Genomic DNA, 56,141 nt, shown 5'->3' on the forward strand with positions numbered 1-56,141 from the left:
GGTGGTCTTCACGCCCACCACCGACGGTGACGGCACTGACCCTGGTGACGGCACCGATCCTGGTGACGGGACCGATCCTGGTGACGGGACTGACCCTGATGACGGGACTGACCCCGGTGACGGCACGGAGAGCCAGTCGGCGCCCGTTCTCGACTCGCAGGTGACCGTGCCCAAGGTCGTGACCGTCGTGGCGAGCTCCAAGGACGGTCTGCGAGTCGCGCCTGCGGACGGTGACGAGGCCCCCGGCGACGATTCAGATGGCACTGACGGTGGCAGCACCGGCGGTGGCACCGACGATGGCGATGGCACCGACGATGGCGATGGCACCGACGGCGCGGGGGATCAGCCGACAGGCCCCTCGTCCCAGGGGCTCGAGCTCCCGATCCCGGGACTCGGGGAAGTGGCCATCGAGACCGGGTCCGAAACCCTGGACAAGGTCCTGGGCGACGACTCCACGCAAGGTCAGGGCGACTCGGTCGTGCTCAGGGCAGACGTCGCTGGTACGACCGCCGACGTCAGCCTGACGACTGGTGCCGGAACTCCGCAGCCGGGAGACGGCACAGAGCCCGACGAGGGCGACGGCGATCAGACCGACGACCCGACGGACGACGGAAGTGGAGACAACCCCGGCGGTGGTGACACCACGGGTGGCGGTGACGCCACAAGTGGAGGCACGACGCCGGGCCAGGACTCGACCTCGACCGGGCCTGACACGACGTCATCCGACGTCAGTGCCCGGACGAACTCGGGGGACCAGGTGCTGCCGAACACGGGCGGCAGCTCGATCTGGCTCCCGATGCTCGGCCTGCTGATGCTGATGGGAGGTCTGATTCTGCTCCGACGCTCACGGCAGACGCGCTGAGCGAGGCGGTGGGAGTGGGGCCATCGGGGGCCCCACTCCTACCAGCCGCGTTCGCGCCACTCAGCGAGGTGCGGCCGCTCGTTGCCGAGCTGGCCGTCCTTGCCGTGTCCGGGGTAGAACCAGGTCTCGTCGGGCAACCGGTCGAACACCTTGGTCTCCACCTCCTCGATCAAGGTCGCGAATGCCTGCGCGTCACCGAACGTGGATCCGACACCTCCCGGGAACAGCGAGTCACCTGTGAACAGGTGCGGGTGGCCGTCGGGGTCGTCGTACAACAGGGCGACGGAGCCCGGCGTGTGACCGGCTAGCGCGATCACCTCGAGCGAGCAGCGACCGACGGGAATGACGTCCCCGTGCTGGAGCCGCGCCGTGATCGCGACACCGGTCTGCTCGGTGATCGCGTCGGCGTCAGGCGCACCTGCCGACACCGGGGCCCCGGTGGCCGCCACGACGTCGGCGAGGGCGCGGTGGTGGTCCCAGTGCTGGTGCGTGGTGAGTACGGCGTCGAGGCGCGACCCGCACAGCTCCAGCAGGGACGCACTGTCGTCAGCCGCGTCGATCAGCACCTGTACGTCGGTCTCCCGACAGGTGAGCAGGTAGCAGTTGTTGGCCATCTTCTCGTCGACGGCCAGCTTCGTGATCGTGAGATTGGGGAGCTCCCGGACATCGGCCGGGCCTCCCGGAGACACGTCTCCTGTGTAGGTCATCGCCATGGGCCCAGCGTAGGCAGGTCGCCTTCGAGTCCCTCACCGGACCCACGACCGAGCATCCACCAGGCCAGGTCGTGGCGGGTCCCGCGGATCGGCGTACCGCCGGCGCCGAGGAGGACGGTCCCCTCGGGTGTCTCGAGGGTCAGGTCGACCTGGTCGTCGCGGAAGCCGACGACGTTCTCGAAGACGAACGCCGCGAACGCCGGGGACCAGTCTGCGGGGCCGAATCCCGCATCGAGGTCGGCGTGGTGGATCTCCACCTCGCGCCAGCGGGCGCCGACCGCCTGCTCCACCGTGAGGGTCGGGCCGCCCGGCGTGCGCTCGAACGTGCCGTTCCAGTCGGTGATGTCCTCGGTGAGGTCGCGCCACCGACCGCACGCGTCGAACAGGAACTCACGCAGCGCGTCGACGCCGAGCCGCGCGCTCTCGTCGATGTCCGCGTCACGCTGCTCGGGCGACGCGTAGACCGCAACGGGTCTGCGGTGGCGGACCCCTTCGATTGCGCGCCCGAACCCCAATGCGTTCAGGGCCAGGTGGGCGACCACGTGCGCGCGGCTCCACCCCGGCAGCAGGCTGGGCGCGGCGAACTGCTCCGGGGTCAGCCCGTCGACGGTGCGCAGGAGCGCGTCCGTCGCGTCGTAGACGTGATGCAGGTTCTGGCGGCTCATCGGCGACCTCTGGCTCTCGTTGATCTGTTTGTCGAGCCTAGACCGGCCAGCCGAGGGAGCCGCCCGATCGCGGAGGCGCCCCGACGTACATCCGCGAACATCTCGATGACACGGCCGTGTGACCACGAACACTTGTTCGAACACCGGGTAGGGTGTTCGCGTGGCTGACCAACTCATCATTCGCGGTGCTCGAGAGCACAACCTCAAGGACGTCTCCCTCGACCTCCCGCGCGATGCCCTCATCGTCTTCACCGGACTCTCCGGGTCGGGCAAGTCGAGCCTGGCCTTCGACACGATCTTCGCCGAGGGCCAGCGCCGCTACGTCGAGTCGCTGTCGGCGTACGCCCGCCAGTTCCTGGGCCAGATGGACAAGCCCGACGTCGACTTCATCGAGGGCCTCTCGCCCGCGGTCTCGATCGACCAGAAGTCCACGTCGAAGAACCCGCGCTCCACGGTCGGCACGATCACCGAGGTCTACGACTACCTGCGCCTGCTCTATGCGCGCGCAGGTCGCCCGCACTGCCCCGTCTGCGGCTCGCCGATCGAACGCCAGACCCCGCAGCAGATCGTCGACCGCATCATGACGCTGGAAGAGGGCACCCGCTTCCAGGTGCTGGCCCCGGTGATCCGCGGCCGCAAGGGCGAGTACGTCGAGCTCTTCCGCTCGTTGCAGGGACAGGGCTACAGCCGGGCCCGGGTCGACGGCGAGACCAGCACCCTCGACACCCTGCTCGAGGGCCCGACGCTGAGCAAGCAGAAGAAGCACACCATCGAGGTCGTCGTCGACCGACTCGCGGTCAAGGCCTCCGCCAAGCGCCGGCTGACCGACTCGGTGGAGACCGCGCTCGGCCTGGCCGGCGGGCTCGTGCTCATCGACCTCGTCGACCGCGAAGCCAAGGACCCGCAGCGCGAGCTCCGGTTCTCCGAGAAGATGGCCTGCCCCAACGAGCACCCGCTCGACACCGACGACCTCGAGCCGCGTTCGTTCTCGTTCAACTCGCCGTTCGGCGCCTGCCCGCAGTGCTCCGGCCTCGGCACCCGCATGGAGGTCGACCCCGAGCTGGTGATCAGCGACCCGGCGGCCACCCTCGGGGAGGGCGTCATCCAACCGTGGAGCGGCGCACACGTCGCCGACTACTTCCTGCGCCTCCTCGGTGCCCTGGGCGACGAGCTCGGCTTCGATCTCAACACCCCGTGGGAGAAGCTCTCCCCGGAGCTCCAGACGATCATCCTCGACGGCCACCCCACCAAGGTGCACGTGCGGAGCAAGAACCGCTACGGACGCGAGCGCTCCTACTACGCGGCGTACGAAGGCGTGCGTCCCTACATCGAACGACGTCACCGCGAGGCCGAGACCGACACGAGCCGCGACCGGTTCGAGGGCTTCATGCGGGAGGTGCCGTGCCCTGCGTGCCGGGGAAGCCGGCTCAAGCCGGTGTCGATGGCGGTCACGCTCGGCCCGCGCGACGCCACCGGTTCGGGCAGGGGTGGCCTCAACATCGCCGAGGTCTGCGCCCTGCCGATCAACGAGGCTGCCGACCACCTGCGCAACCTCGACCTCTCGGCCCGTGAGCGCCAGATCGGTGAGCGGGTGCTCAAGGAGATCCAGGAGCGGCTCAACTTCCTGCTCGACGTCGGCCTCGACTACCTGACCCTCGACCGGCCCTCCGGGTCGCTGTCCGGCGGTGAGGCCCAGCGGATCCGCCTGGCCACCCAGATCGGTGCGGGCCTCGTCGGCGTGCTCTACGTGCTCGACGAGCCGTCGATCGGACTCCACCAGCGCGACAACAAGCGTCTCATCGAGACCCTCGTGCGGCTGCGCGACCTCGGCAACACCCTGATCGTCGTCGAGCACGACGAAGACACCATCCGGGCCGCCGACTGGGTGGTCGACATCGGCCCCGGCGCCGGTGAGCACGGGGGACAGGTGGTCGTCTCCGGCACGGTCGACGACCTGCTCAACCACCCCGACTCCTCCACCGGCGCCTACCTGGCCGGGCGCCGCGAGATCCCTGTTCCCCCTGTACGACGACCGCGCACGAAGGGCCGCGCGCTGACCGTCCACGGAGCCCACGAGCACAACCTCCAGGACGTCACCGTCGACTTCCCGCTCGGGGTCTTCTGTGCGGTGACCGGGGTCTCCGGGTCGGGCAAGTCGACGCTGGTCAACGACATCCTCTACACGTCGCTGGCCAAGCAGATCTACAACGCCCGCACGGTTCCGGGGCGGCACCGCAAGATCAGCGGCACCGAGAACGTCGACAAGGTCATCCACGTCGACCAGTCGCCGATCGGCCGCACGCCGCGGTCCAACCCGGCGACGTACACCGGCGTCTTCGACCACATCCGCAAGCTCTTCGCGAGCACGCCCGAGGCGAAGATGCGGGGCTACCTGCAGGGCCGGTTCTCGTTCAACGTCAAGGGCGGCCGCTGCGAGGCCTGCTCCGGTGACGGCACGATCAAGATCGAGATGAACTTCCTGCCCGACGTCTACGTGCCGTGCGAGGTCTGCCACGGTGCCCGCTACAACCGCGAGACGCTCGAGGTGCACTACAAGGGCAAGACGATCGCCGAAGTGCTCGACATGCCGATCGAGGAGGCGGCCGACTTCTTCGCCGCCGTACCCGCGATCTCGCGACACATGAAGACGCTGTGCGAGGTCGGCCTGGGCTACGTGCGACTCGGCCAGCCGGCGACCACGTTGTCGGGTGGTGAGGCACAACGCGTCAAGCTCTCCAGCGAGCTGCAGAAGCGGTCCACCGGCCGCACCGTCTACGTGCTCGACGAGCCGACCACCGGCCTGCACTTCGAAGACATCCGCAAGCTCCTGCTGGTGCTCGGCCGTCTCGTCGACCAGGGAAACACCGTGCTGGTGATCGAGCACAACCTCGACGTCATCAAGACCGCCGACTGGCTGGTCGACATGGGGCCCGAGGGCGGTTCGCGCGGAGGCATGGTGGTCGCGACCGGCACACCGGAAGACGTCGCGGCCAACCCGGCCAGCCACACGGGCTCGTTCCTCGCGCCACTGCTCGGGGTCACGCCCGGCGAGAAGCCGTCGCGCAAGGCACCGGCCCGCAAGGCGCCCGCGCGCAAGGCCGCGACGAACTCGACACCCCGCAAGGCGGCTGTGTCCAAGGCGACCGGGACAAAGGCAGCGCCTCGCAAGCGCGCCCCGAAGAAGGCCTGAACTCCGTAGGACCGAAGCGCACTCACAGCAGATCCTCAGCCAGATGCGGTTTGATTGTCCTCGACAACGTCGTCGCCTCGTCGAGGAGTGCTTGCCATGGATGCCGTACCCGGACTCAGCCGTCGTCACGCGTTGGGTGGCCTCGCCGCCGGACTCACCCTTCCGGTGCTCGCCGCGTGCAGCAGTGACGACGGTGGAGGCGACTCCGGAAGCAGCGCCGATTCGACTCCGACGCAGTCGTCCGATGCGGCGTCACCGGCAGAGTCCGGCAGCGCGAGCACGCCGGCCGAACCGGAGGGCCTCGTCGCAGCTGCCGACGTACCGGTGGGCAGCGGGGTGATCCTCGACAGCGTCGTGGTCACCCAGCCGACCAAGGGTGACTTCAAGGCGTTCTCCGCCACCTGCACCCACGAGGGCTGCAAGGTCTCCAGCATCGACACCGAGATCCACTGCCGCTGCCACGGCAGCAGCTACTCCATCACCGACGGGTCGGTGCAGGGCGGGCCGGCTCCGTCTCCACTGCCCGAAGAAGCGGTCGCCGTCTCCGGCGGCCAGATCACCCTCTCCTGAAGGACACCTCCTTGGACCACCAACCCTGTCTGAACCGACGCCACATGCTCGGCGGAGCTGCAGTCCTCGCCGTGTCGGCCCCGCTGCTGGCGGCCTGCGCCGGTGGTGACGACGACGTGAAGGCGCCCGATGCCGGCACCGAGCTCTCACCGTCGGCCGACGTGCCGGTCGGTGGAGGAGTGATCCTCGGCGACGACAACGTCGTGATCACCCAGCCCACCGAGGGCGACTTCAAGGCGTTCTCCGCCACCTGCACGCACCAGTCGTGCCAGGTCGTGTCGGTCGACAAGACCATCAACTGTGACTGTCACGGCAGCAAGTTCTCGATCACCGACGGCTCCGTTGCCGACGGACCGGCGACGGAGAGCCTGCCCGAGGTCAAGATCACGGTGAAGGACGGCACGATCACCACGGTCTGACCGACTGCCCTGATCGCCCGCCCCTGATCGTCTGGTCTGTCGGTGGCTCCACGTAGGGTTGCCACGTGGCTGATCCGTCGTCGTACCGCCCTCGTCCCGGGTCGATCCCGACCCAGCCCGGGGTCTATCGGTTCCGCGATCCCAAGGGCCGCGTGATCTACGTCGGCAAGGCGAAGAACCTGCGTTCCCGCCTCTCGTCGTACTTCCAGCACATCGCGAACCTGCACCCGCGTACGGCGACCATGGTGACGACCGCGGCCAGTGTCGAGTGGACCGTGGTCAACACCGAGGTCGAGGCGCTCCAGCTTGAGTACTCCTGGATCAAGGAGTACGACCCGCGCTTCAACGTGAAGTACCGCGACGACAAGTCCTACCCGTGGCTCGCGGTCACCGTCGGCGAGGAGTTCCCCCGGGTCATGGTCGGCCGCGGCGCGAAGAAGAAGGGCACCCGCTACTTCGGTCCCTACGGCCACGCGTGGGCGATCCGCGAGACCGTCGACCTCCTGCTGCGGGTCTTCCCGATGCGGTCGTGCAGCAACGGGGTGTTCAAGCGCTCCGCGCAGATCGGGCGCCCGTGCCTGCTCGGCTACATCGACAAGTGCGCGGCCCCCTGCGTCGGCAACGTCAGCGCCGAGGAGCACCGTGCGATCGTCGAGGACTTCTGCGACTTCATGGGCGGCCAGACCAGCGCCTTCGTGAAGCGCATCGAGAAGGAGATGTACGCCGCCTCCGACGCGCTCGACTTCGAGAAGGCGGCCAGGTTGCGCGACGACCTCGGCGCGCTCAACAAGGCACTCGAGAAGCAGGCCGTGGTGCTCGGCGACGGCACCGACGCCGACGTGGTCGCGTTCGCCGAGGACCCTCTCGAGGTCGCGGTGCAGGTGTTCTACGTGCGCGGCGGCCGCATCCGCGGACAGCGTGGCTGGGTGGCCGACCGCGTCGACGAGGGCGACACCGGCGACCTCGTCGAGCGCTTCCTCCTCCAGATGTACGCCGGGGAGTCCGGCGACTCGATCCCGCGCGAGGTGTTGGTGCCCGCACTGCCTCCGGACCTCGACACCCTCGAGGTGCTGCTGGGCGAGCTGCGTGGCGGCAAGGTCGCGATCAAGGTGCCGCAACGCGGGGACAAGAAGACCCTCCAGGAGACCGTGGGGCGCAACGCGCTCCAGGCGCTCGGCCTGCACAAGACCAAGCGGGCCAGCGACCTGACCACCCGCAACCGGGCCCTCGAAGAGATCCAGCTCGCCCTCGAGCTCGACGAGGTGCCCCTGCGCATCGAGTGCTACGACATCTCCAACCTCCAGGGCACCGAGGTGGTGGCCAGCATGGTGGTCTTCGAGGACGGGCTGGCCCGCAAGAGCGAGTACCGCCGCTTCGTGATCCGCACGGTCGACGGGCAGAACGACGTCGCCTCCATGCACGAGGTGATCACCCGCCGGTTCCGGCGCCTCCTCGATGAGCAGGCCTCCTCCATCGAGAAGCAGGGCGAAGGCGGCGAGGGGCCGATGCTCGTCGATCCGGAGACCGGCCGACCGCGCAAGTTCGCCTATGCCCCCGGCCTTGTCGTGGTCGACGGCGGACCGCCCCAGGTGGCGGCGGCCTCGGCTGCCCTCGCCGAGCTGGGCATCGACGACATCCCGGTGGTCGGCCTCGCCAAGCGTCTGGAAGAGGTCTGGGTTCCCCAGCAGGAGGACCCGGTGATCCTGCCGCGCACGAGCGAGGGCCTCTACCTCCTCCAACGGTTGCGCGACGAGGCGCACCGGTTCGCGATCACCCACCACCGCGGTCGTCGTTCGAAGACGATGGTGGAGAGCGTGCTCGACGACGTGCCCGGCTTGGGCGAGGTGCGCCGCAAGACGCTGATCAAGCACTTCGGGTCGTTGCGCAAGCTGCGCGCGGCTTCGATCGAGGAGCTCACCCAGGTGCCCGGCATCGGGCCAGGAACGGCTTCCGCCATCAAGGATGCAGTCGAGGCAGGCAGCGGCCAGACTGTCTCCGTGAACACCGCCACCGGCGAGATCGAGGAGAGCTGATGCCCGTGAACGAGCAGGAGCCGGAGGAGCCGACTGGCGAGCTCGTCGTCGTCACCGGCATGACCGGGGCCGGCCGCAGCACCGCCGCCAAGGAGCTCGAGGACCTCGGCTACTTCGTGGTCGACAACCTCCCGCCGTCGCTGCTGCCCGACATCGTCCACCTGGTCAACGAGAACGCCGGCCACAGCCAGCCGATCGCCGTCGTGGTCGACGTACGCTCCGGGTCGTTCTTCGAGTCCCTGCGTGCGAATCTCGCGCAGCGTGCCCTCGGTCGTCGTACGACGCTGCTCTACCTCGAGGCCGACGACAACGTCCTGGTCCGGCGCCAGGAGGCGGCGCGTCGACCGCACCCGCTGCAGGCGGGTGGGCGGCTGCTCGACGGGCTCCAGCGCGAACGCGTCGTGCTCGCGGGCCTGCGCGGCAACGCCGATGTCCTCATCGACACGACCAACCTCAACGTGCACCAGCTGACCGACAAGGTCGCGGAGGCGTTCGGTGCGCCCCACGCGATGACGCTGAAGATCACCGTCGTCAGCTTCGGCTTCAAGTACGGCATCCCCGTCGACGCCGACTTCATGGCCGACATGCGGTTCCTCCCGAACCCCTACTGGGACCCCGAGCTGCGGCCGATGAACGGCAAGGACGCGCCCGTCGCCGACTTCGTGAAGTCGCGGCCGGACGCGCAGCAGTTCCTCGAGGCCTACGTGCCGGTGATCCAGACGGTAGCCGCGGGCTACCTGCGTGAGGGCAAGCGGTTCATGACCGTGGCCATCGGCTGCACGGGAGGAAAGCACCGCAGCGTCGCGATGACCGAGGAGATCGTGGTCCGGCTGCTCGAGCAGGGGTACGACGCCCGCGCGCAGCACCGCGATCTGGGCAACGAATGACGGGGTCGGCTCACCGTCGCGACCAGGTTCGGCTCGATGCCTCGGTCGTGGCGCTCGGTGGAGGCCACGGGCTGCACGCGTCACTCTCGGCGCTGCGTCGCGTCGTGGAGAGCCTCACGGCGGTGGTGACCGTCGCCGACAACGGTGGCTCGTCGGGTCGGTTGCGCAGTGAGTTCGGCGTCCTGCCTCCGGGCGACCTCCGCATGGCACTGGCCGCGCTCTGCGGTGACGACGAGTGGGGCCAGACCTGGGCCCGCGTGCTCCAGCACCGGTTCGACAGCGACGGCGAGATGAAGGGGCACGTGGTCGGCAACCTGCTGATCGTGGGCCTCTGGGAGCTCCTCGGCGGTCAGGTCGACGGCCTCGAGTGGGTCGCCCGACTGCTCGATGCGCGCGGACGCGTGCTGCCGATGTCGGTCACTCCGATGGACATCACCGCCGAGGTCCGCGGGCTCGACCACACCCGTCCCGACGCGACCCAACTGGTCCGCGGCCAGGTCGAGGTGGCCACCACGGCCGGCACCCTCACCGGCATCCAGCTCGACCCGCCCGACCCGGAGGCCTGCCCCCAGGCAGTCGAGGCGGTCTACGACGCCGACTGGATCGTGCTGGGTCCGGGCAGCTGGTACACCTCCGTCATCCCGCACCTGATGGTCCCCGACCTCCGCAAGGCGATCATCGAGAGCGACAGTCGGGTGATCGTCGTACTCAACCTCGAGGAGCAGGCGGGGGAGACTGTCGGCTACACCCCGGAGGACCTGCTCGGGGCGCTCCTCGGCCATGCTCCCGACCTGGTGCTCCACACCGTCCTGGCCGACCCGGGAGCGGTGCCCGACCCCGAGCTCCTCGAGCAGGTGGTGGCCAGTGCCGGCGCCGAACTCGTGCTCGCCGACGTGGCGATGGGCGACGGATCGCCTCGTCACGACCCCGAGAAGCTGGCGGCCGCCTATTCGCGGATCATGGGAGGTGTGTAAGGATCGGCAACATGGCAATGACGGCACAGGTGAAGTCGGAGCTCGCAAGCACCCAGACCACCAAGACGTGTTGTCGCAAGGCCGAGGTGTCCACGACCCTGCGCTTCGCGGGCGGACTCCACATCGTGAGCGGCAAGATCGTGGTCGAGGCCGAGCTCGACACGGGTGCCGCCGCACGTCGGCTGCGCACCGACATCGCCGAGATCTACGGCCACACCGCCGAGGTCGCGATGGTGCAGGCCAACGGCATCCGCAAGGGCAGCCGCTACGTCCTCCGTGTCGTCAAGGACGGCGAGGCCCTGGCCCGCCAGACCGGACTGCTCGACCAGCGCGGCCGTCCCGTGCGCGGGCTCCCGCCGCAGGTGGTCAGTGGCGGTGGTTGTGACGCCGTCGCTGCCTGGCGCGGCGCCTTCCTGGCCCACGGCTCCCTGACCGAGCCCGGACGATCGTCCGCGCTCGAGGTGACCTGCCCCGGACCCGAGGCCGCGCTGGCCCTGGTCGGGGTCGCCCGTCGACTCGGCATCCAGGCCAAGGCCCGCGAGGTGCGTGGGGTCGACCGCGTGGTCATCCGTGACGGTGACGCGATCGGTGCCCTGCTCACCCGGCTCGGCGCCCACGAGACCCTGATGGCCTGGGAAGAACGCCGCATGCGCCGCGAGGTGCGGGCCACCGCCAACCGGCTCGCCAACTTCGACGACGCGAACCTGCGACGCTCGGCGCGCGCCGCAGTCGCTGCCGGCGCCCGCGTCGAACGTGCCCTCGAGATCCTCGGCGACGAGGTGCCCGACCACCTCCAGCTTGCCGGCCACCTCCGGCTCGAGCACAAGCAGGCCTCCCTCGAGGAGCTCGGTCAGCTGCACGACCCGGTGCTCACCAAGGACGCGATCGCCGGCCGGATCCGCCGACTGCTGGCGATGGCCGACAAGCGCGCCGAAGAGCTCGGCATCCCCGACACCGAGTCGTCGCTGACCCCGGACATGCTGGCCGAGGAGTCCTGAGCGTCCCGGTGCGCCAGGGGCATCGTGTGTCCTGCGTCACGTCTGACGCTAGGGTTCTGCAGACCAGACCATCGACGACATCTCCGCGAGAAGGTGGCACAGCATGACTGTTCGGGTAGGGATCAACGGCTTCGGTCGAATCGGGCGCAACTTCTACCGGGCGGTGCGCGCCTCGGGAGCAGACGTGGAGGTCGTTGCGGTCAACGACCTGACGGACAACGCCGTCCTCGCCCACCTGCTGAAGTACGACACCATCCTCGGCGTCCTCGACGCCGAGGTCTCCTCCACGGAAAAGTCGATCACGGTCGGCGACAGCAGCTTCGTCGCCTTCGCCGAGCGCGAACCGGCCAACCTCAAGTGGGGTGAGGCCGGGGTCGACGTCGTGGTCGAGTCCACCGGGTTCTTCACCGACGCCGAGCAGGCCCGCGCCCACGTCGACAGTGGCGGTGCGAAGAAGGTCATCATCTCGGCGCCGGCCAAGAACGAGGACGTCACCATCGTGATGGGCGTCAACCACGAGTCGTACGACGCCAGCGCGCACACCGTCATCTCCAACGCGTCGTGCACCACCAACTGCCTGGCCCCGATGGCGAAGATCCTCAACGACGGAATCGGCATCGAGCGCGGCCTGATGACGACGATCCACGCCTACACCGCCGACCAGAACCTTCAGGACAACATCCACAAGGACCTGCGACGTGCTCGTGCCGCCGCGCTCAACGTGGTTCCCACGTCCACGGGTGCGGCCAAGGCGCTCGGGTTGGTCCTCCCGGAGCTGAAGGGCAAGCTCGACGGCTACGCGCTGCGGGTCCCGGTGCCGACCGGCTCGGTCACCGACCTGACCTTCACGGCCTCCCGCGACACCACCGTCGAGGAGATCAACGCGCTGTTCAAGGCAGCCACCGAGGGCGACTTTGCCCGCTACGTGAAGTACTCCACCGACCCGATCGTGTCGTCCGATATCGTCACGGATCCGTCGTCGTGCATCTTCGACTCCCCGCTGACCAAGGTGATCGGAAACCAGGTCAAGGTGGTCGGCTGGTACGACAACGAATGGGGCTACTCCAACCGCCTCGTCGACCTGATCAGCTACATCGGCGAGACCCTCTGAGTCGTCCCGCCCACCAGCACACGGCAGAACAGCCAGCCCAGAACAGGAAGGCATGGCATGGCAGGCATCGACACGCTCGCGTCCGCACTCGGCGGGAGCCTCACCGGCAAGCGGATCCTGGTCCGCTCGGACCTGAACGTCCCGCTCGACGGCAACACCATCACCGACGACGGACGGATCAGGGCCAGCGTGCCGACGATCAAGGCCCTCGCCGACGCCGGTGCCCGCGTGGTCGTTGCCGCCCATCTCGGTCGACCTGAGGGCAAGCCCGACCCGGCGTACTCACTGGCGCCAGTCGCCGCGCGCCTCGGCGAGCTGCTGGGCGCCGACGTCGCCTTTGCCACCGACACGGTGGGGGAGTCGGCCCGTTCGACGGTCGAGGCCCTCGCCGACGGCCACGTCGCGGTGCTCGAGAACGTCCGCTTCAATCCGGGCGAGACCAGCAAGGACGACACGGAGCGTGGCGAGTTCGCCGACCAGCTGGCCGCCTTGGCCGACGGCTTCGTGAGTGACGGCTTCGGGGTCGTGCATCGCAAGCAGGCGTCCGTGTACGACGTGGCGAAGCGGTTGCCGCACGCGATGGGCAACCTGGTCGCGGCGGAGATCGACGTGCTCCGTCGGCTCACGATCGACCCCGAGCGCCCCTACGTCGTGGTGCTCGGTGGATCGAAGGTCTCCGACAAGCTGGGCGTCATCGACAACCTGCTGGAGAAGGCCGACAAGCTCCTGATCGGCGGCGGCATGGTCTTCACCTTCCTCAAGGCCCAGGGCCACGAGGTGGGCAAGAGCCTGCTCGAGGAGGACCAGCTCGACGTCTGCCGCGAGTACGCCGAGCGCGCGAAGTCGAGCGGCGTGGAGATCGTGCTGCCGACCGACATCGTGGTCGACACCGCGTTCCCGAGCGACGACCGGGAGCCGCAGCCGCAGGTGGTCGCCGCCGACGCGATCCCGGCGGACTCCCTCGGTCTCGACATCGGCCCCGATTCCGGCGTCGCCTTCGCCGCCGAGCTCGCCGATGCCCGCACCGTCTTCTGGAACGGGCCGATGGGGGTCTTCGAGGTCGACGCGTTCGCCGCCGGCACCCGGGCCGTCGCCGAGGCGCTGACCAAGGTCGACGGCCTCTCGGTGGTCGGCGGTGGCGACTCCGCTGCCGCCGTACGCCAGCTGGGCTTCGAGGAGTCGGCCTTCGGTCACATCTCGACCGGCGGCGGCGCCAGCCTCGAATACCTCGAGGGCAAGGAACTGCCCGGCATCACCGTTCTCGACGACTGACCACTCCTCACGCAAGGACCCTCATGGCCAAGCGCACTCCGCTGATGGCGGGCAACTGGAAGATGAACCTGAACCACCAGGAAGCGGTGGTCCTGGTGCAGAAGCTCGCATGGACGCTCTCCGACAAGCGTCACGACTACGGCAAGGTCGAGGTGGTCGTCGTACCGCCGTTCACCGACCTTCGGTCGGTGCAGACCCTCGTCGACGGCGACCGGCTCTCGGTGAAGTACGGCGCCCAGGACGTCTCCATGCACGACAGTGGCGCCTACACGGGCGAGATCTCGGCGGGCATGCTGGCCAAGCTGGGGTGCTCCTACGTGGTCGTCGGCCACTCCGAGCGCCGCGAGTTCCACGCCGAGACCGACGAGGTGGTCAACTCCAAGGCGGTCAAGGCGATCGCTGCCGGCATGACGCCGATCGTCTGTGTGGGCGAGGGTCTGGAGGTTCGGCAGTCCGGTGAACAGGTCGCGTACACGCTGGCCCAGGTCGACGGCTCGTTGGCCGGCCTGACCGCGGAGCAGGTCGCCGAGCTCGTCATCGCCTACGAGCCGGTCTGGGCGATCGGGACCGGCGAGGTGGCCACTCCCGACGACGCGCAGGAGGTGTGCGCGGCGATCCGTGCTCGCCTCACCGAGGTGCACGGGGAGGCCGCCGGAGCCGCGTGCCGCATCCTGTACGGCGGCTCGGTGAAGGCCGCGAACGTCGCCGGCATCATGACCCAGCCCGACGTCGACGGTGCCCTCGTCGGAGGGGCCAGCCTGCAGGCCGACGAGTTCGGCGGCATCTGCAGGTTCTACGACATGCCGGTGCTGTGATCCCTGAAATCGTGAGTTAGTGTTGCCGCTGTGACTTTGATCTTCACCATCCTCCTCGTGCTCACCAGCCTGCTGTTGATCGCCATGGTCCTGTTGCACAAGGGCCGTGGTGGTGGCCTCTCCGACATGTTCGGTGGCGGCGTCTCCAGCAGCCTCGGTGGCTCGTCGGTGGCCGAGCGCAACCTTGACCGTCTGACGGTCGGTCTCGGAGTTATCTGGGCGGCGTGCATCATCGCGCTCGCTCTCCTGATGGCCTACAGCGGCGTCTGATCGAGAGGACTGAAACGTGGCTGGTGGAGGAAACGCAATCCGGGGGAGCCGGGTCGGAGCCGGCCCCATGGGTGAGGCAGAACGCGGTGAGGCAGCCCCGCGCCAGAGTGTCACCTACTACTGCTCGCACGACCACCGTTCGGTGGTGACCTTCGCGGTCGAGGCCGCGGCTCCTGAGTCGTGGGACTGCCCGCGGTGCGGACTCCCTGCCAGCCAGGACTCCGAGAACCCGCCGCCGGCCCCGAAGATCGAGCCCTACAAGACGCACCTCGCCTACGTGAAGGAGCGACGCTCCGACAAGGAGGCGGCCGACATCCTCGACGAGGCCGTCAAGCTCCTCCGCTCCCGCCGCAAGTCCGGCGACATAATTTTCTGAGCGCAGAGCGCTCCGAAAATTGTAGGAGCCGAACGGGCCATTGTTGCTGCGAGCGCCAGCGAGCGTCCAGCAAGAATTGCCGGTTCGGCGAGCGCCCGGCAATGCGTGAGGTGCCCGCAACGGTGGACACGGTCGCCGTACCCCGCTCGCACGTCAAGAACTGCAGGCTCGCGCGTCAAGAACTGCAGGCTCGCGCGTCAAGAACTGCAGGCTCNATCAAGAATCCACGGCTCGTGCGGCGGCTGCGTCGAGCCACCACACGATCTCACCGGTGCCCGTGACACCCGTGGCCGGAGCACCGTGCAGGTCCAGGTCTCCGCGGGAACGCGCCACGGCCTCGGCCTTGTCGGCGCCGGAGACGATGAACCACACCGCTCGGGTGTGGTTGAGCGCACCGAAGGTCAGGCTGATCCGCTCGGGCGGCGGCTTGGGGGAGTCGGGTACGGCGACCGCGATCCGGTCGTCGACGTCGATCTGGTGGGACCCCGGGAAGAGCGAGGCGATGTGGCCGTCGGGGCCGAGACCGAGCATCACGACGTCGAACTGTCTGCCGCCCTGGGCGCGGATCTCGTCGGAGTAGGCCTGCGCCGCCTCGTCGAGGGTCAGCCCGGAGTCGTGGGACGGCATCTCGTGCACCCGCTCGGGGTCGACGTCCATGTGGTCGAGGAGGTCTCGACGGGCCTGGACGGCGTTGCGGTCGTCACTGGTGGCGTCGACGTACCGCTCGTCGCCCCACCAGAAGTCGACCTCGTCCCAGTCGACGTCGAAGCCGTTGAGCGACGAGGCCAGCTTGCGGTGCACCAGCCCGGCGATCGTGCCACCGGTCAGGCAGACCGAGGGCACCCGGCCCTCGGCCTGCACCTCGGCCAGGCGCTGGATCAGTGCCTCGGCGACGGCCTCGGCCAGGGCGTCGGCGTCGTCGTGGACCTTGGTCGCCGTCGTCATGACAGCAGCGCCCGCAACTGGGCGAGGCCGCTCTCGAGATCGGTGAGGTGGAGGCGGAGCAGGGGTCGTCCCTTGTCGGCCAGCACCTGGCCGTCGCCGATCGCCTGCGCGACGAGGAACTGCTGGTAGGTGAACTCGCGACCCGGCACCTCGAGGTCGGCGGCCGGCTCGGCGGTGACCTGGAGGTAGACGCCGGTGGTGGGTCCGCCCTTGTGGTACTGCCCGGTCGAGTGCAGGAACCGTGGTCCCCAGCCGAACGTGACGGGTCGTCCGGTGCGGGTGGCCAGCTCGGGACGGCAACCGGCCAGGTCGGCGTCGCGCTGTCGGTCGAGGTAGGCCTGCACGGCGAGGTAACCGTGCGCGGCGTCGAGGTTGCCGAGCAGTGCGTCCACGGCCGCGGCGGCAGTGGACGTGCCCTCGGGCAGCCAGTCGCCGGCGTACACGCTGATCGCCGCGTCGGTGAAGGAAGGATCCGGGGTGGACCCGGCGCCGTCGAGCATCTCGCGGGCCGCGGCCTTGGCGCTCTCGACGTCGGGCTGGTTGAACGGGTCGATGCCGATCACCCGGCCGGCGACCGCGGTGGCGTACTCCCAGATCAGCATCTGGGCGCCGAGGGCCGCATCGACCGAGGCCCCCGTGGCCGAGGCCGGGCGGACGGACGCGAACGGGAAGTCGGGACCGAACGTGGACAGCACCGAGTCGGGGGTGCTCGGCACGAAGTTCGGGGCCTCGAGCGACTCCACCACGACGGGCAGGATGCCCTTGCCGTCCTTGCCGGTCGATTCGGCGATCAGCTGCTCGGCCCAGTCACCGAAGCCGCTGAAGTCGGCCCCGGCGTTGGCCAGCACCAGCTTGTCGACGCCCTGGCTGGATGCCTGGCCCAGAAGGGCACCCAGGCGGAGTGCGGGGTTGTCGACGGAGTCTTCGGAGAGCGCGGACTGCACCTGGTGCGCCTCGTCGAGCAGGGCCCCGATGTCGGCCCCGGCCAGGCCCGAGGGCACCAGCCCGAAGGCAGTGAGCGCGGAGTAGCGCCCGCCCACCTTGTCGTCGGCACGGAACACTCGGTAGCCGTCGGCACTGGCGCTCTTGTCGAGCGGCGAGCCGGGGTCGGTGACGACCACGATGCGCGCGGTCGGGTCGATGCCCGCGTCTCGGAACGCGGCCTCGAACGAGCGCTTCTGGCTGTCGGTCTCGACGGTGCCGCCCGACTTGCTGGACACCACCACCGCAGTGGCCCGGAGGTCCTGGCCGAGGGCGGAGCGGACCACGTCGGGATTGGAGGAGTCGAGCACCTCGAGGGGCACGCCGGCTGCCTTGCAGATGACCTCGGGCGCCAGCGACGAGCCACCCATGCCGCACAGCACCACCCGTGAGACGCCCTGGGCTGCGAGCTCGTCGCGCAGTGCCTCGATCTCGGACACGAGTGGACGCGAGGCGGTCGGCAGGTCGACCCAGCTGAGCCGCTTGGCGGCCTCCCCCTCGGCGGCGGGACCCCACAGCGTCGGGTCCTGGGCGGCGATCCGGGAGGCGACCTTGTCAGCCACGAGCTGGTGGACCGCGGCGGCGAAGGCTGCCTCGTCGGGGTAGCCGAAGTGCAGGCAGAAGCCGTCGCCCTCGGCGACGTTCCAGGCGGTCACGACCGGCTGCTCTCGAGCTGCCCCTTCACCGTCTCCACGAGCTCGGCCCAGGACTTGTCGAACTTGTCGACACCCTCGGTCTCGAGCACCACCAGTACGTCGTCGAAGTCGATGCCGATCGCCGCGAGTGCGGCGAACACCTCCTCGGCCTCAGCGGAGCGGCCGCTGACCGTGTCGCCCTTCAGCTCGCCGTGGTCGGCGAACGCATCCATGGTCTTCTCCGGCATGGTGTTCACGCAGCCGTCGACGACCAGCTCCGTCACGTAGAGCGTGTCGGGGTAAGCCGGGTCCTTGACGCCGGTCGAGGCCCACAGCGGGCGCTGCACGTTGGCTCCGCCGAGCTGGAGGAAGCGGTCGCCCCCGAAGACCTCCTGGTACGCGGCGTACGCACGCCGGGCATTGGCGATCGCGGCCTTGCCCTTGAGTGCCTTCGCCTCGTCAGTGCCGATCGCGTCGAGGCGCTTGTCGACCTCGGAGTCGACCCGGGACACGAAGAACGACGCCACCGAGTGGATGGTGGAGAGGTCGATGCCCTTGGCCTGGGCCTGCTCGAGACCGGTGAGGTAGGCGTCCATCACCGCGCGGTAGCGGTCGATGCCGAAGATCAGGGTCACGTTGACGCTGATCCCCTCGGCAGTCGCCGCCGTGATCGCCGGCAGGCCGGGCTCGGTGGCCGGGATCTTGATCAGCACGTTGGGCCGGTCGACGGTCTCCCAGAGCTCGCGGGCCTGGGCGATGGTCGCCTCGGTGGCCATGGCCAGGCCGGGCTCCACCTCGATGGAGACCCGCCCGTCGAAGTTGTCGCCGGCGTAGACGTCGGCGAGCACGTCGCAGGCGTTGCGCACATCGTCGGTGGTCAGTGCGCGGATGACCGCGTCGACGTCCTGGCCCTCGGCCCCGAGCTTGGCCACCTGGTCGTTGTAGCGCTCGCCGTCACCGATCGCGCCGGCGAAGATCGTGGGGTTCGTGGTGACCCCCACGACCGACTTCTCCTTGACCAGGTCGGCCAGGTTGCCGGTCTCGATCCGCTCTCGGGAGAGGTCGTCGAGCCACACCGACACACCGGCGTCGGCAAGGGACTTGAGTCGTTCGGACATTGTGTTCCTCCTGAACTGCGGTCGGGATCTGCCTGCGCGGTGCGCGGTGGGGCGTCGGTCAGCCCTGCGCGGCCGTGATGCTGTCGCGCGCCGCCGAGGCCACGGCCCCGGCGGTCACGCCGTACTCCTCGAAGATGCGCTTGTAGTCGGCCGAGGCTCCGTACTGCTCGATCGAGATGATGCGTCCGGCGTCGCCGACGATCTCGCGCCAGCCCTGGGCGATGCCGGCCTCGACCGAGACCCGCGCCTTGACGGTGGGCGGGATGACCGAGTCGCGGTAGGACTGGTCCTGCTCGTTGAACCACTCCACGCACGGCATCGAGACGACTCGGGCCTTGATGCCCTCGGCGGCGAGCTCGTCACGGGCCGCGACGGCCAGCTGGACCTCGGAGCCGGTGCCGATCAGGACGACGTCGGGCGCCCCGCCGTCGGCGTCGACCAGGACGTAGCCGCCCTTGGCGACGCCGCTGGTGTCGGCCCAGTGCTGTCCGGTTTCGGCCTCCTCGCCGCGCGGGAACGTGGGCACGCCCTGACGGGTGAGGCACAGGCCGGCCGGGCGGTCGGTGCGCTGGAGCACGGCCAGCCACGCGGCCGCCGTCTCGTTGGCGTCTGCCGGGCGGACCACGTCGAGCCCGGGGATCGCGCGCAGGGCGGCGAGGTGCTCGATCGGCTGGTGGGTGGGGCCGTCCTCGCCGAGACCGATCGAGTCGTGGGTCCAGACGTAGGTCACGGGCGCACCCATCAGCGCGGCCAGGCGTACGGCGGGACGCATGTAGTCGGCGAACTGGAGGAACGTGCCGCCGAAGACGCGGGTCAGGCCGCCGAGGGTGATGCCGTTCATGATCGAGGCCATCGCGTGCTCGCGGATGCCGAAGTGCAGCACCCGGCCGCGCAGCGGGTCGCCCGACCACTCGTTGGACGAACGGTCGGCCGGGATGAACGACGGCACGCCCTCGATGGTGGTGTTGTTGGAGCCCGCCAGGTCGGCCGAGCCGCCCCACAGCTCGGGCATCAGGGGTGCGATCGCGTTGATGGTCTTGCCGCTCGCCGAGCGGGTCGCCACGCCCTTGGCGTCGGCGGGGAACACCGGCAGCGCCTCGGCCAGGCCGTCGGGCAGGGCACGGGTGCTGACCCGGTCGAGGAGCGTCTTCTGCTCGGGGTTGGCCGTCGCCCACGCGGCGAACTGCTCGTCCCACTCCTTGCGGGCGGCAGCGCCACGGTCGGAGAGCGCGCGGGTGTGCTTGAGCACGTCGTCAGGCACCTCGAAGGTCTGCTCGGGGTCCCAGCCGAGCACCTTCTTGGTGGCCGCCACCTCGTCGTCGCCGAGTGCGCTGCCGTGGGCGGCCTCGGTGCCCTGGGCGTTGGGCGCGGGCCAGGCGATGATCGTGTCGACCACGATGAAGCTGGGCTTGTCGGTGACCTCGTTGGCCTTCTGGATGGCCGCGTGGAGCGCCGGGACGTCCTCGTCGTAGCCGGTGCCGCCGTTGGTCCAGTCGACGGTCTGCACGTGCCAGCCGTAGGCCTCGTATCGCTTGCCGACGTCTTCCCCGAGCGCGATGTCGGTGTCGCCCTCGATCGAGATGCGGTTGCGGTCGTAGATCACGGTCAGGTTGCCGAGCTCCTGGACGCCGGCGATCGAGGACGCCTCGCCCGAGACGCCTTCCTCGATGTCGCCGTCGGAGCAGATCGCGTAGACGTGGCGGTCGAACGGTGACTCGCCAGCGGCGGTGTCGGGGTCGAGCATGCCGCGTTCGCGTCGGGCGGCCATCGCCATGCCGACCGCGTTGGCGACGCCCTGGCCCAGCGGGCCGGTGGTGGTCTCGACACCGACGGTGTGGTGGTACTCGGGGTGGCCCGGGGTCTTGGAGCCCCAGGTGCGCAGCGCCTCCAGGTCGGAGAGCTCGAGACCGAAGCCTCCCAGGAACAGCTGCGTGTAGAGCGTGATGCTCGAGTGGCCGCATGAGAGCACGAACCGGTCACGCCCCTGCCAGTAGGCGTCGGACGGATCGTGGCGCATGACCTTCTGGAAGAGCAGGTACGCCGCGGGCGCGAGGCTCATCGCGGTTCCGGGGTGTCCGTTGCCCACCTTCTGGACCGCATCCATGGCCAGCACGCGGGCCGTGTCGACGGCGCGGCGGTCGAGGTCGGTCCACTCAAGGGTGGGGGAATCGGTGGTCACGTGAGGATCCTCTCGTTGCAACTACGGCGGCAACGACGAGCCTACTCATCATGGGCTATAGACTCGACGTCGGCTCCACCGTTTTCCATCACCATGACGCAGTCTTTGCAACCCGAGGTTTTCGTGACGTACGTCGGCCAGTCGGCTTCCACCCCTGAGCGGGCGGCAGACCCGTCGGGCGACCCCGAACGCGCGTCGTTCAAGGACGTCGTCGCCGCCTACGTCGGTCTGACCAAGCCGCGGGTGATCGAGCTGCTGCTCCTCACCACCGTGCCGGTGATGTTCTTCGCCGACCGGGGCGTGCCCGACCTGTGGCTGGTCGTCGCGACCGTCATCGGCGGCACCTTGTCGGCGGGCTCCGCCTCGGCGTTCAACTGCGTCTACGACCGTGACATCGACGAGCAGATGCGACGCACCCGCCGCCGCGCCCTGCCACGCCACATCGTGTCGGCCGGCTCGGCCCTGCTGTTCGCCGTGGTGCTCGCGGTGGTCTCGACCGTGGTCCTCGCAGTGTGGGTCAACTGGCTCTCCGCGGCCCTGTCGCTGGGCGCCAACGCGTTCTACGTGCTGGTCTACACGATCCTGCTCAAGCGGCGTACGACCCAGAACATCGTCTGGGGCGGCCTCGCCGGCTGCTTCCCGGCCTTGATCGGCTGGACGGCGGTCACCAACGAGCTGGCCTGGACGCCGATCGTGCTGTTCATGGTGGTCTTCTTCTGGACGCCGCCGCACACCTGGGCCCTCGCGCTGCGCTACCGCGAGGACTACGCGAACGTCGACGTCCCGATGCTGCCCGTCGTGAAGCCCGCGGCCGAGGTCGGCCGGCAGATCGTCCTCTACTCGTGGGTGATGGTCGCGACGTCGCTGGTGCTGTGGCCGGTGGCCGGCACCGGTTGGTTCTACCCGGCGTGTGCCGCCGTCCTCGGCGGGGTCTTCCTGGTCGAGGCGCACAGGATGTGGGGCCGCGCGAAGGGCACCGAGACCCTGTCGCTGATCAAGCCGATGCGACTCTTCCACACCTCCAACCTCTACCTCAGCCTCCTGTTCGTCGCGGTCGCGCTCGACCCGCTGCTGACCCGCTGAGACCCCCTTCGCGGGCTGTCGTCAGGTCCGTCGCGGGAGCGGTGGTCTGGACCGGGAAAAATAGTTCGGGATCCGAAGCAACCAAACCGGTGTCCGCCACGTCATACCTGTTGAACGGCGGCGTGCCCGGTCTCGGGGGTTCGGGCACCCCGCCGTCCCAGTTCTTCCCGGGTCTGCTCAGACCGTGCGCTGTGCGCGCACCACGACCCAGGCGAGGGTCGCTGCGGTCAACGAGGCGCCCAGCATGTGCACGGTGACCAGCGGCACCGGCAGGTCGTTGAAGTACTGCACGAAGCCGACCACGCCCTGCAGCAGCTCGACCAGGAGCAGGGCGCCGGCGGCCCGCCGTACGCCCTCCAGCCGCTGCCGGTGCGCGAGGGCGAGGATGCCGACCGTCAGGGCGACCAGCACGTAGACCGCCGACGCGTGCACGTGCGACCAGACCTGGGGGTCCAGGCCCGTACGTCGTGCATCGAGGTCCCCCGCGTGGGGCCCGGAGCCCGTGACCACGGTGCCCAGCCAGAGCACGACCCAGCCGACGCCGAAGACCAGCCAGGCCAGCCTCCGGGTCTGCTCCGGCGCTCGGAGTGGGTCGTCGGCGGACCAGGTGTCCGGCTGCCGGGTGACCTCGACGAGCAGCACACAGAGCCCGATCAGGGCCATCGAGACCAGCAGGTGGAAGGCCACGACGTAGGGGTTGAGGTCGGTCAGCACCGTGACGCCGCCGATGATCGCCTGCGCAGGCACGTAGAGCGCGATCATGGTCGACAGGCGCACCGTGCGGGTTCCGTTGACGCCGCCCGAGGCCCGGTAGGCGAGCGCGGCCAGCCAGCAGGTGATGGCGACCGCAGCGAGCACCCAGGTGAGCATCCGGTTGCCGAACTCGATCGCGCCGTGGATGCCGAGGGCGCCGTGGGCGACGTACGACTCGTCCGTGCACCGCGGCCACGTCGGACAACCAAGACCCGATGCGGTGAGGCGGACCACGCCGCCGGTCACCACGATCATGATGTTCGCGACCAGGTTCGTCACCGCCAGGGGGCGGAGGTACCGGGCCGGAACGATGTTGCTCACTCCCACTTGAAGCTCCTGCTCGCCATCGCGCCCGCCGCGACGGCCCAGACGGCCAGCACGGCGAAGGCGACGAGATTGACGGATCCGTCGATGAACGCGTCCCGCATGGCGTCGCCCAGGGCTGCGGACGGGAGGAACTGGATCACCACACCCGCCGAGCCGTAGGTGTCACGGGGGAGCACGATGCCGCCGCCCATCATGAGCAGCAGGTAGACCAGGTTGGCCACGGCCAGCGTCGCCTCGGCGCGCAGGGTCCCGGCCACGAGCAGGCCGAGACCGGCGAACGCCGCCGTACCGAGCAACGCGGCCGCCACGGCCAGCAGGACGCCGGCAAAGCCGCCGCCGGGACGCCAGCCGAACCCGAGGGCCACCGCACCGATGACGACCGCCTGCAGGACCTGTACGCCGAGCAGGGCGATCACCTTGCCGAGCAGCAGTCCGGAGCGTGGCAGCGGTGAGGCACCGAGGCGCTTGAGTAGCCCGTAGCGGCGCTCGAACCCGGTGGCGATGGCCAGCGACGTGAATGACGTGGACATCACCGCGAGGGCCAGGACGCCCGGGGTCAGCACGTCGACCGGGGTCTCGTCGAAGTCGAGTCCCAGACGGCGGGCCGCCAGGATGCCGCCGACCAGTGCCAGCACCGGGATGACCACGGCCAGCAGCAGCTGCTCGCCGTTTCGAAGCAGCAGGCGGGTCTCCATGGAGGCCTGGGCCACCACCTGGCGGGAGAGTGGAGCCGAGCCCGGGGCCGGGGTGAAGTCCTGGCGGGTGGTGCTCATGCCTCGAACTCCCGTCCGGTCAGCTGCAGGAAGACGTCCTCGAGCGTGCGCTGGCCGAGGACCAGGCTCTCGGGCAGCACGTCGTGCTCCTCGCACCACGCGGAGACCCGGGCGAGGGTCGACCCGTCGGCGGGACCCGTGATCAGCAGGCTCTGCTCGTTGATCTCCGTCACCTCGGTGTGGTCGCCGAGCGCGATGCGCAGCTTGTCGGGGGAGCCGGGCGGGAACGGTCGGGTCACGACCAGGCGGATCGTGGCCTGGTCGCGGGCCCGGGTCAGCTCGAAAGGGGTGCCGCTGGCGACCAGGCGCCCGTGGTCGATGACGTGGACCAGGTCGGAGAGCCGCTCGGCCTCGTCCATGTGGTGGGTGGTCAGCACGATCGTGACGCCGTCGGCCTTGAGCTCCTCGAGCAGCTCCCACGTCGTGCGTCGCACGGCGGGGTCCATGCCCGCCGTGGGCTCGTCCACGAAGACCAGCTCGGGGCGGCCGACGATCGCCATCGCGAGGCCGAGTCGCTGCTGCTGCCCGCCGGAGAGCCGGCGGTACGGCGTACGCCCGCACTCGTCGAGGCCGAGTCGCTCGACCAGCATCTCGACGGGCAGCGGGTGGGCGTGCAGGCGTGCGATGTGGCGGAGCATCTCCTCGGCCCGCACCCCCGACCAGGCGCCACCGGACTGCAGCATCACGCCGATGCGGGGGAGCAGCGCACGGCGTTCGCGGGTCGGGTCGAGCCCGAGCACCCGGACCGTGCCGGCCTGTGGTCTACGGAACCCCTCGCACACCTCGAGCGTGGTGGTCTTGCCGGCGCCGTTCGGCCCGAGCACGGAGGTGATGGTGCCCCGCTCGACGCGGAGCGACAGCTCGTCGACGGCGGTCTTCTCGCCGTAGCGCATGACGAGGCCGTCGATCTCGACGGCCGCCGCGTCGGATCCTGGGCTGCCGGGAGCGACGTCGGGGGAGGGGGGCACCGGGACAGTCTAGGAACGCCGCCCCGCACGCCGAAAAACAGGTGACCCATCAGGGACACCTCCCTAGGCTGGAGGACCGATGAGTTTCGTGACCGGCGCGGGTCGAAGTGTCAGGAACCGGACACACCGTCCAATGCGAGAGGGAGCAGCATGACGTCACCCCCGGCCATCGAGGCCGACAACCTGGTCAAGCACTTCGGAGAGACCGTCGCCGTCGACGGCGTGAGCTTCTCGGTCCCCGAGGGAACCGTGCTCGGCATGCTCGGCCCCAACGGTGCCGGCAAGACGACGACGGTGCGCATGATGACCACGTTGACCACGCCCACCAGCGGCACGGCCCGGGTCGCCGGGCACGACGTGATCCGCGAGCCCGGCGCCGTACGCCGCAGCATGGGGCTCACCGGCCAGGCCGCGACGGTCGACGAGCTGCTGACCGGTCGCGAGAACCTCCGGCTCATCGGCGGGCTCTACGGTCTGTCGTCGAAGTACATCGCCCGGGCCAGCGACGACCTGCTCGAGCGGTTCTCCCTGACCGAGGCCGGCAACCGGATCGTGAAGACCTACTCCGGGGGCATGCGGCGCCGGCTCGACCTCGCGGTGAGCCTGATCGCGACTCCTCCGGTGCTGTTCCTCGACGAGCCCACCACCGGGCTCGACCCGCGCAGCCGGGTCGAGCTGTGGGACGTGCTCCGTGAGCTGGTCCGCGACGGCACCACGCTGCTGCTCACGACCCAGTACCTCGAGGAGGCCGACCAGCTCGCCGACCGCATCGTGGTGATCGACAAGGGCTCGGTGATCGCCGAGGGCACACCGCTGCAGCTCAAGGACCAGTCCGGCAAGGCAGCGGTGGTCGTGACCGTCTCCAACGTGGCAGACCTCCCCGCCGCCGAGAAGCTGCTGCGCAGCCAGGTCGCCGAGGTCCACATCGACGAGGCGTCCCGCCAGCTGACCGCCGCGGCGAACGGCCTGGCCGACATGACCCGCATCGCGTCGGTCTTCGCCGACAGCGCCATCGAGCTCGACGACCTCGGCCTCAAGCGCCCGAGCCTCGACGACGTGTTCCTGCACCTGACCGGCCACCGCGCCGAGGACGCCGAAGAAACGCCCGACGAGGAGCTGGTCCCGTGACTGCCGTCATCGAACGCCCCGAGATCCGCGACACCGGCCTGCTGCGGCAGTCGATGGTGATCGTGCGCCGCAACCTGATCCACATCAAGCGGATGCCCGAGATGCTGATGGACGTCACCATCCAGCCGGTGATGTTCGTGATGCTGTTCGCCTTCGTCTTCGGAGGGTCCATCCAGACCGGGTCCCCGGCCGGGTACCGCGAGTGGCTGCTCGGCGGCATCATGGGGCAGACCATCGCGTTCGCCTCGTTCGTCGTGGCGGTCGGCCTGACCGCCGACATCGAGAAGGGCATCGTCGACCGCATGCGGTCGCTGCCGATCAACCCGGCGGCCGTTCTCGTGGGCCGCAGCATCTCCAGCCTGTTGCACTCCAGCATCGGCATCGTCGTCATGTCGCTGACCGGGCTGGTCATCGGCTGGCGCATCCGCGGCAGCGTGTTCGATGCGGTGCTGGCCTACGTGCTGTTGCTGATGTGGGGCTTCGCGATGATCTGGGTCGGCATCCTGGTCGGCTCCAAGATGCGCTCGGTCGAGGCGGTCAACGGCGTGATGTTCACGACGATGTTCCCGATCACCTTCCTGGCGAACACCTTCGCCCCCACCGAGAACATGCCGAAGGCGCTGCGCTGGCTGGCCGAGTGGAACCCGATCTCCGCCCTGGTGCAGGCGGTCCGCGAGCTGTGGGGGAACACTCCACCGGTGGCGTCCGATGCTGCGCTTCCGCTGCAGCACCCGGTGTTGACCACGTTCATCTGGACGATCGGCATCACGCTCGTCATCGCTCCCCTGGCGATCCGCACGTTCCGCAGGCGCACGCAGGACTGACCGCAGTCAGCGGGTACTGTGCCGCGCATGTCGTCACGACCCGCGCGCAAACGGGCCCGCCAGTCCGATCGCGACGCCGTCGTCGACGCGTTGTCGGGAGCCTTCGCCGACGGCCAGATCGATGCGGCCGACCACGACCGGATGGTCAGTTCCGCCCTGCGGGCCGACCGGCTGGACTCCCTGGTCGCGGTGCTCGACGAGGTCCAGGTGCCCGAGCGCCACCCGGCCAACGCCCTGGTCACAAAGGTGCAGGCTCCCGCGGTGCGCCGTACGCCCGGGCACTCGCGGGCCGCGACGGTGGGAGCCACGGTCGCGGTACTGGTGGGCGGGTTCGTGGCGTTGCTGGTGGTGGTGGGCCTGATGGACCGCGACGACGAGCCGGGCGACGAACCCGTGCTGACCGCCACCGCCCTGGAGGCGCTGGTCGCCGACGTCGAGGACGACCTCGGCACCACCGAGGTGCTCGCCGTCGAGACCCACGGCACGTACGCCGACGTGCTGGTGCCCACCGACGAGGGACGCGGCCGCTTCGACCGGTACTCCTACGACCCGGGCGCCGACGACACGCTGACCGAGTCCACCGGTGGCCGGGTCGGCACGGCGGACCCGGAGCTGGTCGACCTGGCCGACGTCGACCTGGACCGCCTCCTGGAGAACGTCGAGGAGGCCGGCTCTGACCTCGGCGTCGACGGAGCGCAGGAGTTCACGGTCACCATCGCCAGCGGCGACTGGGGGAGCAGCCTGACCTACGCTCCCGAGTTCGAGGGCAAGGAGCTGCCGCCCCACGTGGAGATCAGCGTCAGCAACGACTACATGGAGTCCGGTCGCCTGGTCACCGACCTGAGCGGCGCGAAGGTCCTGCTGCGCGCCCCGTTCGCCGCGCCCTCATCTCAGTGAACGGTGAGTTAGGTGACCCTTGCTTGATCCGGCCCCCGCATTAACGTCACACTTGTGTTGTGGAATTCACCCGCACACCCGTCGCCGTCCCTGAAGGGGACGCTCCGACCCGTGCCCGCGTGCTGCGTTCCATCCTCGAGCAGGGGCCTTCCACGGCCGCCGACCTGGCCCACCTGCTCGACCTCACCCCGGCCGCCGTACGCCGTCACCTCGACCACCTGGTCGAGCTCGGCACCGTCGAGGCACGCGAGCAGCGGGTCTACGGCTCACGCGGTCGCGGGCGACCGGCCAAGGTGTTCGCGCTCACCGAGAGCGGGCGCGACGGGCTCGGTCACCAGTACGACGACCTCGCGGTCCATGCCCTGCGTTATCTCGCCGACACTGCCGGCGACGACGCGGTCATGGAATTCGCGAGGCAGCGGGTGGCGTTCATAGAACGTGACTATGCAGACCTGGTGCGCGACGAACCCGAGCTCACCCCGGCCCAGGCACTGGCCAGGGTGCTGACCCAGGGCGGGTACGCCGCCGGCGTCCGCACCCTGCCGATGGCCGACCAGCTGTGCCAGCAGCACTGCCCGGTCTCCCACGTCGCCGCGGAGTTCCCGCAGCTGTGCGAGGCCGAGACCGAGGTGATCGGGCGGGTCCTTGGCCGACACGTCCAGCGTCTGGCCACCATCGCGCACGGCGACGGCGTGTGCACCACGAGCATTCCGAACCTCGACCTCGACAAGTTCGAGGCCTCCACGATTCACGACAAGAAGGACGGAGCGTCTTCATGACGACCATTGACGAAAGAAACCCGGAGCTCGAGGGCATCGGTCGTTACGAGTTCGGCTGGTCCGACAAGAACGAGGTCAGTGACAACGCCCGCCGTGGCCTCAACGAGGAGGTCGTCGCCGACATCTCCTCGAAGAAGAGCGAGCCGCAGTGGATGCTCGACCTGCGCATGAAGGGCCTCAAGCTCTTCCACCGCAAGCCCATGCCCAACTGGGGTTCGGACCTGTCGACGATCGACTTCGACAACATCAAGTACTTCGTGCGCTCCACCGAGAAGCAGGCCACCTCGTGGGAGGAGCTCCCCGAGGACATCAAGAACACCTACGACAAGCTCGGCATCCCCGAGGCGGAGAAGCAGCGCCTGGTCTCCGGTGTCGCCGCCCAGTACGAGTCCGAGGTCGTCTACCACGCGATCCGCGAGGACCTCGAGGAGCAGGGCGTCATCTTCGTCGACACCGACACCGCGCTGCGCGAGCACGAAGAGATCTTCAAGGAGTACTTCGGCACCGTCATCCCCGTCGGTGACAACAAGTTCGCCGCGCTCAACACCTCGGTGTGGTCCGGTGGCTCGTTCATCTACGTGCCCAAGGGCGTCCACGTCGACATCCCGCTGCAGGCCTACTTCCGGATCAACACCGAGAACATGGGCCAGTTCGAGCGCACCCTGATCATCGTCGACGAAGACGCCTACGTGCACTACGTCGAGGGCTGCACCGCGCCGATCTACTCCTCCGACTCGCTGCACTCGGCGGTCGTCGAGATCATCGTGAAGAAGGGCGGCCGTTGTCGTTACACGACCATCCAGAACTGGTCGAACAACGTCTACAACCTCGTCACCAAGCGCGCCACCTGCGAGGCCGGCGCGACCATGGAGTGGGTCGACGGCAACATCGGCTCCAAGGTGACCATGAAGTACCCCGCGGTCTACCTCATGGGTGAGCACGCCAAGGGCGAGACGCTCTCGATCGCGTTCGCCGGCGAGGGCCAGCACCAGGACGCGGGCGCCAAGATGGTGCACGCCGCGCCCAACACGTCGTCCTCGATCCTGTCGAAGTCGGTGGCCCGTGGCGGTGGCCGTACGTCCTACCGCGGCCTGATCCAGATCAACGAGGGTGCGCACGGCTCGAAGTCCAACGTGCTCTGCGACGCGCTGCTGGTCGACCAGATCAGCCGCTCCGACACCTACCCGTACGTCGACATCCGCGAGGACGACGTGTCGATGGGCCACGAGGCCTCGGTCTCGAAGGTCTCCGACGACCAGCTGTTCTACCTGATGTCGCGCGGCATGGCCGAGGACGAGGCGATGGCGATGATCGTGCGCGGCTTCGTCGAGCCGATCGCCAAGGAGCTGCCGATGGAGTACGCCCTCGAGCTGAACCGGCTGATCGAGCTGCAGATGGAAGGTGCGGTGGGCTGATCCTCGCCCTCCGCGCACTGCCCTCCCGACCGTCGTACAAGAAAGCCAAGAAGTGACTGCAACTGTTGAGAACGTGAGTTCGGCCCTCGAGGTCGACAAGGTGATCTCCCACCTGCACCCCGAGGGGTCCTTCGACCTCGCGGACCACCCCGTGCCCACCGGCCGTGAAGAGGTGTGGCGGTTCACCCCGCTCAAGCGCCTCAGGGGCCTGCACGACGAGGCCCCCTTCGGCGCCGGCGCGTGCGCGGTCGAGGTGAGTGCCGCGCAGGGCGTGGTCGTCGAGCAGGTCGGCGCCGACGCCGTCGAGCGCGGCCTGTCCGGCCTGGTGCCCACGGACCGGGTCTCGGCCCGCGCCTGGGCCGCGGCCGACGGTGCCACCGTTGTCCGCATCCCGCAGGACACCGTGGTCGACGGAGCGACGATCCTGGCCCACACCGGCACTGGCGCCGAGCTTGCCGGCGCCTCGCACACCGTCATCGTGGCCGAGAAGTTCTCGAAGTCGACCGTCGTGCTGACCTTCGCCGGCACCGCCGTACTCGCCGACAACATCGAGATCGTCCTCGAGGACGGCGCCGAGCTGACTGTCGTGTCCCTGCAGGACTGGGCCGACGACGCCGTGCACCACTCCACCCAGCACGCCCGGGTGGGCCGTGACGCCTCGCTCAAGCACGTGGCCGTCTCGTTCGGTGGTGACCTCGTGCGCCACGACGCGACGGCCGACTATGCCGGTCCCGGCGGCTCGGTCGAGATGCTCGGCATGTACTTCGCCGACGAGGGCCAGCACATCGAGCACCGCCTCTTCGTCGACCACACCGCTCCGCACACCAAGAGCAACGTGGTCTACAAGGGTGCGCTGCAGGGCCAGGGCGCCCACGCGGTCTGGATCGGCAACGTACTGATCCGCAAGGTCGCCGAGGGCATCGAGACCTACGAGGAGAACCGCAACCTGGTCCTCACCGACGGGTGCCAGGCCGACTCCGTGCCGAACCTCGAGATCGAGACCGGCGAGATCGAGGGTGCCGGCCACGCGTCGGCCATCGGTCGCTTCGACGACAACCAGCTGTTCTACCTCCGCTCGCGCGGCATCGCGGAGGACGAGGCGCGCCGGCTGGTCGTGCACGGCTTCTTCAACGACCTGATCCGCAGGATCGACGTGCCGGAGCTGGAGGAGAAGCTCGCCGCCACCGTCGAGTCCGAGCTCGAGAAGAACGTCCTGAAGGCGTTCAAATGAGCTTCGTCCGCGCCTGCGCCGTCTCCGAGGTCCCCGCTGACGAGGCCCTCGGGGTGACGATCGACGACCTCGACGTGGCCGTGGCCCGCGACGGCGACGAGTTCTTCGCCGTCCAGGACCTCTGCTCGCACGCGGCGGTCGCCCTCTCCGAGGGTGAGGTCGCGGACTGCACCATCGAGTGCTGGCTGCACGGGTCGACGTTCGACCTGCGCACGGGCAAGCCGACCGTCCTGCCCGCCACCGAGCCGATCACGACGTTCCCGGTCGAGCTCCGCGGCGACGACGTGTACGTCGACATCAGCACCACCCTCAACGGCGTCGTGCCGTCCTGAACCACAGACTTTCGTAGAGAGAAGAGAGAGCACACATGAGCACCCTGGAGATCAACGACCTGCATGTCTCGGTCGAGACCGAAGACGGCCCCAAGGAGATCCTCAAGGGCGTCACGCTGACCATCAAGGACGGCGAGACCCACGCGATCATGGGCCCGAACGGCTCCGGCAAGAGCACCCTGGCCTACTCCATCGCCGGCCACCCCAAGTACACCGTCACCGGCGGCACCGTCACCCTCGACGGCGACGACGTGCTGGCGATGAGCGTCGACGAGCGGGCCCGCGCCGGCCTCTTCCTCGCCATGCAGTACCCCGTCGAGGTGCCCGGCGTCTCGGTGTCCAACTTCCTGCGCACGGCCAAGACCGCCATCGACGGCGAGGCGCCCAAGCTGCGCACCTGGGTCAAGGACGTCAACGCCACTCTGGAGAAGCTCGACCTCGACTCCTCCTTCGGCACCCGCTCGGTCAACGAGGGCTTCTCCGGTGGTGAGAAGAAGCGCCACGAGATCGCCCAGCTCGAGCTGCTCGACCCCAAGGTCGCCATCCTCGACGAGACCGACTCGGGCCTCGACATCGACGCCCTCAAGGTCGTTTCGGACGGCGTCAACCGTTTCATCGAGGACAAGAACAAGGGCGTCCTGCTGATCACGCACTACACGCGCATCCTGCGCTACATCACGCCCGACTTCGTGCACGTCTTCGTCAACGGCAAGGTCGCCGAGTCCGGCGGTCCTGACCTCGCCGATGAGCTCGAGGCCAACGGCTACGACAAGTACGTCTCCGCGGCGGTCTGATCCCCATGGACGGGTTGCTCCCCGAGCTGGAAGTCATCCGCAAGGACTTCCCGATCCTCGAACGCCAGCTGGCGGGCGGGATGCCGCTGGTCTACCTCGACAGCGCCAACACCTCGCAGAAGCCGCAGGTGGTCATAGACACGATGGTCGACCACCTCGAGCACCACAACGCGAACGTGGCACGCGCCATGCACCAGCTCGGAGCAGAGTCGTCCGAGGCGTTCGAGAACGCGCGCGACAAGGTCGCCGCGTTCATCAACGCCCCCTCGCGCGACGAGGTGATCTTCACCAAGAACGCCTCCGAGGCGCTCAACCTGGTGGCGAACACGCTGGCCTGGGCCCGTGGCCCGCTCGAGATCGGGGAGGGCGACGAGGTCGTCATCACCGAGATGGAGCACCACTCCAACATCGTGCCGTGGCAGCTGCTCACCGAGCGCAAGGGCGCCACGCTGCGCTGGTTCGGGCTCACCGACGACGGACAGCTCGACCTGTCGAACATCGACTCCCTGATCACCGAGAAGACCAAGGTCGTCTCGCTGACGTGGGTCTCCAACATGCTCGGCACGATCAACCCGATCGAGGAGATCGCCCGCCGTGCCCACGAGGTCGGCGCGATCGTGGTCGTCGACGCGTCGCAGGCGGTGCCGCAGATGGCCGTCGACGTCGTGGAGTCCGGTGCGGACCTGCTGGCCTTCACCGGCCACAAGGTGGTCGGCCCGACCGGCATCGGCGTGCTCTGGGGCAAGCGTGAGGTCCTCGACCAGCTGCCGCCGTTCCTCGGTGGTGGCGAGATGATCGAGACCGTGGCGATGGAGCGGTCGACGTACGCCGGCATCCCGCACAAGTTCGAGGCCGGCACCCCGCCGATTGTCGAGGCCGTGGGTCTCGGCGCGGCCGTGGACTACCTCGGCCACGTCGGCATGGACGCCATCCGCGCCCACGAGCACGCGATCACCGCCTACGCCCTCGACGGCCTGGCCACCGTGCCCGGCCTGACCGTGCTCGGCCCGCTCGACGCCGCACTGCGCGGCGGAGCGATCTCCTTCGAGATCGACGGCGTGCACCCCCACGACGTGGCCCAGGTGCTCGACTCGCGTGGTGTCGCGGTCCGCGCCGGTCACCACTGCGCGAAGCCGGCCCACAAGCGCTTCGGCGTGCAGGCCTCGACGCGCGCCTCGTCGTACCTCTACACGACGCCGGCCGAGATCGACGCCCTCGTCGAGGGGCTGGAATACACCCGCTCCTACTTCAAGTTGGGTTGATCATCATGAGCCAGGAACTCGACACCCTCTATCAAGAGATCATTCTCGACCACTACAAGAACCCCTTGAACAAGGGTCTCCGTGACCCGTTCGAGGCCGAGGTGCACCACGTCAACCCCACGTGCGGTGACGAGGTGACCCTCCGGGTGCACATTGCCGGAGGCGTCGTCGAGGACGTCTCCTACGACTCGGTCGGCTGCTCCATCTCGCAGGCGTCGGCCTCGGTGATGACCGACCTAGTGATCGGCAAGCCGGTCGACGAGGCAATGCAGATCCACGCGACCTTCCAGGAGCTCATGCAGGGCCGCGGCAACGTGGAGCCCGATGAGGACGTCCTCGAGGACGGCATCGCCTTCGCCGGTGTCGCGAAGTTCCCGGCCCGGGTCAAGTGCGCCCTGCTGTCGTGGATGGCATGGAAGGACGCGACGGCCCAGATCGTTGCCAGCTCAGCGGACAACAAGGAGACCACCAATGGCTGACCACTCTGACATTCCCGAGGCGCCTGTGGGCACCACCACGACCGTCTCCAAGGACGACGTCGTCGAGGCGATGAAGGACGTCGTCGACCCCGAGCTCGGCATCAACGTCGTCGACCTCGGCCTGGTCTACGACGTGCACCTCGACGAGGGCTCCAATGTCGTGCTCGACATGACGCTGACGTCGGCGGCCTGCCCGCTGACCGACGTGATCCAGGACCAGACGAACTCCGCGCTCGAGGGGATCGTCAACGACGTGGCGATCAACTGGGTCTGGATGCCGCCGTGGGGCCCGGACAAGATCACCGACGACGGACGCGAGCAGCTGCGCGCCCTCGGCTTCAACGTCTGACCGACTTGGTCGAGACCCGACCCGGATCGTGCCTGTGCATGATCCGGGTCGGGTTCTCGCGATTTGCTGTGTCACGACGGCACACCTGCACGATCGTGGTCGCCGAGGAAGGGCGACCGGGGCGCACTGACTCCCGGGGTCACTCGTATGCCGGCAGTGGTGGATCGAAGGTGAGGTCGACGTACGGCGCCTCGTCCTTGCGCTGGTCTGTCGGCCACGTCCCGGTGCCGGCGTACGTCGTGCCGTCGAGGGTCAGGTCGACGGCGTAGGTGAAAGGCGCCGGGCCGAGCCTGGCGGCCTGTCGCGCCTGGGCGCGGGTGCCCGAGAACGAGAGCGTGCCCTCGGCGATGCACTCGTGGCCGATCACTCGCTCGGTGTCCAACTGCATGGAGTTGCCGTTGGCAGCGGTCACGGTGACGACGACGCTCGCCTTCCCCGGTGATCGGTCCAGCCCGGAGAAGACCAGCTCGAGACTGCTCGGTGCCTGAACCTCGCCGCCGTCGCCAGCCTCGACGAGGCTCATGTAGGAGCGGGGCGGCGGCACGGTGCCGGCGGTGGGCGTCTCCCAGGCGAAGGTGGCCACTGCATCTCCCTGTGGGCCGCGGCCGAAGACGTCGACCTCCCACGCCGCGGCAGGCCCCACGGGATCGATCCGGAAGGTCTGCGCTCCCGTCTTCTCCACCGGCACCGTGAAGCTCTGTGCACAGGGCGCGGCGTCCGACGGACGGAAGGTCGCCTCGAACGTCCATCCGTCGGCGGGGAAGGTGAACTCGACGTCATCCGGGCTGCCCGCCGCAACAGGGTTCTTCGGGGGCATGCCGTCGGAGCACGTCTGCGTGACCACCCCTTCGCCGTCGGGCGGTCCGCTCCAGCACGACGTCCACGGGTCGAGGTCTCGATCGCCGGCGGCGAGGTTCAGGATGATGGGCAGTGGCAGCGCTGGGTCGAACGTGCGACCCGAGCCCTTGGTGGCGCTTGCCGACGGGGACTCGCTCGAGGCGACGTCCGTGCGTCCATTGCCCACGGGATCCTCCTGCAGCACTCCGGTGGCCACGAAGACGCCGCCGATGACGGCGACCACGGCGATGGCCGCAACTGCACCACGACGCCGGTTGCGTCGGCGATCACGGACCGCGACGACCTCATCGAAGGGTGGGGTCGTGGATGGGATCGCTGCGGACACCTCGTCCGACAGGCGCCTCTCAAAGTCACTCATGTCGTGCTCCGTTCCTCATCGGCCAGCAGCGGGGCGAGCGCCGTACGCGCCCGTGACAGCCGCGACTTGACCGTGCCAACAGGGACGTGGAGCCGGTCCGCGACCTCCTGCACCGGGAGGTCACACACGTGATGCAGCACCAGGACCGCGCGCTGCTCGACCGGCAGGCCGGCAAGCGCAGCGGACAGCTCGACACCGGCAGCGGGGTCCGTCGGTGCGGCCATCGAGGCACGGCGCCCCAGCCGCTGCAGCCCGAGCCGGGCCACCTTGAGCCGCCGCTTCCTTGAGATGAGCAGGCGCACCGCAACGGTGCGCACCCATGCCTCGGGGTCGTCGTACGTGCGCACCTTCGGCCAGTGCTGCAGGAGCCTGACGAAGCTCTCCTGGGCGACTTCCTCCGCGTCGGCGCGATCACCACCGACGACCGTGAGCAGGCCGATCAGGGGTGCGCACGCGTGTGCGTACAGCTCGGCAAGCTCCTCGGTCTCCACACGGACAACACGCGCCGACGCGGCCCCGGGTTCCCGGACCAGCTCATTTTCCTGGGGAACGTCTTCGGTGGGTGGTTGCGGCATGGTGGTGAGACGGTACGGCGCACCCGACCGTTCCGCTAGCCTCGCCGGGTGACAACTCTCCTGGTGCCGGCGATGCGGATCGCGCGCTGGGTGGAGAACTTCGAGGCTCGCCACGACGGCTGCGACCTGGCGGTGTCCGGGGGAGCGCTGACCGGGCTCGGTGGTGACGGGTCGACGTTCGAGGCGCTCCCACCGTTCGGCAGGGCGTACGACGACCGCGCCGACCCGTCCGACTTCCTCGATGCCTGCAGCCCACCGGCCCAGTGGGGCGTGCTCCTGGTGCGCAAGGGCGGGTTCGCGATCGCCAGACTGGAGGGCGACGCGGTCGTCGAGTCCAAGGTCGGGCAGCGCCACGTGCAGGGACGCACCAAGGCCGGCGGCCAGAGCCAGCAACGCTTCGCCCGACGCCGCGACAACCAGGCCAGGCAGGCCTACGAGGCCGCGGCCGGCCACGCCGTACGCATCCTGGGTCCGTTCGAGGAGAGACTCCGCTCGGCCGCCGGTGACCCCGACGTGGTGCTGGTGACCGGGGGAGACCACGAAGCCGTCGAGGCCGTGCTCGTCGACCAGCGGCTCCGGATGCTCGCGACCAGGGTGGTCGAGCCCTTCCTGGCCGTGCCCGACCCGCGCCGTTCGGTGCTCGAAGCCGCCATCGCGGACGCGGGTTCTGTCAGGATGACGGTCGTCAACACCTGACGAGACCGCAGGAGTCAGCATGTGGCAGCCCGAACCAGGCTGGCAACCCGTGCCCGGAGGCATGGGGACCTCGACCGTGGGTGTGTGGCGTTGCGGCGACCAAGTGGTCAAGCGGCTCCAGGCGCCCCTGCCGGGTGACCCGGGAGAGCTCTCGGACCGGTCGCACTTCGCGTGGTGGCGGCGCCCGGCCGAGGTCGCGACGTCCGGTGTGGTCGACGAGACGCCCGGCCTGCGCAGCGTCCGCGCAGCCAAGGTCGAGGAGGACGACGAGGGCATCACGCTGTGGCACGCGTACGTCGAGAGCGAGACGCTGCCCGGTCCGTTCGTGGCGCGGGCGCTCGGCCGGTTCGCCGGCGCCGACCTGCCGGCGTACCCCTGGCTGGCGAGGCGTCAGCTGGCCACGCGGCTGGCCAGGGTGGAGCACAACGGCGGCTGGCGCACCCTGGAACGTACGACGGTCGCGGATGTCGCCGACCGGTTGTGGCAGCTGCGCGGCCAGCACCTCGACGTACTCGACGGGCTGCCGGAGGTGGCGCAGCACGGCGACCCCGCCGCGGCCAACCTGATCGCCCGCGACGGTGACGACGTCGTGGCCATCGACTGGTCGATGTTGGGGATCGGGCCGGTCGGCGCGGACCTGGGCTACCTCGCCCTGACCGCGCGCGAGGACTTCGACGTGCTGGTCGACGCCTACGCCGACGGTCTTCCGGCGGGCATTGCCACGCGGGCGCAGGTGCTGCTCGGCGCCAGGATCAACGCCGTCCACACCGCGATGTCGCGTGCCGAATGGGCGCTGGCACGGGTGGCCGACGGACCCGGCGCGCTGGCCGGGAAGTACCGCCACCCGAGCGTGGCGCCCTACCTGCGCTCGTTGCAGCGCCTCTTCCCGCAGATCGAGGCGCTGCTCTGACGGGCTAGTTCCAGATGTCGCAGGCCTCGTAGTCGCCGGAGTCGTAGCCGGTCTTGAACCACTTCATCCGCTCCTCCGAGGAACCGTGGGTCCACTGGTTCGCATCGACCCGGCCGCCGGTGACCTCCTGGATGTGGTCGTCGCCGACCGTGTAGGCGGCGCCGACGGCCTCCTCGATGTCGGCGTCGTCGATGGTGAGGATCTGCTCGCCGTTGTCGTCCTTGAGCGACTCGATGTGGTGGGTCCACAGGCCGGCGTAGCAGTCGGCCTGGAGCTCGAGCTTGACCGCGTCGCTGTCGGCACCCTGCTGGGTCTTCACGTTCTTCATCTGTCCGGTGATGTTCTGGATGTGGTGGCCGTACTCGTGGCCGAGTACGTAGGGCTCCACGAAGTCGCCGCCCTTGCCACCCAGCTGGCCTTCGAGCACGTCGTCGAAGAACGTCGGGTCGAGGTAGATGGTCTGGTCGGAGGGGCAGTAGAACGGTCCGACCGCGGACGTGGCGCCACCGCAGCCGGTATTGGTCGAGCCGGAGAACGTCACAGCCGGGGCCGCGACGAAGTCGCCGCTCTTGAACTGTGAGGACCAGTAGGTCTCCAGCAGCTGGAGGATCGCCTTGCGCGAGCACACCTCCGAGTTGTTGGCGTCCTCGCCGGTCTTGCACTCGTCGTAGGCATCAGCCTCCTGCTGTTGGGCAGGGTCGCTGCCGGCCGCGTTGTTCTGCGAACCCCCGTCGCCCTGGTTGATGCCGGGGATGCTGCCGTTGTTGCACATGGTGACCAGGAAGGCGATCACCAGGATCAGCAGGCCGATCTTGCCGCCGCCGGCACCGGTCGGGATCGGCAACTTCATGCCGCCGCCACGTCCGCCGAGCCCGCCACCGCCGCCACCGGCATCGGAGACCTTTCCCGAATCGATCCGTGCCTTGGGATTGAAGCGCATGCTGCGTCCTTCCTGATGCCCGTGCGGATGCCGGGGGAGACCCTTCTCCCACGTACACTAACGATCCTGATGATCACCGCACAGCAACTAGAGGTCCGTGCCGGTGCGCGTCTCCTCATGGAGAACGTAAGTTTCCGCGTGGCAGCAGGCGACAAGGTCGGCCTGGTCGGTCGCAACGGTGCCGGCAAGACGACCCTCACGAAGATTCTCGCCGGCGAAGCACTGCCCGCCTCCGGCAAGGTCCTGTCGACCGGTGAGGTCGGCTACCTGCCCCAGGATCCCCGCACGGGCGACCCCGAGGTGATGGCCCGCGACCGGATCCTGTCCGCGCGTGGCCTCGACGACGTCGTACGTCGACTGCGACAGGCCGAGGCCGACATGGGGTCGGAGGACGCCGCCATCTCCGAGCGCGCGATGAAGCAGTACGCCCGCGCCGACAACGAGCTGCACGCCGGCGGAGGGTACGCCGCCGAGTCCGAGGCGGCCACGATCGCGGCGAGTCTCGGCATCGAGGAGCGCATCCTCACCCAACCGCTCAGGACGCTCTCCGGTGGCCAGCGCCGCCGGGTCGAACTGGCCCGCATCCTCTTCTCCGACGCCGAGGTGATGCTCCTCGACGAGCCCACCAACCACCTCGACGTCGACTCGATCGTGTGGCTGCGCGACTTCCTGAAGAACTACAAGGGCGGGCTGATCGTGATCAGCCACGACAACGACCTCCTCGAGGCGACGGTCAACAAGGTCATGCACCTTGACGCCAACCGGGCCGAGATCGACGTCTACAACATGGGCTGGAAGAACTACCTGACCCAGCGCGAGACCGACGAGCGGCGCCGCAAGCGCGAGCGGGCCAACGCCGAGACCAAGGCCAAGACGCTCACCGACCAGGCCAACCGCATGCGGGCCAAGGCCAGCAAGGCGACCGCCGCCCAGTCGATGCTCAAGCGCGCCGAGAAGATGATGGCCGGCCTCGAGGGCGAGCGCCAGGCCGACAAGGTCGCGAAGATCAAGTTCCCGGCTCCTGCCGCGTGTGGCAAGACCCCGTTGACCGCCAAGGAGCTCTCGAAGTCCTACGGTTCGCTCGAGGTCTTCATGGACGTCGACCTGGCCATCGACAAGGGCAGCCGCGTCGTCATCCTCGGGTTCAACGGCGCCGGCAAGACCACGATGCTGCGCATCCTGGCCGGCGTCGACCGCCCCGACACCGGCGAGGTCATCCCGGGCCACGGGCTCAAGGTCGGCTACTACGCCCAGGAGCACGAGACCCTCGACACCAGCCGCACCGTCCTGGAGAACATGCAGTCCGCGGCGCCGCAGCTGACCGACACCGAGGCCCGCAGCGTCCTCGGCTCGTTCCTCTTCTCCGGTGACGACGCGCACAAGTCGGCCGCCGTACTCTCGGGTGGTGAGAAGACGCGCCTGGCCCTGGCCAGCCTGGTCGTCTCCAGCGCCAACGTGCTGCTGCTCGACGAGCCCACCAACAACCTCGACCCCGCCTCCCGCGAGGAGGTGCTGGCCGCGATCCGTACCTACGAGGGCGCGATCATCCTTGTCACCCACGACGAAGGTGCCGTGCGCGCCCTCGAGCCCGACCGCGTGCTGTTGCTGCCCGACGGCGACGAGGACCTGTGGAACGAGGGGTACGCCGACCTGGTCTCGCTGGCCTGACATGGGCGGTTCTGATCTGAGGGGCCAGCCATGTCCGGCATGAGCGGGATGGGCGCCACCTGGCGCAACCTGCGCACCGACCGCAGCGTCGCCGACAGCAAGCTCGACCGGGGCACCGTGCGTCGGGTCCTGTCGTTCGCGCGTCCGCACCGACGCCTGATCGCCGGGTTCCTGGCCTTGACGGTCGTCGACGCCTGCCTCGTCGTGGTGACACCGCTGCTGGTGCAGCGGATCGTCGACGACGGCGTGCTGAAGTCCGACATGGGCCTGGTGGCCTGGCTGGCGTCGGCGATGGCCGGAGTGGCGATCTTCAGCGGCCTGCTCGCCATCGCGTCGGGCTACCTCTCCTCACGCATCGGCGAGGGCCTGATCTTCGACCTGCGCACCCGGGTCTTCGGGCACGTGCAGCGCCAGTCACTGGCGTTCTTCACCCGCACCCAGACCGGTGCGCTGGTCTCGCGGCTCAACAACGACGTGATCGGCGCCCAGCGCGCGTTCACCTCCACGTTGTCGAGCACGGTCTCCAACGGCATATCGGTTGTCGTGGTCGGCATCGCCATGCTGGCGCTGAGCTGGCAGGTGACGCTGCTGTGCCTGATGCTCTTCCCGATCCTGCTGCTGGCCTCCCGCTGGGTCAGTCAGCGGCTGGCCGGGCTGACCCGCGATCAGATGGACGGCAACGCCGACATGGGCAACGCCATGACCGAGCGGTTCAACGTGGGTGGCGCGATGCTGCTCAAGCTCTTCGGCCGCCGTGACGAGGAAGACGCACTCTTCGCCGAGAAGGCCGGCAAGGTGCGTGACCTCGGCGTCCGCATCTCGCTGATCACCCGCATCTTCGCGGCCGTGATGATGACCGTGCCGGCGTTGGCCACCGCGCTGGTCTACGGCGTGGGCGGCTACCTGGCCATCCACGAGAAGCTGACCGTCGGCACCATGCTGGCGCTGGCCACCCTGCTGCTCCGGCTGCTCGGTCCGATGCAGGGTCTCTCCAACGTGCGCATCGACGTGATGACCGCGCTGGTCAGCTTCGAGCGGGTCTTCGAGGTGCTCGACCTGCCGTCCCTGGTGCAGGAGAAGCCGGACGCCGTCGTGCTTCCGCGCAGTGCGTCACGGGTCGAGTTCCGCGACGTCGCGTTCGCCTACCCACGCGCCGACGAGGTGTCCCTGGCCTCGCTCGAGGTGGTGGCCCGCAAGGAGAGCCGCGACTCCGGCGAGGTGCTGCACGACATCGGGTTCGTCGCCGAGCCCGGCCAGATGGTGGCCCTGGTCGGGCCCTCCGGGGCCGGCAAGAGCACGATCACCCACCTCGTCGCCAGGTTGTACGACGTCCGCGGCGGCTCGGTGCACGTGGGGGACCACGACGTGCGCGACGTGACCCTGGAGTCGCTGGAGAACGTGGTCGGCTACGTCACCCAGGACTCGCACATGTTCCACGACACGATCCGGGCGAACCTGCTCTACGCCCGACGCGAGGCCGACGACCGCGCCATCTGGAACGCCCTCCATGCAGCCCAGATCGGGCGGCTCGTGGAGAACCTGCCCGACGGCCTCGACACCGTCGTCGGCGACCGCGGCTACCGGCTCTCCGGCGGTGAGCGCCAGCGCCTCGCCATCGCGCGACTGCTGCTGAAGGCGCCCGCGATCGTCGTACTCGACGAGGCCACAGCGCACCTCGACTCCGAGTCCGAGGCGGCGGTGCAGCGGGCCCTCGACGCCGCTCTCGTCGGCCGCACGTCGCTGGTGATCGCGCACCGCCTCTCGACCGTGCGCGGTGCCGACCTGATCCTGGTGGTCGATGACGGCCGCGTGGTCCAGCGCGGCACCCACGCCGAGCTCCTGGCGCAGGGTGGCCTCTACGGGCTGCTCCACCGCACCCAGTTCATCGACGAGACCGCCGGAGGACGACCGTGACCCTCAGGTGTGCCGTCCTCGACGACTACCAGGCCGTGGCCGAGGGGCTGGCCGACTGGGCCGCCCTCGACGACGTGCAGGTGCGGTTCCTGCACGACCACCTGCCCGACGAGGACGCCTGCGCCGAGACACTGGCCGATGCCGACATCCTCGTGGTGATGCGCGAACGCACGCCGATCACCGCGACCCTGCTGGCCCGGCTGCCCCGGCTGAAGCTGGTCGTGACCAGCGGTCTGCGCAACGCCTCCATCGACCTCGACGCGGCCCGCGCACGCGGCGTGGTGGTCTGCGGAACACCGAGCGCGTCCGAGCCGCCCACCGAGCTGACCTGGGCCCTCGTCCTCGGTCTCGCCCGCGGGCTCCACGTCGAGGTCCCGTCCTTCGCGTCGGGCGGCCCGTGGCAGAGCACCCTCGGCGCCGACCTGCACGGAGCCGTGCTCGGTGTCGTCGGCCTCGGCAAGATCGGCTCCCGCGTGGCACGGATCGGGCAGGCCTTCGGCATGGATGTCGTGGCCTGGAGCCCCCACCTGACCGACGAACGCTGCGCCGAGGTCGGCGTACGCCGGGCAGCGGACCTGCCCACGCTGCTCGCGGAGAGCGACTTCACGACCCTCCACCTGGTGCTGGCCGAGGCCACCCGGGGCATCATCGGCCGCGCCGAGCTGGCCGCCATGAAGCCGTCGGCGTTTCTCGTCAACACCTCCCGCGCCGGCCTGGTCGACACCCCGGCGCTCGTCGAGGCGCTGCAGGACGGTCGCCTCGCCGGGGCCGGTCTCGACGTGTTCGACACCGAGCCGCTGCCGCTCGACGACGCGCTGCGTGGCCTGCCGAACGTCCTGGCCACGCCGCACCTCGGCTACGTGACGCGGCGCAACTATGCGGGCTACTTCACCGGCGCCGTCGAGGACATCGCCGCCTGGCAGGCCGGCTCCCCGGTGCGCCTGCTGACCTGAGCGCCCACCCCGGGTGGCAGGATTCGCGGTATGGACCTCAACGTTCGTGACCGCGTCTACGTCATCACCGGGGGAGCCCGCGGCCTGGGCCGCGCCACCGCCGACCAGCTTGTCGCCGACGGTGCACGGGTGGTGCTGTCGGGGCGCAGCCGTGACTCCCTCGACGCCGCCGTGGCCGAGCTCGGCGAGGGGGCGGTCGCGGTCGAGGCCGACAACTCGGACCCCGCCGCACCGGGTCGCCTGGTCGCCGCGGCACAGGACACCTGGGGCCGGCTCGACGGAGTGCTGATCTCCGTCGGCGGACCGCCCAAGGGCAGCGTGACCGGCACCAGCGACGCAGACTGGACCACGTCCTTCGAGTCCGTCTTCCTGGGCGCCGTGCGCGTGGCCCGCGAGGTCGCCGCGGTGCTGGAGGAGGGCGGATCCATCACGTTCGTGCTCTCGGTCTCCGCGAAGGCGCCGCTGGCCGACATGGCGATCTCCAACGGGCTGCGCCCCGGCCTGGCGATGGTGGCCAAGCAGCTCGCCGACGAGCTGGGCCCCCGGGGCATCCGGGTGAACGGGCTGATGCCCGGGCGCATCGACACCGAGCGGGTGCGCGAGCTCGACGCGGCCGGTGGCGACGCCGAGGCCTCCAAGGCACAGCAGCTCAGCTCGATCCCGCTGCGGCGCTACGGCACCCCGGACGAGTTCGGTCGGACGGCGGCGTTCCTGATGTCGCCGGCGTCAGGCTTTGTCAGCGGGGTGCTGCTTGCGGTTGACGGTGGGCTTTCGCGCCCCCTGTGACCGCCCCCGCGGCTCCTGTTCTTGTTTCGAGCGCCGTGGGCGGCGCGTCCGCTGGGAGCTATTGCCGCTCCACTCGTCGTACGCCATCCAGAAGAAGCCGATGATCGCGAGCAGCCCGAAGAACCACCACTGCAGGCCGTAGAAGAAGTGCGGTCCGTTGTTCCTCTCGGGTGTCTCGGCCCCGGCCAGGGGTTGTTCCGGCTCGGGGTCCTCCGAGACGAGGTCGACGAAGCCGCCGTACGTCGTGAGGTCGAGCGCCTCGGCGATGTGCTTGCTGGAGATCGAGCGCGTGGAGTGGTCGGAGACCTTGGTGGAGTCCCCGGACGCGTCCTTGCGGACCCACCCGGTCACGGTCACCTGGCCCTCCGGGGGCGCGGGGACGTCGTCGGGCCGGGCGCCGCTGTTCTGCGTGGCCAGCCAGCCGCGGTCGACCAGCAGCGCCGTCCCCGACGAGGTGACCAGTGGGACGACCACGTCGACACCGGACTGGCCGTCGCGCGTGCGGTAGCGCACGATCACGGTGTCGTCGACGTCGTACTCGCCGGTGGCCGTGACCCGCAGCCACTCGTGCTCGGTGTCGACCGTGCCGCCGGGGGAGAGGACCTCGTCCACCGGCACCGGATCAGCGCTCGTGTTGCGCTCCACGATCGCGTTGGAGGCCTTGCGGTCCTCCAACCGGTGGAACTGCCACTCACCCAGTCGCCAGGCCACCCAGGCGAGGGCGAGGACGACCAGGAAGAAGACGATCCACCGCCGGGTGAAGAGGAACGACAGGGATCTCACGCGGTCGAGGTTATCCCGACACGGCACCGCGAATCGGAGCGGGTAGGACCGGCCAACTAGGATGGGGTGATGCAGACCCTGAGTGACGCCTTCGGCCGTACGGCGACGGATCTGCGCGTCTCGCTGACGGACCGGTGCAACCTGCGGTGTTCCTACTGCATGCCGGCCGAAGGCCTCGACTGGCTGCCCGACGACTCCGTCCTCACCGACGACGAGCTGGTCCGGCTGGTCGGCGTCGCCACGAACCTGCTCGGCGTGCGCGAGGTCCGGTTCACCGGCGGCGAACCGCTGGTGCGACGGGGACTGGTCGACATCGTCCGGCGTACCGCCGCGCTGGAGCCGCGCCCCGAGATCTCGTTGACCACCAACGCCCTCGGGCTGGCTCGCAACGCCCAGGCGCTGGCCGAGGCGGGGCTCGACCGGGTCAACGTCAGCCTCGACACGATCCGCCCGGAGACGTTCGCCGAGATCACGCGTCGCGACCGGTTGCACGATGTGGTGGCCGGCCTCGAGGCCGCCCACGCCGCCGGCCTCGGACCCGTGAAGATCAACGCCGTGCTGCTGCGTGGCGTCAACGACGACCAGGCCCCCGAGCTGTTGCAGTGGTCGCTCGACCGCGGCTACGAGCTGCGGTTCATCGAGCAGATGCCGCTCGACGCCCAGCACGGCTGGCGACGCGACACGATGATCACCGCCGACGAGATCCTCGCAACGCTCGAGGCCGAGTTCGACCTGTCTCCTGCCGAGGAGCCGCGGGGCAGCGCGCCGGCCGAGCGGTTCAGCGTCAACGGGGGCCCGGCCACGGTCGGCGTCATCGCCTCGGTGACCCGCCCGTTCTGCGGCGACTGCGACCGGGTCCGGCTGACCGCCGACGGGCAGGTGCGCAACTGCCTGTTCGCGCGCGAGGAGTCCGACCTGCGTACAGCGCTGCGCGCCGGTGCCACCGACGCCGAGCTGGCCGAACGCTGGATCGCCGCCGTGGTCGGCAAGCTGCCCGGGCACGGCATCAACGACCCGTCGTTCCTCCAGCCGACCCGGCCGATGTCCGCGATCGGCGGCTGACCCGCTTCGACGCGGCGCGCCCCAACCGGGCTCAGGACGTGAGTGGCTCGACGTCCTTGAGGAAGTTGCGCGCGGCGAGGAACTCGCTGAGTGACTCCTTGTGCTCGTCACAGGCCAGCCACGTCTTGCGACGCTCGGGCGTGTGCAGCTTCGGGTTGTTCCACAGCAGGGACCACCGAGCGGCTTCCTGGCAGCCCTTGGCGGAGCACCGCAACTCGTCATCCACGTGGTGGCTCCCTTCGTGAAGAGGCTCGGGAAAAGACGAATGCCGGACGGCCACGGGGGAGGTCGTCCGGCATTCGCTGGTTGATGATTGCACGACCGAGCGCCGAATCCAATCCGGGACTCACGTGTCGCGCTTCGTGCTCGGAGTCGGGCTCGGCTCCTTGCCGGGCAGCTCGCGACCGAACCAGTCGGTGGGGCGCAGTTCCACCTCGCGACGTTGCGGAGTGCCGTTCGCGAACACCACCGCGAGGTAGGGCAGGAACACGGCGCCCACCACCAGCACCCAGCGCAGCCAGCCGTCTCCGACGACCACGGCCCCGACGAAACAGACCGTGCGGATGCCCATCGAGATCAAGTAGCGCCGTTGCCGGCCCGCGATCTCGACGGCTGGCGCCGGTGCGGCGGTGGTGATCCGCACTGCTTCCGGGTCCTCGCGTGGCATGCCCCCATCGTACGTCGCTAGGCTGGTGGGGTTGTCCGCCGTACACCCCACTGGAGGTCCCCCGATGTCGAACCGCACCTACCGCGTCACCGAGATCGTCGGCACGTCGCCCGACGGCATCGACCAGGCCATCCGCAACGCCGTGGACCGCGCCGCCAGCACCCTGCGCCACATCGACTGGTTCGAGATGACCCAGGTCCGCGGGCAGGTCAAGGACGGACAGGTCGAGCACTTCCAGGTCGGCCTCAAGGTCGGCTTCCGCCTCGAGGACGACTGAGTTCCGAGCTGTCTGTCGAGACTGAGGTCACAGCCGTGGCTTTAGGCATACCCCTCGGTAATCTCTAGCGTCGGTGACCGTGAGCAGATCAGTTCTCGTCACCGGCGGCAACCGCGGGATCGGCCGCGCCATCGCCCAGGCGTTCCTCGACCAGGGCGACCAGGTCGCCGTCACGACGCGCAACGGCGGAGCACCCGAAGGCGCTCTGGACGTCCGCTGCGACATCACGGACCCGGCCGCGGTCGATGCGGCGTTCAAGCAGATCGAGGAGGCCCACGGGCCCGTCGAGGTGCTGGTCGCGAACGCCGGCATCACCAAGGACACCCTCGTCCTGCGGATGACCGACGACGACTGGGACTCGGTCATCGCCACCAACCTCACCGGCTCGTTCCGGGTGGCCAAGCGCGCCGCGAAGGGCATGCTCCGACTGCGTCGCGGTCGCATCATCTTCATCTCGTCGGTGGTCGGCCTGCTCGGGTCGCCGGGCCAGGTCAACTACGCCGCCTCGAAGTCCGGCCTCGTCGGCATGGCGCGATCGTTGGCTCGTGAGCTCGGCTCCCGCTCCATCACCGCGAACGTCGTGGCCCCCGGCTTCGTGTCCACCGACATGACCGACGTGCTCCCCGAGGAGCAGAAGGCCGCCTACCAGTCCCAGATCCCGTTGGGTCGCTTCGCCAGCGTCGAGGACGTCGCCGGTGCGGTCACCTGGTTGGCCGGCGACGGCGGCGCCTACGTCACCGGCGCGGTCATCCCGGTCGACGGCGGCCTCGGCATGGGCCACTGACCTCTCCCACCCCTCCCTGACACAAGGAGCAAGACGCATGGGCATTCTCGACGGCAAGCGGATCCTCGTCGCCGGTGTGACGATGGACAGCTCGATCGGCTTCGCGGTGGCCAAGGTCGCCCAGGAGCAGGGCGCCACCGTCCTGATCTCCAACTTCGGTCGCGCGCTCGGCATCACCAAGCGGATCGCCAAGCGCCTCCCCGTCGAGCCGCCCGTGCTCGAGCTCGACGTCACCGACGAGGACCACCTCGCTCGGCTGCCCGAGCTCGTGCGCGAGCACGTCGACGGCCTCGACGGTGTCGTGCACTCGATCGCCTACGGCAACCCCGAGACCCTGCTCGGCGGCAAGTTCCTCGACGGGCCGTGGGGTGACGTCGCCCAGGCGGTCCAGGTCTCGGCGTACTCCCTCAAGTCGCTGGCCGTGGCCAGCAAGCCGCTGATGAGCGAGGGCGGGTCCGTCGTCGGCCTTACCTTCGACGCGACGGTCGCCTGGCCGGCGTACGACTGGATGGGCGTGGCCAAGGCTGGCCTCGAGTCCACCTCGCGCTACCTGGCCCGCGACCTCGGCGCCGACGGCATCCGCTGCAACCTGGTCTCCGCCGGGCCGCTGCGCACGCTGGCTGCCAAGGCCATTCCCGGCTTCTCCGACCTCGAGGACATGTGGGGCACGCGTGCCCCGCTGGGCTGGGACAACACCGACCAGGAGCCCACCGCGCGTGCGGTCTGTGCCCTGCTGTCCGACTTCTTCCCGGCGACCACCGGCGAGATCGTGCACGTCGACGGTGGCTTCCACGCGATGGGTGCCTGACCCGATCCAGCCTGCGCGTGCCGGAGATCGGCGATGCCGGGATGAGTCTGTACCGTTCCGTGGGTGACTTCACTCATCGAGCTGCGCATCCTCGAAGGCCCCAATCTCTACTTCCCGCGGGCCGCGGTGAAACTGACCCTCGACATCACGCCGCTGGCCGAGGCGCCGGATGAGACGGTGCAACGGTTCGCGCGTCGGATCGGACTGAAGAACGTCCGTCAGGGTGCCGCCGGCTCCGGCTTCCGGCAGCGCTTCGCCACCCGTGCCGTGGCCCGGCTGGTCCGGTCGATCGCGGGGGAGTCGGGCACCGCGCGCCTCGCCGTACGCGTCCGCCCCACCAACGACCCGCACCAGATCGTGGTCGCCTTCCCGTGGCGGCACCGCAACAAGGGCGAGGCCCTGGGCCGCGCGGTGGCCGAGGTGCTCGACGCGCTGCCGGGCGCCGACATCGATGTCCTCGTCAGCGAGGTGGCGCAACGGTTGGCGACCGTCGAGGCGGGGGCGGCTCCGACCACGATCAAGCCGCGCATCCCGGTCGTCGCGGTCACCGGCACCAACGGCAAGACCACGACCTCGCGGATGATCGCGCACATCGCCCGCACCAACGGACTGCTGGTCGGCTGGTCGAACACTGACGGCATCTACATCGACGGTGAGCTGGTCGAGCCGGGTGACTACTCGGGCCCGTCGGGTGCCGGCCGGGTGCTGGCCCACAAGCAGGTGCAGCTGGCGGTCACCGAGACCGCGCGCGGCGGCATCCTGCTCAAGGGCATCGGCCTGACCCGCAACGACGTCTCGGTGGTCACCAACGTCACCGCCGACCACCTCGGGCTGCAGGGCATCGACACCGTCGACCAGCTCGCCGAGGTGAAGGCGGTGGTCCCGCGCATCACCCGACCCGACGGCTGGGCGGTGCTCAACGGGGACGACCCACGGGTCCTGGCGATGCGTCAGGTGATCAAGGCCCAGCCCTGGGTGTTCTCCCGCGACCCCGACTCGCCGGCCGTCCGCGAGGTGCTCAACAGCGGCGGTCGGGCGACCACCGTGATCGACGGCTGGGTCGCCGTGCTGACACCGGGCCGCGACGCCGACCCGTTGATCGAGCTGGTCGACGTGCCGATGACGCTGGCCGGACTGTCCCGCTTCAACGTCGAGAACACGCTGGCCGCTGCCTCCGCCGCCCTGGCCATCGGGATGCCCCGCGACGTCGTCGTGGAGGGCCTGCGCACGTTCCGACCCGACGCCGAGCACAACCCCGGCCGGATGAACTTCTTCTCCATCGGCGAGGTCTCGGTGGTGATGGACCTGGCCCACAACGAGGCCGGCCTCGAGGCGCTGATCGAGATCATGAACGGCGTACGCCGTCCCGGTGCGCGGATCCTCCTCGGGCTGGGCGTGGTCGGCGACCGGCAGGACGAGCTGATCGAGCAGCTCGGCGAGATCGCTGGGCGCGACGCCGACGTGCTGGCGATCTGCCACAAGGAGCGCTACCTGCGCGGGCGTACGACGGACGAGCTCGACGTGCTGATGCGCGCCGGGGCGGAACGCGTGGGCGCCACGCACATCGTGTCGTGGCCGACCGAGGTGTCCGGACTCGAGGCACTGGTGGCCCAGGCGCAGCCCGGCGACGTCGTGGGCATCATGTGCCACGCCGAGCGCCAGGAGTGCTACGACTGGATCGCCGGCAAGGGCGGCACGCCCGACAGCCCCGAACACCTGGCCGAGAAGGTCCGCGCGGCCCGAGACTGACGGATCAGGGGGCGTCGACTGCCCCGACGTGGTTGTCGAGGTCGACGTCGCCCTCGACGACGAAGCCGAGGAGGCCCGCGGTGGTGCGGGTCTCGTGCTGCTCGCCGGCCTCCCAGACCGCGGCCTGGCCCGGACCGAGATGCTGCACCACGCCGTCGTAGCCGCTGACCGTCGCGTTGCCCTCCATGACCACCAGGAGCTGGCGGCCCAGGGCAGGGTGACGTCCGATCACCCCGCCCGGGGCCAGTTGGACCACGACGAGGTGGGCGTCGGCGGTCAGGCCGAGCGCCCCCACCGTGAAGCCGGTGCTGTGGTTGGCCTCGATCCTGCGCCTGGGGACCTGGTCGAGCCTGAGGATCCGCACCCGGGTCAGACGCGGTCGCTCGACACCGAGGTGATGTCGGGGTCGGCGGCGGGGGAGTCGTCGGTGGCGCCGGAGCCGGCCTGGGCCTGGTTGGACCAGTTCTCCAGCTCGGCCATCACCTGCGGGTGCTTGTCGACGCACAGGATGACCAGGTCGCCGCGGTTGGCGCGACTCATCGCGTGACGGATGGCGTCGGTCTCGTCGGTGATCACCTCGACCTGCTTGCAGCGGGTGCCGGCCTCCATGGCCCGGCGTACGCCCTCGGCCACGAACCCGGCCACCTCGCCGCGTTCGCGCCCGCGCAGGGCGACGTCCTCGCGGACCACGACCACGTCGAAGTGCTGGGCCGCGATCTCACCGAGCTCGCGCATGTCCTCGTCGCGGCGGTCGCCGGCGGTGGCGATGACGCCGATCCGGGAAGGACGGGCCAGCTCGTGTGCCGACTCCAGCGACTCGCCGACCCGGTCGACGAAGTCGCCGAGCATGCGCATGCCGGGCGCGTTGTGGCAGTAGTCGACGATGACGTTGACGCCGTTGACCTCGACCTCGTTGAGCCGACCGGGGGACTGGTAGTAGTTCGTCGAGAACGTGCGCATGCCCTGGCGGATGTCGTGCAGGGGAGCACCGGCGGCGAAGGCCGCGGCGGCCGCGGCCATCGCGTTCTGCACGTTCATCCGGGCCCGGCCGCCGAAGGTCGACGGCAGCAGGTGGGTCCACGCCAGCTGCATCTCACGGCGCCCGTGCTTGACCACGATCATCTCGCCGCGGTCGGACGGCGCCAGGATCAGCGCCTTGCCCCCGCGCCGGCAGTGCGCGTCGATCATCTCGCGGGCCTCGGTGCCCGGCTCCTCCATGGAGAACCAGACGATCTGGCCCGAGCAGCGCCGGCGCATGTTGCGCACCAGCGGGTCGTCGGCGTTGAGCACGGCGTGCCCGTCGCGGGGCACCGCCTCCACCACGACGGCCTTCACGTCGGCGAGCTGCTCGACCGTGTCGATGCCGCGCAGTCCCAGGTGGTCGGGCTGCACGTTGAGCACCACGGCGACGTCGTTGCGCTCGTAGCCGAGCCCCTCGCGCAGGATGCCGCCGCGGGCCACCTCGAAGACCGCGAAGTCGACGCGCGGGTTCTGCAGCACCATGCGGGCAGACCGGGGCCCGGACGCGTCGGCCCGGATCAGCAGCCGCTCGTCGATCACGACACCGTCGGTCGAGGTCATGCCGACCTTGCGGCCCATGCCCTTGAAGATGTGGGAGATCATCCGCGACGTCGTGGTCTTGCCGTTGGTGCCGGTCACCGCGACGATCGGGATGCGTGACGGTGCGCCGGGCGGGAAGAGCATGTCGACCACGGGCTTGGCGATGAACTGCGGCTCGCCGATGGTCGGGTGGGTGTGCATGCGGAACCCGGGGGCGGCGTTGACCTCACAGATCGCGCCGCCGGTCTCACGGACCGGCTCGGTGATGTCGGGGCAGATGAAGTCGATGCCGGCGATGTCGAGCCCGATCATGCGAGCCGCCTCCTCGGCGATCTCGACGTTCTCGGGGTGCGCCTCGAAGGTGCGGTCGATCGAGATGCCGCCGGTCGACATGTTCCCGGTCAGCGCCAGCTTCACCTGGACGCCGGCGTCGGGCACGTCGGTGAGCTCGAAGCCCTGGTCGCGGACCCTCTCGATGGCGGCGTCGTCGACCTTGATGCGGGTCAGCACCTTCTCGTGCCCGACTCCGCGCCGCGGGTCGGCGTTGGCCATCTCGACGAGGTGCTCGATGGTGCTCGTGCCGTCACCGGTGACCCCGGCAGGCACCCGCTCGGCGACCGCGGCGAGCTTGCCGTCGATGATCAGGCACCGGTAGTCCTTGCCGGTGACCATCGACTCGACGATCACCCAGCCGCGGCGGGACTGGTCCTTGGCGACCGGGAACGCCTCGCGGACGTCGTCCTCGTTCTCCAGGTCGAGGCAGACGCCTCGGCCGTGGTTGCCGTCGAGCGGCTTCACCACCACGGGGTAGCCGATCCGGTTGGCGACGGTGACCGCCTGGTCGGCGGTCCGCACCGACTCCTGCTTGGGCACCGGCAGCCCGGCGGCACCGAGCAGCCGCGTGGTGAGGTCCTTGTCGCTGGCGATGTCGACCGCGATGGAGCTGGTCTCCGAGGTCATCGTGGCCCGGATGCGCTTGGCGTGGACGCCCTGGCCGAGCTGCACGAGCGAGTGCTGGTTCAGGCGCAGCCACGGGATGTCGCGAGACACCGCCTCGTCCACGATGGCCTGGGTGGACGGCCCGAACGCGGTGCGCTCGGCGCGCTTGATGAACGCCTCGAGCTCGTTGTCCCAGTCGAACTCCGGGTCGGCCTCGACCAGGTGGTTGACCAGGCGTACGGCGAGACGCGCGGCGGCCAGGCCGACCTGTTCGTCGACGTAGCCGAAGATCACGTTGTAGTGCCCGGGCTTGCCCTTGACCTGTCGGGTCTTGCCGCGACGGATGTCGTGGCCGACCACCTGCTGCAGGGCGAGCGCCGTGTGTTCGGCGACGTGGCCGAGCCAGGTGCCCTCGTTGAGGCGCTCGACGAAGCCGCCGCGACGGCCACGGGAGCAGGAGTGCTCACGCAGGCCGGGCAGCATCTGGAGGATGTTGTCGGTGAAGGCGGGGATGGTGTTCGTCGGGTACTGCTCGAGTGAGCCGAGATCCACGACCAGGTGGATCGAGCGGTCGTAGGACCAGATGTTGGCTCCGCGGTAGACCCGCGTCTCGACGATGGCCAGGTCAGCGGTCGGGCGTCCACCCGCCAGGGGAGTGTCGGTCATGAGCTCGCTTCCGTCTCGTCGGCTTCGATGGTCTGGTCGGCGTCCTTGCGACGCCTGCTCTTGCGTCTCCGGAGCACCGAGGGTGACACGTCACCCGCCGCGATGTCGCGGGCCAGCTTGCGCAGGTCGCGACCGGCCTCGGCGATCTCGGCCGCCTCGGCGACTGCCGGGGCAGGCACGAGTGTGCGTGTCGTCAGGTCGAAGGTCGCACCTTGCGGCAGCACGTGCAAGACGACGCCCGAGGTCAGCAGGGGTGACGAGCGCGACGCCTCGTGCGCGTTGCTCACGATGCGGGCCGGGTCGAAGATCGTCACGGCCCCGCGGCCGATGACGCGCAGGATCTCGTGGTCGCCCTCGACCGTCACGACGGCGGCGGTGTCCTCGTCGACACCCATGCCGAGCAGCTGCGGCGACTGGGCGACGATCATCAGCAGCCGGCCGTAGCGGTTGCGCTGCTCGAAGTGCTGGTCGATCACGCAGTTCTCGACCAGTCCCAGTCCGGCCGCGACCTGGGTCATCCGCTGCTTGGCGGTGGCACCGCCGGTGCCGAAGGCCACCATGTGCGAGGACTGGATGCTGGCGCCCGCGGACGTGCCGGCGATCACCGCGCCACGTCGTCGGGCGGCGTGGATCGCCTCGCCGAACGGTGTGCCGCAGATCGCGCCGGAGAGCTTGAGCTGGTTGCCGCCGGTCATGAAGATGCCGGTCACGTCGGACAGTGCCTCGACGAACTCCGCGTCATGCGACTGCTCACGGGTCACCGGTCGAACGGAGACGACGTCGGCCGCCCCCAGCTTGCGGAACAGCGCGTCGTACACCTCGACGATCTCGGGGCCCAGGGAGGACGCCGTGGCGATCACGGCGATCTTCGCGTGCGAGCCTCCCGAGGCCCGGACGAACTCGGTGAGCACCGAACGCCTGCGCAACTTGTCTTCGGCGCCGCCCACGATCATCAGGGGGCCGGGCGTGGGGGAATCGATGGGGGACTCACTCTCGCTGGGCATGACAGGCAGGCTAGCCGGTGCCAACATGGTCGCGTGCACAAGTCTTCCCGGATCCTCGTCCTCATGCGGCATGCCAAGGCAGAGACGCCCTCGGCACTCGATCACGAGCGGGAGCTGGCTCCTCGTGGACGACGCGAGGCGGCGTTGGCAGGCGAGTGGTTGCGACAGGTCGAGGTGGTGCCCGACGCCGCCCTCGTGTCCTCCGCAGCGCGCACGCAGGCCACCTGGTGGGAGGTCTCGACGGCGGGAGGGTTCGACTGCCCGGTCGAGACGAGCGACGCGTTGTACGCCGCCGAACCGGACTCGGCGCTCGACCTGATCCGTCTCACGTCGGACGACGTACGCAGCCTGGTCGTCATCGGGCACAACCCGACCATGGCGTTCCTGGCGCAGACGCTGGACGACGGCGAGGGGGACACCGACGCCTCCACCGGCATGATCGCCGGGTTCCCCACGGGCGCGATGGCGGTCTTCGAGGTCAGCGGCGCCTGGACCGATCTCGACATGGGCGGCGCCCGCCTGGCCCGCTTCCACGTGCCGCGTGAGGACGACTGACTCCCGACGGGGCGAGCCAGCCCCTCGCTCAGACCGGAGGTGCCGGCGTGACGATGCCGACGGCGGCGTCAGCGGCCTCGATCTCCTCGCGGGAGATGCCGAGGAGGTACATGATCGCGTCGAGGTAGGGCACGTTCACCGCGGTGTCGGCCGCCTGCTGGACGACCGGCTTCGCGTTGTAGGCGATGCCGAGCCCGGCCGCGTTGAGCATGTCGAGGTCGTTCGCCCCGTCGCCGATCGCGATCACCTGCTCCTCGGTGACCCCCACGTCGTGGGCGAAGCGGCGCAGGGCGGCGGCCTTGCCGGCCCGGTCGACGACGTCGCCGACGATGCGCCCGGTGAGCCGGCCGTCGACGATCTCGAGCTCGTTGGCGTGGGCGAAGTCGAAGCCGAGGTCGGCCGCGATGCGGTCGGTGATCTGGCTGAAGCCGCCGGAGACCATCGCGAACCGGTAGCCGAGTCGCTTCAGGGTGCGGATCATGGTGCGGGCACCCGGGGCGAAGACGATGCCCTCGTAGACCCGCTCGAGGGCACGGGCGTCGACCCCTTCGAGCAGGGCGACCCGTTCGCGCAGTGAGTCGGCGAAGTCGAGCTCGCCGCGCATCGCCTGCTCGGTGACCCGGGCGACCTCCGGCTCGCAGCCCGCGTGGGCGGCCAGCATCTCGATGACCTCGCCCTGGACCAGCGTGGAGTCGACGTCCATCACGATCAACCGCATGCCGCGTCGCAGCAGGTTGGCCGGCTGGACCGCGACGTCGACCCCCTGGAGGGTGGCCTCCTTCACGAGGCCCTCACGCAGGGTGTCGGTCGAGACCCCCGAGACGTGGAGCTCGATGGCAGTGACCGGGTAGCGGGCCATGCGCTCGATGCGGTCGATGTTGCCGCCGGAGTCCGCGATGCGTCCCGTCATCGCGGCCATGGCGGCCGCGCGCAGGGGCGCCCCGATGATCGTGACGTGGCTGCGCCCGTCACGACGGGACTTGTTGTCACCGACTCCGCGGTCGACCTCGACCTGCATGCCGAGTGCCGAGCCGACCTCGACGACCGCGTCACGGAGCTTCTTCCACTCCCGGGGCGCACTGACCAGCACGCCGAGCACGAGGCGTCGGCGAAGCACGATCTGCTCGATGTCGATCACCTCGACACCCGCAGCGGCCAGCCTGGAGAAGACCGCCGAGGTCACGCCGGGACGGTCCTTGCCGGTGAGGGTGATGAGCAGGGT

Annotated in this window: 56 protein-coding genes (1 of these 56 cut by a window edge); 37 read left to right on the forward strand and 19 right to left on the reverse strand. The window is 69.5% G+C overall.

Annotated elements, in window-relative coordinates; translation table 11 throughout:
- A partial coding sequence (locus ASD66_RS11940) for an LPXTG cell wall anchor domain-containing protein (protein WP_162254268.1) occupies positions 1-862 on the forward strand: 862 nt, incomplete at its 5' end.
- A 38-nt stretch (positions 863-900) separates the two neighbouring features.
- On the opposite strand, the gene ASD66_RS11945 is transcribed toward ASD66_RS11940, so the two are convergent.
- Both ASD66_RS11945 and ASD66_RS11950 read right to left on the reverse strand, forming a co-directional pair.
- On the reverse strand, positions 901-1,569 hold the full coding sequence (locus ASD66_RS11945; RefSeq protein WP_056891449.1) for an MBL fold metallo-hydrolase: 669 nt from the start codon (positions 1,567-1,569) through the stop codon (positions 901-903).
- A complete protein-coding gene (locus tag ASD66_RS11950; RefSeq protein ID WP_056891034.1) occupies positions 1,566-2,240 on the reverse strand; it encodes a maleylpyruvate isomerase family mycothiol-dependent enzyme in 675 nt (224 codons plus the stop codon). Before ASD66_RS11950 ends, ASD66_RS11945 begins: the two co-directional genes overlap by 4 nt.
- Positions 2,241-2,400: 160 nt before the next feature.
- On the opposite strand from ASD66_RS11950, the gene uvrA reads away from it, so the two are divergent.
- The 12 genes from uvrA to ASD66_RS12010 all read left to right on the forward strand — a co-directional run bounded on the left by uvrA (position 2,401) and on the right by ASD66_RS12010 (position 15,155).
- Complete coding sequence (gene uvrA / locus ASD66_RS11955; RefSeq protein ID WP_056891035.1) at positions 2,401-5,430, forward strand: excinuclease ABC subunit UvrA; 3,030 nt, start codon at positions 2,401-2,403, stop codon at positions 5,428-5,430.
- Positions 5,431-5,526: 96 nt separating this feature from the next.
- Positions 5,527-6,000, forward strand: a complete 474-nt coding sequence (locus ASD66_RS11960; RefSeq protein WP_056677812.1) for a Rieske (2Fe-2S) protein — start codon at positions 5,527-5,529, stop codon at positions 5,998-6,000.
- A 44-nt stretch (positions 6,001-6,044) separates the two neighbouring features.
- Complete coding sequence (locus ASD66_RS11965) at positions 6,045-6,419, forward strand: Rieske (2Fe-2S) protein (RefSeq protein ID WP_056677813.1); 375 nt, start codon at positions 6,045-6,047, stop codon at positions 6,417-6,419.
- 65 nt (positions 6,420-6,484) lie between these two features.
- A complete protein-coding gene (gene uvrC, locus ASD66_RS11970) occupies positions 6,485-8,452 on the forward strand; it encodes an excinuclease ABC subunit UvrC (RefSeq protein WP_056677816.1) in 1,968 nt (655 codons plus the stop codon).
- A complete protein-coding gene (gene rapZ, locus ASD66_RS11975) occupies positions 8,452-9,339 on the forward strand; it encodes an RNase adapter RapZ (RefSeq protein ID WP_056891036.1) in 888 nt (295 codons plus the stop codon). Before uvrC ends, rapZ begins: the two co-directional genes overlap by 1 nt.
- Positions 9,336-10,313: a gluconeogenesis factor YvcK family protein gene (locus tag ASD66_RS11980; protein ID WP_056677822.1), complete on the forward strand. Its 978-nt coding sequence runs from the start codon at positions 9,336-9,338 to the stop codon at positions 10,311-10,313. Before rapZ ends, ASD66_RS11980 begins: the two co-directional genes overlap by 4 nt.
- An 11-nt stretch (positions 10,314-10,324) precedes the next feature.
- Positions 10,325-11,311 (forward strand): DNA-binding protein WhiA, encoded by a 987-nt coding sequence (whiA, locus tag ASD66_RS11985; RefSeq protein WP_056677824.1) that lies wholly within the window; start codon positions 10,325-10,327, stop codon positions 11,309-11,311.
- A gap of 103 nt (positions 11,312-11,414) precedes the next feature.
- Positions 11,415-12,422: a type I glyceraldehyde-3-phosphate dehydrogenase gene (gap, locus tag ASD66_RS11990; RefSeq protein ID WP_056677827.1), complete on the forward strand. Its 1,008-nt coding sequence runs from the start codon at positions 11,415-11,417 to the stop codon at positions 12,420-12,422.
- Positions 12,423-12,479: 57 nt separating this feature from the next.
- Positions 12,480-13,694 (forward strand): phosphoglycerate kinase, encoded by a 1,215-nt coding sequence (locus tag ASD66_RS11995; RefSeq protein ID WP_056891037.1) that lies wholly within the window; start codon positions 12,480-12,482, stop codon positions 13,692-13,694.
- Between the two features lie 23 nt (positions 13,695-13,717).
- Positions 13,718-14,509 carry a triose-phosphate isomerase gene (gene tpiA, locus ASD66_RS12000; protein WP_056891038.1) on the forward strand — a complete coding sequence of 264 codons (792 nt, stop codon included), beginning with the start codon at positions 13,718-13,720 and terminating at the stop codon, positions 14,507-14,509.
- Between the two features lie 30 nt (positions 14,510-14,539).
- Positions 14,540-14,779 (forward strand): preprotein translocase subunit SecG, encoded by a 240-nt coding sequence (secG, locus tag ASD66_RS12005; protein WP_056677836.1) that lies wholly within the window; start codon positions 14,540-14,542, stop codon positions 14,777-14,779.
- Between the two features lie 16 nt (positions 14,780-14,795).
- Positions 14,796-15,155, forward strand: coding sequence for an RNA polymerase-binding protein RbpA (locus ASD66_RS12010; RefSeq protein ID WP_082563555.1), 360 nt, complete (start codon positions 14,796-14,798; stop codon positions 15,153-15,155).
- Positions 15,156-15,371: 216 nt separating this feature from the next.
- Here ASD66_RS12010 and pgl read toward each other — a convergent pair whose 3' ends face one another.
- Genes pgl through tkt form a run of 4 tightly spaced genes read right to left on the reverse strand, consistent with a single transcriptional unit; the run spans position 15,372 to position 21,013 of the window.
- Complete coding sequence (gene pgl / locus ASD66_RS12015; RefSeq protein WP_056891039.1) at positions 15,372-16,100, reverse strand: 6-phosphogluconolactonase; 729 nt, start codon at positions 16,098-16,100, stop codon at positions 15,372-15,374.
- A complete protein-coding gene (locus ASD66_RS12020; RefSeq protein ID WP_235530062.1) occupies positions 16,097-17,737 on the reverse strand; it encodes a glucose-6-phosphate isomerase in 1,641 nt (546 codons plus the stop codon). The genes pgl and ASD66_RS12020 overlap by 4 nt, the downstream gene beginning before the upstream one ends.
- A complete protein-coding gene (gene tal / locus ASD66_RS12025) occupies positions 17,734-18,834 on the reverse strand; it encodes a transaldolase (RefSeq protein ID WP_056891040.1) in 1,101 nt (366 codons plus the stop codon). Before tal ends, ASD66_RS12020 begins: the two co-directional genes overlap by 4 nt.
- Positions 18,835-18,892: 58 nt before the next feature.
- Positions 18,893-21,013 (reverse strand): transketolase, encoded by a 2,121-nt coding sequence (tkt, locus tag ASD66_RS12030; RefSeq protein ID WP_082599454.1) that lies wholly within the window; start codon positions 21,011-21,013, stop codon positions 18,893-18,895.
- Positions 21,014-21,106: 93 nt separating this feature from the next.
- Here tkt and ASD66_RS12035 point away from each other — a divergent pair, with 93 nt between their 5' ends.
- Positions 21,107-22,096, forward strand: coding sequence for a heme o synthase (locus ASD66_RS12035; protein ID WP_082599455.1), 990 nt, complete (start codon positions 21,107-21,109; stop codon positions 22,094-22,096).
- Between the two features lie 177 nt (positions 22,097-22,273).
- On the opposite strand, the gene ASD66_RS12040 is transcribed toward ASD66_RS12035, so the two are convergent.
- Genes ASD66_RS12040 through ASD66_RS12050 form a run of 3 tightly spaced genes read right to left on the reverse strand, consistent with a single transcriptional unit; the run spans position 22,274 to position 24,917 of the window.
- Positions 22,274-23,170, reverse strand: coding sequence for a COX15/CtaA family protein (locus tag ASD66_RS12040; RefSeq protein ID WP_235530063.1), 897 nt, complete (start codon positions 23,168-23,170; stop codon positions 22,274-22,276).
- Positions 23,167-23,949: an ABC transporter permease gene (locus ASD66_RS12045; protein ID WP_056891043.1), complete on the reverse strand. Its 783-nt coding sequence runs from the start codon at positions 23,947-23,949 to the stop codon at positions 23,167-23,169. Before ASD66_RS12045 ends, ASD66_RS12040 begins: the two co-directional genes overlap by 4 nt.
- A complete protein-coding gene (locus tag ASD66_RS12050; protein ID WP_235530064.1) occupies positions 23,946-24,917 on the reverse strand; it encodes an ABC transporter ATP-binding protein in 972 nt (323 codons plus the stop codon). Before ASD66_RS12050 ends, ASD66_RS12045 begins: the two co-directional genes overlap by 4 nt.
- Positions 24,918-25,067: 150 nt before the next feature.
- Between ASD66_RS12050 and ASD66_RS12055 the strand changes: the two genes are divergently transcribed.
- From ASD66_RS12055 to ASD66_RS12105, 11 genes are read left to right on the forward strand one after another with little or no spacing between them, the layout of a single operon-like run.
- The gene (locus tag ASD66_RS12055; protein ID WP_056677855.1) at positions 25,068-26,045 is read left to right on the forward strand and encodes an ATP-binding cassette domain-containing protein; all 978 of its coding nucleotides are present in this window, start codon (positions 25,068-25,070) and stop codon (positions 26,043-26,045) included.
- Positions 26,042-26,869, forward strand: a complete 828-nt coding sequence (locus tag ASD66_RS12060; protein WP_056891044.1) for an ABC transporter permease — start codon at positions 26,042-26,044, stop codon at positions 26,867-26,869. The genes ASD66_RS12055 and ASD66_RS12060 overlap by 4 nt, the downstream gene beginning before the upstream one ends.
- A 27-nt stretch (positions 26,870-26,896) precedes the next feature.
- The gene (locus ASD66_RS12065; protein ID WP_056891045.1) at positions 26,897-27,766 is read left to right on the forward strand and encodes a DUF1707 domain-containing protein; all 870 of its coding nucleotides are present in this window, start codon (positions 26,897-26,899) and stop codon (positions 27,764-27,766) included.
- Between the two features lie 59 nt (positions 27,767-27,825).
- Positions 27,826-28,545 (forward strand): helix-turn-helix transcriptional regulator, encoded by a 720-nt coding sequence (locus ASD66_RS12070; RefSeq protein ID WP_056891046.1) that lies wholly within the window; start codon positions 27,826-27,828, stop codon positions 28,543-28,545.
- The gene (sufB, locus tag ASD66_RS12075; RefSeq protein ID WP_056677866.1) at positions 28,542-29,960 is read left to right on the forward strand and encodes a Fe-S cluster assembly protein SufB; all 1,419 of its coding nucleotides are present in this window, start codon (positions 28,542-28,544) and stop codon (positions 29,958-29,960) included. The genes ASD66_RS12070 and sufB overlap by 4 nt, the downstream gene beginning before the upstream one ends.
- 52 nt (positions 29,961-30,012) lie before the next feature.
- The gene (gene sufD, locus ASD66_RS12080) at positions 30,013-31,191 is read left to right on the forward strand and encodes a Fe-S cluster assembly protein SufD (RefSeq protein WP_056891047.1); all 1,179 of its coding nucleotides are present in this window, start codon (positions 30,013-30,015) and stop codon (positions 31,189-31,191) included.
- The gene (locus tag ASD66_RS12085; protein WP_056677874.1) at positions 31,188-31,523 is read left to right on the forward strand and encodes a non-heme iron oxygenase ferredoxin subunit; all 336 of its coding nucleotides are present in this window, start codon (positions 31,188-31,190) and stop codon (positions 31,521-31,523) included. Before sufD ends, ASD66_RS12085 begins: the two co-directional genes overlap by 4 nt.
- Positions 31,524-31,558: 35 nt before the next feature.
- On the forward strand, positions 31,559-32,317 hold the full coding sequence (gene sufC, locus ASD66_RS12090; RefSeq protein WP_056677877.1) for a Fe-S cluster assembly ATPase SufC: 759 nt from the start codon (positions 31,559-31,561) through the stop codon (positions 32,315-32,317).
- A 5-nt stretch (positions 32,318-32,322) separates the two neighbouring features.
- Complete coding sequence (locus tag ASD66_RS12095) at positions 32,323-33,579, forward strand: cysteine desulfurase (RefSeq protein WP_056891048.1); 1,257 nt, start codon at positions 32,323-32,325, stop codon at positions 33,577-33,579.
- 5 nt (positions 33,580-33,584) lie between these two features.
- Positions 33,585-34,058, forward strand: coding sequence for a Fe-S cluster assembly sulfur transfer protein SufU (gene sufU, locus ASD66_RS12100; protein WP_056679338.1), 474 nt, complete (start codon positions 33,585-33,587; stop codon positions 34,056-34,058).
- Positions 34,051-34,407 carry a metal-sulfur cluster assembly factor gene (locus ASD66_RS12105; protein WP_056677883.1) on the forward strand — a complete coding sequence of 119 codons (357 nt, stop codon included), beginning with the start codon at positions 34,051-34,053 and terminating at the stop codon, positions 34,405-34,407. Before sufU ends, ASD66_RS12105 begins: the two co-directional genes overlap by 8 nt.
- Before the next feature lie 139 nt (positions 34,408-34,546).
- Here ASD66_RS12105 and ASD66_RS12110 read toward each other — a convergent pair whose 3' ends face one another.
- Together ASD66_RS12110 and ASD66_RS12115 are read right to left on the reverse strand one after the other, a co-directional pair.
- A complete protein-coding gene (locus tag ASD66_RS12110) occupies positions 34,547-35,623 on the reverse strand; it encodes a hypothetical protein (protein WP_056891049.1) in 1,077 nt (358 codons plus the stop codon).
- Entirely contained in the window at positions 35,620-36,198 is a 579-nt protein-coding gene (locus tag ASD66_RS12115; RefSeq protein WP_082599456.1) for an RNA polymerase sigma factor, read from the reverse strand. Before ASD66_RS12115 ends, ASD66_RS12110 begins: the two co-directional genes overlap by 4 nt.
- A 48-nt stretch (positions 36,199-36,246) precedes the next feature.
- On the opposite strand from ASD66_RS12115, the gene ASD66_RS12120 reads away from it, so the two are divergent.
- Together ASD66_RS12120 and ASD66_RS12125 are read left to right on the forward strand one after the other, a co-directional pair.
- Complete coding sequence (locus ASD66_RS12120) at positions 36,247-36,894, forward strand: acVLRF1 family peptidyl-tRNA hydrolase (RefSeq protein ID WP_082563559.1); 648 nt, start codon at positions 36,247-36,249, stop codon at positions 36,892-36,894.
- A 19-nt stretch (positions 36,895-36,913) separates the two neighbouring features.
- Positions 36,914-37,804, forward strand: a complete 891-nt coding sequence (locus ASD66_RS12125) for a phosphotransferase (RefSeq protein ID WP_056677896.1) — start codon at positions 36,914-36,916, stop codon at positions 37,802-37,804.
- Positions 37,805-37,808: 4 nt separating this feature from the next.
- Here ASD66_RS12125 and ASD66_RS12130 read toward each other — a convergent pair whose 3' ends face one another.
- Positions 37,809-38,744 (reverse strand): neutral zinc metallopeptidase, encoded by a 936-nt coding sequence (locus tag ASD66_RS12130; RefSeq protein WP_056891051.1) that lies wholly within the window; start codon positions 38,742-38,744, stop codon positions 37,809-37,811.
- A 69-nt stretch (positions 38,745-38,813) separates the two neighbouring features.
- On the opposite strand from ASD66_RS12130, the gene ASD66_RS12135 reads away from it, so the two are divergent.
- Genes ASD66_RS12135 through ASD66_RS12150 form a run of 4 tightly spaced genes read left to right on the forward strand, consistent with a single transcriptional unit; the run spans position 38,814 to position 44,065 of the window.
- Entirely contained in the window at positions 38,814-40,412 is a 1,599-nt protein-coding gene (locus ASD66_RS12135; RefSeq protein ID WP_056891052.1) for an ABC-F family ATP-binding cassette domain-containing protein, read from the forward strand.
- Between the two features lie 30 nt (positions 40,413-40,442).
- Entirely contained in the window at positions 40,443-42,326 is a 1,884-nt protein-coding gene (locus tag ASD66_RS12140) for an ABC transporter ATP-binding protein (RefSeq protein WP_056891053.1), read from the forward strand.
- Positions 42,323-43,279, forward strand: coding sequence for a D-2-hydroxyacid dehydrogenase family protein (locus ASD66_RS12145; protein ID WP_056891054.1), 957 nt, complete (start codon positions 42,323-42,325; stop codon positions 43,277-43,279). Before ASD66_RS12140 ends, ASD66_RS12145 begins: the two co-directional genes overlap by 4 nt.
- Positions 43,280-43,309: 30 nt before the next feature.
- Positions 43,310-44,065, forward strand: a complete 756-nt coding sequence (locus ASD66_RS12150; RefSeq protein WP_056891055.1) for an SDR family oxidoreductase — start codon at positions 43,310-43,312, stop codon at positions 44,063-44,065.
- Here ASD66_RS12150 and ASD66_RS12155 read toward each other — a convergent pair.
- Positions 44,006-44,848: an SURF1 family protein gene (locus ASD66_RS12155; protein ID WP_056891056.1), complete on the reverse strand. Its 843-nt coding sequence runs from the start codon at positions 44,846-44,848 to the stop codon at positions 44,006-44,008. The genes ASD66_RS12150 and ASD66_RS12155 overlap by 60 nt on opposite strands.
- A 69-nt stretch (positions 44,849-44,917) precedes the next feature.
- Here ASD66_RS12155 and moaA point away from each other — a divergent pair, with 69 nt between their 5' ends.
- Positions 44,918-45,910, forward strand: coding sequence for a GTP 3',8-cyclase MoaA (moaA, locus tag ASD66_RS12160; protein ID WP_056891057.1), 993 nt, complete (start codon positions 44,918-44,920; stop codon positions 45,908-45,910).
- Positions 45,911-45,941: 31 nt separating this feature from the next.
- Here moaA and ASD66_RS12165 read toward each other — a convergent pair whose 3' ends face one another.
- A complete protein-coding gene (locus ASD66_RS12165; protein ID WP_056677922.1) occupies positions 45,942-46,136 on the reverse strand; it encodes a hypothetical protein in 195 nt (64 codons plus the stop codon).
- Between the two features lie 120 nt (positions 46,137-46,256).
- A complete protein-coding gene (locus ASD66_RS12170; protein WP_056891058.1) occupies positions 46,257-46,577 on the reverse strand; it encodes a DUF3099 domain-containing protein in 321 nt (106 codons plus the stop codon).
- A 64-nt stretch (positions 46,578-46,641) separates the two neighbouring features.
- Between ASD66_RS12170 and ASD66_RS12175 the strand changes: the two genes are divergently transcribed.
- The 4 genes from ASD66_RS12175 to ASD66_RS12190 all read left to right on the forward strand — a co-directional run bounded on the left by ASD66_RS12175 (position 46,642) and on the right by ASD66_RS12190 (position 50,195).
- Positions 46,642-46,854: a dodecin gene (locus ASD66_RS12175; RefSeq protein WP_056677927.1), complete on the forward strand. Its 213-nt coding sequence runs from the start codon at positions 46,642-46,644 to the stop codon at positions 46,852-46,854.
- Between the two features lie 79 nt (positions 46,855-46,933).
- Entirely contained in the window at positions 46,934-47,638 is a 705-nt protein-coding gene (locus ASD66_RS12180) for a beta-ketoacyl-ACP reductase (RefSeq protein WP_056679341.1), read from the forward strand.
- 37 nt (positions 47,639-47,675) lie between these two features.
- Positions 47,676-48,446, forward strand: a complete 771-nt coding sequence (fabI, locus tag ASD66_RS12185) for an enoyl-ACP reductase FabI (protein WP_056677930.1) — start codon at positions 47,676-47,678, stop codon at positions 48,444-48,446.
- A 63-nt stretch (positions 48,447-48,509) separates the two neighbouring features.
- Positions 48,510-50,195 carry a Mur ligase family protein gene (locus tag ASD66_RS12190; RefSeq protein ID WP_235530066.1) on the forward strand — a complete coding sequence of 562 codons (1,686 nt, stop codon included), beginning with the start codon at positions 48,510-48,512 and terminating at the stop codon, positions 50,193-50,195.
- A 4-nt stretch (positions 50,196-50,199) separates the two neighbouring features.
- Here ASD66_RS12190 and ASD66_RS12195 read toward each other — a convergent pair whose 3' ends face one another.
- From ASD66_RS12195 to ASD66_RS12205, 3 genes are read right to left on the reverse strand one after another with little or no spacing between them, the layout of a single operon-like run.
- The gene (locus ASD66_RS12195; protein WP_056891059.1) at positions 50,200-50,559 is read right to left on the reverse strand and encodes a cupin domain-containing protein; all 360 of its coding nucleotides are present in this window, start codon (positions 50,557-50,559) and stop codon (positions 50,200-50,202) included.
- A 5-nt stretch (positions 50,560-50,564) separates the two neighbouring features.
- Complete coding sequence (cphA, locus tag ASD66_RS12200; RefSeq protein ID WP_056677937.1) at positions 50,565-53,360, reverse strand: cyanophycin synthetase; 2,796 nt, start codon at positions 53,358-53,360, stop codon at positions 50,565-50,567.
- On the reverse strand, positions 53,357-54,364 hold the full coding sequence (locus ASD66_RS12205) for a cyanophycinase (RefSeq protein WP_082599458.1): 1,008 nt from the start codon (positions 54,362-54,364) through the stop codon (positions 53,357-53,359). The genes cphA and ASD66_RS12205 overlap by 4 nt, the downstream gene beginning before the upstream one ends.
- A gap of 33 nt (positions 54,365-54,397) precedes the next feature.
- Between ASD66_RS12205 and ASD66_RS12210 the strand changes: the two genes are divergently transcribed.
- Positions 54,398-54,919, forward strand: coding sequence for a SixA phosphatase family protein (locus ASD66_RS12210; RefSeq protein WP_235530067.1), 522 nt, complete (start codon positions 54,398-54,400; stop codon positions 54,917-54,919).
- Between the two features lie 28 nt (positions 54,920-54,947).
- Here the strand turns inward: ASD66_RS12210 and serB are convergent, their stop codons facing one another.
- Positions 54,948-56,141, reverse strand: the 3' portion of a protein-coding gene (gene serB, locus ASD66_RS12215; protein WP_056677940.1) for a phosphoserine phosphatase SerB. 30 nt of this gene lie beyond the right edge of the window; only the last 1,194 of its 1,224 coding nucleotides appear in the window; its start codon lies off the right edge, out of view; its stop codon occupies positions 54,948-54,950.

It is taken from the genome of Nocardioides sp. Root151 (genome assembly GCF_001427925.1).
In the GTDB taxonomy this organism is placed as follows: domain Bacteria; phylum Actinomycetota; class Actinomycetes; order Propionibacteriales; family Nocardioidaceae; genus Nocardioides.

Excerpts from the sequence above, each read along its gene's own strand:
- ASD66_RS12045 (WP_056891043.1), bottom strand. The coding sequence starts at position 23,949 with ATGAGCACCACCCGCCAGGACTTCACCCCGGCCCCGGGCTCGGCTCCA.
- whiA (WP_056677824.1), top strand. The coding sequence starts at position 10,325 with ATGGCAATGACGGCACAGGTGAAGTCGGAGCTCGCAAGCACCCAGACC.
- sufB (WP_056677866.1), top strand. The coding sequence starts at position 28,542 with ATGACGACCATTGACGAAAGAAACCCGGAGCTCGAGGGCATCGGTCGT.
- ASD66_RS12150 (WP_056891055.1), top strand. The coding sequence starts at position 43,310 with ATGGACCTCAACGTTCGTGACCGCGTCTACGTCATCACCGGGGGAGCC.
- ASD66_RS12085 (WP_056677874.1), top strand. The coding sequence starts at position 31,188 with ATGAGCTTCGTCCGCGCCTGCGCCGTCTCCGAGGTCCCCGCTGACGAG.
- ASD66_RS12065 (WP_056891045.1), top strand. The coding sequence starts at position 26,897 with ATGTCGTCACGACCCGCGCGCAAACGGGCCCGCCAGTCCGATCGCGAC.
- ASD66_RS12095 (WP_056891048.1), top strand. The coding sequence starts at position 32,323 with ATGGACGGGTTGCTCCCCGAGCTGGAAGTCATCCGCAAGGACTTCCCG.
- rapZ (WP_056891036.1), top strand. The coding sequence starts at position 8,452 with ATGCCCGTGAACGAGCAGGAGCCGGAGGAGCCGACTGGCGAGCTCGTC.
- moaA (WP_056891057.1), top strand. The coding sequence starts at position 44,918 with ATGCAGACCCTGAGTGACGCCTTCGGCCGTACGGCGACGGATCTGCGC.
- cphA (WP_056677937.1), bottom strand. The coding sequence starts at position 53,360 with ATGACCGACACTCCCCTGGCGGGTGGACGCCCGACCGCTGACCTGGCC.
- ASD66_RS11945 (WP_056891449.1), bottom strand. The coding sequence starts at position 1,569 with ATGACCTACACAGGAGACGTGTCTCCGGGAGGCCCGGCCGATGTCCGG.
- sufC (WP_056677877.1), top strand. The coding sequence starts at position 31,559 with ATGAGCACCCTGGAGATCAACGACCTGCATGTCTCGGTCGAGACCGAA.
- tal (WP_056891040.1), bottom strand. The coding sequence starts at position 18,834 with ATGTCCGAACGACTCAAGTCCCTTGCCGACGCCGGTGTGTCGGTGTGG.
- sufU (WP_056679338.1), top strand. The coding sequence starts at position 33,585 with ATGAGCCAGGAACTCGACACCCTCTATCAAGAGATCATTCTCGACCAC.
- ASD66_RS12140 (WP_056891053.1), top strand. The coding sequence starts at position 40,443 with ATGTCCGGCATGAGCGGGATGGGCGCCACCTGGCGCAACCTGCGCACC.
- ASD66_RS11950 (WP_056891034.1), bottom strand. The coding sequence starts at position 2,240 with ATGAGCCGCCAGAACCTGCATCACGTCTACGACGCGACGGACGCGCTC.
- ASD66_RS12110 (WP_056891049.1), bottom strand. The coding sequence starts at position 35,623 with ATGAGTGACTTTGAGAGGCGCCTGTCGGACGAGGTGTCCGCAGCGATC.
- fabI (WP_056677930.1), top strand. The coding sequence starts at position 47,676 with ATGGGCATTCTCGACGGCAAGCGGATCCTCGTCGCCGGTGTGACGATG.
- ASD66_RS12105 (WP_056677883.1), top strand. The coding sequence starts at position 34,051 with ATGGCTGACCACTCTGACATTCCCGAGGCGCCTGTGGGCACCACCACG.
- ASD66_RS11980 (WP_056677822.1), top strand. The coding sequence starts at position 9,336 with ATGACGGGGTCGGCTCACCGTCGCGACCAGGTTCGGCTCGATGCCTCG.
- ASD66_RS12170 (WP_056891058.1), bottom strand. The coding sequence starts at position 46,577 with ATGCCACGCGAGGACCCGGAAGCAGTGCGGATCACCACCGCCGCACCG.
- ASD66_RS12055 (WP_056677855.1), top strand. The coding sequence starts at position 25,068 with ATGACGTCACCCCCGGCCATCGAGGCCGACAACCTGGTCAAGCACTTC.
- ASD66_RS12205 (WP_082599458.1), bottom strand. The coding sequence starts at position 54,364 with ATGCCCAGCGAGAGTGAGTCCCCCATCGATTCCCCCACGCCCGGCCCC.
- ASD66_RS12115 (WP_082599456.1), bottom strand. The coding sequence starts at position 36,198 with ATGCCGCAACCACCCACCGAAGACGTTCCCCAGGAAAATGAGCTGGTC.
- pgl (WP_056891039.1), bottom strand. The coding sequence starts at position 16,100 with ATGACGACGGCGACCAAGGTCCACGACGACGCCGACGCCCTGGCCGAG.
- ASD66_RS12130 (WP_056891051.1), bottom strand. The coding sequence starts at position 38,744 with ATGCGCTTCAATCCCAAGGCACGGATCGATTCGGGAAAGGTCTCCGAT.
- tpiA (WP_056891038.1), top strand. The coding sequence starts at position 13,718 with ATGGCCAAGCGCACTCCGCTGATGGCGGGCAACTGGAAGATGAACCTG.
- gap (WP_056677827.1), top strand. The coding sequence starts at position 11,415 with ATGACTGTTCGGGTAGGGATCAACGGCTTCGGTCGAATCGGGCGCAAC.
- ASD66_RS11995 (WP_056891037.1), top strand. The coding sequence starts at position 12,480 with ATGGCAGGCATCGACACGCTCGCGTCCGCACTCGGCGGGAGCCTCACC.
- ASD66_RS12125 (WP_056677896.1), top strand. The coding sequence starts at position 36,914 with ATGTGGCAGCCCGAACCAGGCTGGCAACCCGTGCCCGGAGGCATGGGG.
- ASD66_RS12035 (WP_082599455.1), top strand. The coding sequence starts at position 21,107 with ATGACGCAGTCTTTGCAACCCGAGGTTTTCGTGACGTACGTCGGCCAG.
- ASD66_RS11965 (WP_056677813.1), top strand. The coding sequence starts at position 6,045 with ATGCTCGGCGGAGCTGCAGTCCTCGCCGTGTCGGCCCCGCTGCTGGCG.
- ASD66_RS12135 (WP_056891052.1), top strand. The coding sequence starts at position 38,814 with ATGATCACCGCACAGCAACTAGAGGTCCGTGCCGGTGCGCGTCTCCTC.
- ASD66_RS12175 (WP_056677927.1), top strand. The coding sequence starts at position 46,642 with ATGTCGAACCGCACCTACCGCGTCACCGAGATCGTCGGCACGTCGCCC.
- ASD66_RS11960 (WP_056677812.1), top strand. The coding sequence starts at position 5,527 with ATGGATGCCGTACCCGGACTCAGCCGTCGTCACGCGTTGGGTGGCCTC.